At 46.0% G+C, this 41,175-nt stretch carries 32 protein-coding genes; 24 read left to right on the top strand and 8 right to left on the bottom strand.

Features of this window, described 5'->3' with window-relative positions:
* Nucleotides 1-46: 46 nt before the first annotated feature.
* The 4 genes from ACM0OZ_RS36580 to pabB all read left to right on the top strand — a co-directional run bounded on the left by ACM0OZ_RS36580 (nt 47) and on the right by pabB (nt 7,744).
* Complete coding sequence (locus ACM0OZ_RS36580) at nt 47-538, top strand: phosphopantetheine-binding protein (protein WP_414587747.1); 492 nt, start codon at nt 47-49, stop codon at nt 536-538.
* A gap of 56 nt (nt 539-594) precedes the next feature.
* Nucleotides 595-4,491, top strand: coding sequence for a beta-ketoacyl synthase N-terminal-like domain-containing protein (locus tag ACM0OZ_RS36575; protein WP_414587746.1), 3,897 nt, complete (start codon nt 595-597; stop codon nt 4,489-4,491).
* Between the two features lie 75 nt (nt 4,492-4,566).
* Nucleotides 4,567-5,232 carry a class I SAM-dependent methyltransferase gene (locus tag ACM0OZ_RS36570; protein WP_414587745.1) on the top strand — a complete coding sequence of 222 codons (666 nt, stop codon included), beginning with the start codon at nt 4,567-4,569 and terminating at the stop codon, nt 5,230-5,232.
* A gap of 376 nt (nt 5,233-5,608) precedes the next feature.
* Complete coding sequence (gene pabB / locus ACM0OZ_RS36565; protein WP_414587744.1) at nt 5,609-7,744, top strand: aminodeoxychorismate synthase component I; 2,136 nt, start codon at nt 5,609-5,611, stop codon at nt 7,742-7,744.
* 11 nt (nt 7,745-7,755) lie between these two features.
* On the opposite strand, the gene ACM0OZ_RS36560 is transcribed toward pabB, so the two are convergent.
* Nucleotides 7,756-8,634: a prephenate dehydrogenase/arogenate dehydrogenase family protein gene (locus ACM0OZ_RS36560; protein WP_414587743.1), complete on the bottom strand. Its 879-nt coding sequence runs from the start codon at nt 8,632-8,634 to the stop codon at nt 7,756-7,758.
* Between the two features lie 441 nt (nt 8,635-9,075).
* Here ACM0OZ_RS36560 and ACM0OZ_RS36555 point away from each other — a divergent pair, with 441 nt between their 5' ends.
* The 18 genes from ACM0OZ_RS36555 (at nt 9,076) to ACM0OZ_RS36470 (ending at nt 29,000) form a co-directional block, all read left to right on the top strand.
* Nucleotides 9,076-9,267 (top strand): hypothetical protein, encoded by a 192-nt coding sequence (locus tag ACM0OZ_RS36555; RefSeq protein WP_414587742.1) that lies wholly within the window; start codon nt 9,076-9,078, stop codon nt 9,265-9,267.
* A gap of 53 nt (nt 9,268-9,320) precedes the next feature.
* Nucleotides 9,321-12,212 (top strand): bifunctional transaldolase/phosoglucose isomerase, encoded by a 2,892-nt coding sequence (locus ACM0OZ_RS36550; protein WP_414587740.1) that lies wholly within the window; start codon nt 9,321-9,323, stop codon nt 12,210-12,212.
* A gap of 25 nt (nt 12,213-12,237) precedes the next feature.
* A complete protein-coding gene (gnd, locus tag ACM0OZ_RS36545; protein WP_414587739.1) occupies nt 12,238-13,218 on the top strand; it encodes a phosphogluconate dehydrogenase (NAD(+)-dependent, decarboxylating) in 981 nt (326 codons plus the stop codon).
* Nucleotides 13,219-13,279: 61 nt separating this feature from the next.
* On the top strand, nt 13,280-14,791 hold the full coding sequence (gene zwf / locus ACM0OZ_RS36540; protein WP_414587748.1) for a glucose-6-phosphate dehydrogenase: 1,512 nt from the start codon (nt 13,280-13,282) through the stop codon (nt 14,789-14,791).
* Nucleotides 14,788-15,813, top strand: a complete 1,026-nt coding sequence (locus tag ACM0OZ_RS36535) for a glucokinase (RefSeq protein WP_414587738.1) — start codon at nt 14,788-14,790, stop codon at nt 15,811-15,813. The genes zwf and ACM0OZ_RS36535 overlap by 4 nt, the downstream gene beginning before the upstream one ends.
* Nucleotides 15,810-16,742, top strand: coding sequence for a Cof-type HAD-IIB family hydrolase (locus tag ACM0OZ_RS36530; protein WP_414587737.1), 933 nt, complete (start codon nt 15,810-15,812; stop codon nt 16,740-16,742). The genes ACM0OZ_RS36535 and ACM0OZ_RS36530 overlap by 4 nt, the downstream gene beginning before the upstream one ends.
* Complete coding sequence (locus tag ACM0OZ_RS36525; protein ID WP_414587736.1) at nt 16,739-17,659, top strand: class I fructose-bisphosphate aldolase; 921 nt, start codon at nt 16,739-16,741, stop codon at nt 17,657-17,659. Before ACM0OZ_RS36530 ends, ACM0OZ_RS36525 begins: the two co-directional genes overlap by 4 nt.
* A gap of 27 nt (nt 17,660-17,686) precedes the next feature.
* Nucleotides 17,687-18,448: a 6-phosphogluconolactonase gene (gene pgl, locus ACM0OZ_RS36520; RefSeq protein ID WP_414587735.1), complete on the top strand. Its 762-nt coding sequence runs from the start codon at nt 17,687-17,689 to the stop codon at nt 18,446-18,448.
* 41 nt (nt 18,449-18,489) lie between these two features.
* The gene (locus tag ACM0OZ_RS36515) at nt 18,490-19,071 is read left to right on the top strand and encodes a flavodoxin domain-containing protein (RefSeq protein ID WP_414587734.1); all 582 of its coding nucleotides are present in this window, start codon (nt 18,490-18,492) and stop codon (nt 19,069-19,071) included.
* Between the two features lie 155 nt (nt 19,072-19,226).
* Nucleotides 19,227-19,994, top strand: a complete 768-nt coding sequence (locus ACM0OZ_RS36510) for a glucose 1-dehydrogenase (protein ID WP_414587733.1) — start codon at nt 19,227-19,229, stop codon at nt 19,992-19,994.
* A 30-nt stretch (nt 19,995-20,024) separates the two neighbouring features.
* Nucleotides 20,025-22,784, top strand: coding sequence for an MGH1-like glycoside hydrolase domain-containing protein (locus ACM0OZ_RS36505; RefSeq protein ID WP_414587732.1), 2,760 nt, complete (start codon nt 20,025-20,027; stop codon nt 22,782-22,784).
* 780 nt (nt 22,785-23,564) lie between these two features.
* Nucleotides 23,565-23,942, top strand: a complete 378-nt coding sequence (locus ACM0OZ_RS36500) for a hypothetical protein (protein ID WP_414587731.1) — start codon at nt 23,565-23,567, stop codon at nt 23,940-23,942.
* A gap of 1,134 nt (nt 23,943-25,076) precedes the next feature.
* Nucleotides 25,077-25,406 carry a hypothetical protein gene (locus ACM0OZ_RS36495; RefSeq protein ID WP_414587730.1) on the top strand — a complete coding sequence of 110 codons (330 nt, stop codon included), beginning with the start codon at nt 25,077-25,079 and terminating at the stop codon, nt 25,404-25,406.
* Nucleotides 25,407-26,570: 1,164 nt separating this feature from the next.
* Nucleotides 26,571-27,245, top strand: coding sequence for a thiamine pyrophosphate-binding protein (locus ACM0OZ_RS36490; RefSeq protein WP_414587729.1), 675 nt, complete (start codon nt 26,571-26,573; stop codon nt 27,243-27,245).
* Nucleotides 27,246-27,372: 127 nt separating this feature from the next.
* Nucleotides 27,373-28,221 (top strand): hypothetical protein, encoded by an 849-nt coding sequence (locus tag ACM0OZ_RS36485; RefSeq protein ID WP_414587728.1) that lies wholly within the window; start codon nt 27,373-27,375, stop codon nt 28,219-28,221.
* Nucleotides 28,222-28,322: 101 nt separating this feature from the next.
* Nucleotides 28,323-28,475, top strand: a complete 153-nt coding sequence (locus tag ACM0OZ_RS36480) for a hypothetical protein (protein ID WP_414587727.1) — start codon at nt 28,323-28,325, stop codon at nt 28,473-28,475.
* 109 nt (nt 28,476-28,584) lie between these two features.
* A complete protein-coding gene (locus tag ACM0OZ_RS36475; protein WP_414587726.1) occupies nt 28,585-28,737 on the top strand; it encodes a hypothetical protein in 153 nt (50 codons plus the stop codon).
* Between the two features lie 110 nt (nt 28,738-28,847).
* Complete coding sequence (locus tag ACM0OZ_RS36470; protein ID WP_414587726.1) at nt 28,848-29,000, top strand: hypothetical protein; 153 nt, start codon at nt 28,848-28,850, stop codon at nt 28,998-29,000.
* 496 nt (nt 29,001-29,496) lie between these two features.
* Here the strand turns inward: ACM0OZ_RS36470 and ACM0OZ_RS36465 are convergent, their stop codons facing one another.
* The 4 genes from ACM0OZ_RS36465 to ACM0OZ_RS36450 form a co-directional block, all read right to left on the bottom strand.
* On the bottom strand, nt 29,497-29,670 hold the full coding sequence (locus tag ACM0OZ_RS36465) for a hypothetical protein (protein WP_414587725.1): 174 nt from the start codon (nt 29,668-29,670) through the stop codon (nt 29,497-29,499).
* 21 nt (nt 29,671-29,691) lie between these two features.
* Entirely contained in the window at nt 29,692-29,865 is a 174-nt protein-coding gene (locus ACM0OZ_RS36460) for a hypothetical protein (protein ID WP_414587724.1), read from the bottom strand.
* A 150-nt stretch (nt 29,866-30,015) separates the two neighbouring features.
* Complete coding sequence (locus ACM0OZ_RS36455) at nt 30,016-30,189, bottom strand: hypothetical protein (RefSeq protein WP_414587724.1); 174 nt, start codon at nt 30,187-30,189, stop codon at nt 30,016-30,018.
* 346 nt (nt 30,190-30,535) lie between these two features.
* On the bottom strand, nt 30,536-31,399 hold the full coding sequence (locus tag ACM0OZ_RS36450) for a hypothetical protein (protein WP_414587723.1): 864 nt from the start codon (nt 31,397-31,399) through the stop codon (nt 30,536-30,538).
* A gap of 817 nt (nt 31,400-32,216) precedes the next feature.
* Between ACM0OZ_RS36450 and ACM0OZ_RS36445 the strand changes: the two genes are divergently transcribed.
* Nucleotides 32,217-33,014, top strand: a complete 798-nt coding sequence (locus tag ACM0OZ_RS36445; RefSeq protein WP_414587722.1) for a GNAT family N-acetyltransferase — start codon at nt 32,217-32,219, stop codon at nt 33,012-33,014.
* A gap of 317 nt (nt 33,015-33,331) precedes the next feature.
* Here ACM0OZ_RS36445 and ACM0OZ_RS36440 read toward each other — a convergent pair whose 3' ends face one another.
* From ACM0OZ_RS36440 to ACM0OZ_RS36430, 3 genes are all read right to left on the bottom strand, one after another.
* Nucleotides 33,332-36,853 carry an NB-ARC domain-containing protein gene (locus ACM0OZ_RS36440; protein WP_414587721.1) on the bottom strand — a complete coding sequence of 1,174 codons (3,522 nt, stop codon included), beginning with the start codon at nt 36,851-36,853 and terminating at the stop codon, nt 33,332-33,334.
* 1,678 nt (nt 36,854-38,531) lie between these two features.
* Nucleotides 38,532-38,882 (bottom strand): late competence development ComFB family protein, encoded by a 351-nt coding sequence (locus ACM0OZ_RS36435; protein WP_414587720.1) that lies wholly within the window; start codon nt 38,880-38,882, stop codon nt 38,532-38,534.
* Nucleotides 38,883-39,212: 330 nt separating this feature from the next.
* A complete protein-coding gene (locus ACM0OZ_RS36430) occupies nt 39,213-39,380 on the bottom strand; it encodes a hypothetical protein (protein ID WP_414587719.1) in 168 nt (55 codons plus the stop codon).
* Nucleotides 39,381-40,167: 787 nt separating this feature from the next.
* Between ACM0OZ_RS36430 and ACM0OZ_RS36425 the strand changes: the two genes are divergently transcribed.
* Nucleotides 40,168-40,986, top strand: coding sequence for an MIP/aquaporin family protein (locus ACM0OZ_RS36425; protein ID WP_414587718.1), 819 nt, complete (start codon nt 40,168-40,170; stop codon nt 40,984-40,986).
* Nucleotides 40,987-41,175 lie beyond the last annotated feature (189 nt).

Genomic DNA, 41,175 nt, shown 5'->3' with positions numbered 1-41,175 from the left:
AAATTCCGTTCTACCATTTTTTTGACACCAGGTTAATATTCCGGACGTGTCTAATAAGGTTGGAGTAAATCCGGCTTATTTGATTCCTGTTGAGAAAGAGAAGATTCCTAAAACGGAGATTGGCAAAATTCAGCGCAGTCAACTTAGCCAGCGCTGGGAAACTGGTGAGTTCGACAACTACCTCAGGCAAATCGACGTGCCTAGGCAGCGACTCTCTCAGGAGGTGCCCAAAACTGAGATCGAGAAAATCATTGCTGCTATTTGGCGCGAGGTTCTCCATATCAATGAGGTAGACATTCACGACAATTTCTTTGACTTAGGTGGGAATTCGCTACTCATTGCTGCTGTTACCAGTAAGCTGCAGGCAGTTTTGCAGCAAGATATTCCTCTAACAACAGTGTTTCAATATCCCACGATTCGCTCCCTAGCTCGGTATTTAAGTCAAGGGTCGAATCACCTGGTTGACCGCGAAATAATGCAGAGCAAGATTCGGGGAGAAAAACGTAGGAAAAAGTTAATGCAAGCCAACCTTTATTAATCGTTTAACTCTCATTGCTGTTTAAATAAACTGTAAAATTAGCAAAAGAGGAGAAAATGCCAACAAACGAAGTTGCAAATCTTGAGGTTAACTCAGCACTAGATATCGCTGTCATTGGGATGTCTGGTCGCTACCCAAAAGCCAAAAATCTTGAAGATTTTTGGGAAAATCTACGAGATGGAGTAGAATCTATTTCTTTTTTCACTGATGAAGAGTTAGCAGCTTTAGAGGTCACTCCTGAATTACTGCAGAATCCTCAATACGTCAAAGCAGCCCCGATACTAGACGATATAGATTTATTTGACGCTTCATTCTTCGGCTACAGTCCGAGAGAAGCTGAAATGCTAGATCCGCAAATTCGCATTTTCTTGGAGTGTGCTTGGGAAGCTCTCGAAACGGCAGGATACAGCCCTCAAACTTACAAAGGTGCAATTGGAGTTTACGCAAGTCAAGCACAGAGTATGTATTTACTGAGAAACCTCTATGCCAGTCTTGACTTCCACGAATCTACACTTTTTGGCAATATAAAAACCCTGATTGCTAATGGCAGCGATTTCTTACCGACGCGGGTTTCTTACAAATTTAATTTGAAGGGACCAAGTATTAATGTGCAAACTGGCTGCTCAAGTTGCTTAGTGGCAATCCATCTAGCACGTCAGAGCTTGCTGGCGGGTGAATGCGATATTGCCTTGGTGGGGGGAATTTCTATAGATATTCCCCAAAAAAGAGGCTATATCTACAAAGAGGGGATGATTTTTTCTCCGGACGGTCACTGTCGCGCCTTTGATGCTAAAGCACAAGGAACAGTTTTTGGCAGTGGTGTAGGTGTTGTGGTGCTCAAGCCATTGGTCAATGCTCTCTTGGACCACGACTGTATCTATGCAGTAATTAAAGGTTCAGCTATCAACAACGATGGTTCTGAAAAAGTTGGATATATGGCTACGAGCGCCAAGGGTCAAGCTTCGGCGATTGCAGAAGCCATAGCCAATGCCGGAGTAGATGCTGAAACCATTACCTATGTAGAAGCTCACGGAACGGGAACGGCTCAAGGCGATCCAATTGAAGTAGCTGGTCTAACTCAAGCATTTTCTCTCTACACTCAAAAGAAAGGCTTCTGTGCTCTCGGTTCGTATAAACCAAATATTGGGCACATGGATATCGCCTCTGGGGTAACGGGCTTCATCAAAACGGTGCTGATGCTCAAGCACAAGATGCTAGTACCCAGTTTGCATTTTGAAGAACCCAATCCCCAAATAGATTTTGCTAACAGCCCCTTCTACGTCAACACAAAACTACAACCTTGGACGACGGAGAACGGCATTCCCCGACGCGCTGGGGTGAGTGCTTTCGGGATTGGCGGCACCAACGCTCACATCATCCTTGAAGAAGCTCCAAAAATTTCTCCCGTACAGGTGAAACCAGATCGCCCTTTGCACTTGTTGTGCTTGTCGGCAAAAAGTGAAAAGGCACTGAAAGAACTGGTGCAAAAATATGAAGCCTACTTAGCGTCCGAGCCGTCACAGTCTTTGGCAGATATCTGTTTTACTGCAAATGCAGGACGTTCTCACCACAATTACCGCCTGAGAGTAGTGGCTGGTTCTACAGAGGCTGTGCGCGAACAACTGGTCAACTTAACTGCTAACGCAGATGAGAGCAAAGCGATCACAAAATGCTCCAACACAAGTCAACCTAAAATTGCCTTTCTGTTTACAGGACAAGGCTCCCACTATGTTGGCATGGGACGCGAACTCTACAAGACTCAGCCCACATTTCGCCAAGTTATCGATCACTGCGACGAGCTACTGCGCCCTCATTTAAATGTGCCTCTGCTGTCAGTCCTTTACCCAGAAGATGAAACTTCTTCTGCTCTTAACGAAACAGCCTACACCCAACCAGCTTTGTTTGCCTTCGAGTACGCATTGGCTCAGTTGTGGCTGTCGTGGGGCATCAAGCCAGATGCGTTGATGGGTCACAGTTTGGGCGAGTATGTAGCGGCGTGCATAGCTGGAGTTTTCAGTTTGGAAGATGCGCTGAAGCTGGTTGCAGAACGGGGGCGGCTAATGCAAGCTTTGCCGCCTAACGGCGAGATGGTCGCTATCTTAGCGGATGTAGCGCTGGTCAAAACCGCGATCGCGCCTTACCAGCCAGATGTGGCGATCGCTGGCATCAATGCGCCGTCTGAAACGGTAATTTCTGGAACGCACACAGCGGTACAAGCAGTCCTCGCAAACTTGCAATCCAAAGAATTAGCCACACATCCCTTAAAGGTCTCCCATGCCTTTCACTCCCCCCTAATGGAGCCGATGCTGGACGCCTTCAGAGAAGTTGTTGCTCAAGTCACCTACGCCGCACCCGAGATGAAGTTGATTTCCACCGTCACTGGAAAAGTAGCGGGGGTAGAGATCGGACAGGCAGAATACTGGTGCAAACAGATTCGAGAAACTGTAAGGTTTGCAGATGCTATTAGCACCCTCCTGTCTTCAAACATCGATATCTTTGTTGAGGTTGGTCCGCAGCCAGTACTAACCAAATTGGGACAACGGTGTGACCCAAGCGAAACAAAGGTTTGGCTGCCGTCATTACAGTCTCATAGACAAGATTGGCAGCAATTGCTCATCACCTTAGGAACACTTTACGTTCACGGCGCAGAAGTGGACTGGGCGGGATTTGATCAGGACTATTCCCGCCGCCGGGTATTGCTGCCGACTTATCCTTTCCAGCGACAGCGGTATTGGCTTGAAGCAACACCTGCAATCCCCCCATTCAATACGTTCCAACACTCTGGTCTACCTGTCCATAACGACCCCCCTTCCATAGATGTTGGAATGAATTTCCCAATCCCCGCTAAGGAACTAGAGCGGGATGCTATTTTAACTGCAGAGCCGCAAGAGCGCCAGCAGTTGGTGGAGTCTTATCTGTGTCGGCAAATTGCCAAGGCCATTAAGCAAACTGAATCCAACTTGGACTTGCAAGACTCTCTTAGAAGTTTGGGATTTGATTCGCTGATGATCGTTGAACTCAAAAATAACATAGCTACAGATCTTGGAATTAGCTTGCCTATGAAGGATCTGCTAGCTGGCATCACTCTTGTACAGTTAGTTCAGAAGGTAACAGAGGAACTTACAGACTTCACATCGAACTTAACTTCCCAGCCGCAAGCAAACACCTCTTGGCTCGTGTGCTCCAACCCCAATCCAGAAGCAAGTTTGCGCCTATTCTGCTTCCCCTACGCAGGTGGCGGAGCTTCAGTATTTCGCACTTGGTCAAACGACTTGCCTCCAACTATAGAAGCCTTTAGCGTGCAGCTTCCCGGTCGAGAAAACCGTATCGGCGAGGAGCCTTTTACGCAACTAGAATCCTTAGTAAAAACTCTAGCGCAAGTTCTGCTTCCTTATCTGGACAAACCTTTTGCCTTCTACGGTCACAGCATGGGAGGGCTGTTGGCTTTTGAACTGGCAAAATTATTACGCACTCAGTTTGGCTTATTGCCAGTTCACTTATTTGTTGGAGCGAGTGTTGCTCCCCAATTACCCAATCCTTTTGTTTCCCTCGATCTGAGTTCTCCTCAAAAGGTAAAGGAATTTCTGTATAGCTTGGGGACGTCAGCTAAAGTGTTGGAAAACACTGAACTCATGCAGGTATTGCTACCGACTATCAAAGCAGATTTTCTTACCCTTAAAGCATATGCCTACAAGGATTCTGCACCGCTAAATTGTCCCATTTCAGCTTTTGCTGGAAGCGAGGATCGCTTTGTCCGTAAAGAGGATATGTCAGCTTGGGGGCTACACACTTTGAGCCCTTTCAAACTTCACGTTGTTTCAGGTTCTCACTTATTCTTAGACAGCGATCGCCAATTGCTTTTGCAAACTATCTGTCAAGAGTTGATGTCTTGCGATTGGCTTGAGTTAGATCGGCAGCAGCCCAATTCTTTTGTTACAGCTTTGGTTTCTTAATATCTAATGGCTCCGGTATGTTCCGGAGTCTGAGGATTTGATATAACGCGGTTCAACCTACAAGGAGCAAAAATAATGGTTACAACAAACTATCAAGAGCGCGTATTTCTGGCACAGGCGGGTTATACAAAAACCCTTTTGTCTAACTACGATGCTCTGATTGGATTCAACGCACGTTTTTTGTGGAAATGTGCGCGCCCTAGACTCCTCAAGTTCTACAACAAAAATATTTCTGCAAATCACTTGGAAGTAGGAGTAGGTAGTGGCTATTACTTAGATAAGTGCCGCTTTCCTGTTGACAAACCCCGAATTGTTTTGCTGGATTTGAATCCAAACAGCCTTGAGTTTACCTCAGCACGAATTCGGCGATACCAGCCAACGATTTGTCAAGGTAGTGTATTGGAACCTATTTCTTTAGAGGCTAATCAGTTTGATTCGATTGGATTCAACTATGTGCTTCACTGTTTGCCAGGAACACTGGCTCAAAAAGCAGCAACAGCGTTTGAAAACCTCAAACCACTGTTGAAAGAAGGTGGCATTCTATTTGGTTCAACAGTTCTGGGAGAAGGTGTCAAGCATAACTACCTTGGCAAGAGAGTTATGAAAAATTACAACAGTAGAGGAATCTTCAACAATTATCAAGATAAAGTTTCAGATTTAGAAGCTGTCTTGAAGCCAAACTTCTCCACTTATTCAGTTCAAGTCATTGGTTGCACTGCACTATTTACAGCAAGAAAATAACTTTTTACTCTCCCTCACTTAGTACACATCACCATAAAAGGGGGTTCGGAATTGGCTTGAGAGATGATTTACTTCCCAGAGTCAGCTTGATTTTGATTTGGGATCCTCATTAATGATGAGTTGTACTTAGTTAGTTGAGAAGTGGGGAAAATTCCCTTACAGCAATTTTCAGATTAATAGACCACATTGAATTCAGATCTTGTGGGCTGGGCATCCTTGCCCGCCCTCTTATCTCAAACGGCACTTGTCGCCCGTTCCACTCATAGAATTAGTGCTGTGCTTCATTCACTTGAAAACTGCTGTAATTTGTGGGGTTTTCCCTTCAACCAGGGAACTGTATCTAAAAATGAATTTGTTTTTTAACTGCAAATCTATTATGAAAACACTGCTCATCGACAACTACGATTCCTACACGTTCAATCTGTACCAGATGATTGCCCAAGTGAATGGAGAACTTCCTATCGTTATCCGCAACGATCAAGCTACCTGGTCTGAGTTGAAGGAGCTAGCATTCGATAACGTGGTAATTTCTCCTGGTCCCGGACGCCCAGAGAAAGAAAAAGACTTTGGTGTCTGCCGACAGGTCATTCAGGAAATAGATGTGCCCTTGCTCGGTGTTTGCCTGGGTCACCAAGGGCTTGGTCACATATTTGGTGGAACTGTTATCCATGCACCGGAAGTGATGCACGGACGTCTAAGTGCAGTTTACCACAACGGCTCCGCGCTGTTCAAAGATATTCCCCAAGCTTTTTCTGTTGTACGCTACCACTCCCTGATTGTTTCAGAAGAATTGCCTGAGTGTCTGCAGAAAATCGCTTGGACAGAGGAAGGAATTGTCATGGGGTTACGCCATGGATATCGACCACTGTGGGGCGTACAATTCCATCCAGAATCTATCTCTACAGATTATGGTTATAAATTACTGGAGAACTTTAGAGATATCACTTTGCAGTTTCCTCAAAAAAGAGCAGCAAAAGCGAAGTCCCAAGAGTTTTCCATTATTCCCACAGGTGAACTGCGTCATTCGCAGAATCAAAAATACGAAGTAAAGAGCCGTAAACTCAACATTTGTCCAGATACAGAGCAAGTATTCGTCCATCTATTTGGGGAACAACCAAACGCTTTTTGGCTTGATAGCAGTCAAGTAGAACAAGGTTTATCGCGCTTCTCCTTCATGGGTGATGCTAGCGGTTCTAACAGTCTGCTAGTTCAGTACAACACTCAATTCAAACAATTAGCTGTCACTCAAGCAGGTAAAGTGACGTTTCACAAAGACAGCATCTTTGAGTATCTGAAGCACGAAACTGAGCGCCTGTACTGTAGGTCTGATGAGCTTCCCTTTGACTTCAACTGTGGATTTGTTGGTTACTTTGGTTACGAACTCAAAGCGGAATGCGGAGGCAAACTGGAAAATCCCTCACAGCTTCCCGATGCGACCTTTTTGTTGGCTGAGCGGGTTATTGCGTTCGACCACCAGGAACAAACGACTTATCTGCTTTGCCTTACGAAGATGGGGGAGAGGGCGCAAGCGGAAGCCTGGTTCAATACCATAGAGCAGCAACTTCGCACGCTGCCTCCTTTACCCCCATCTCTACAGGAGTACAGTCAGAAGTCAGTAACTTTTCGCTTCAGTCGGTCTTATCAGACATATCTAGATGACATTCAACAATGCCTGCAAGAAATCGCTGAAGGAGAAACTTACGAAGTCTGTTTAACTAACAAAATTCATACAGACAGCAGCCCCGATCCGCTGACGCTTTATCGAACCTTACGCCGAACTAATCCAGCACCTTACTCGGCATTCCTGCGATTTAACGATCTTGCTATCCTCAGTTCTTCCCCAGAACGCTTTCTTAAAATTGACCGCGATCGCTGGGTGGAGTCGAAACCGATTAAAGGAACTAGAGCTCGTGGGGAGACTCCGGAAGCAGACCTTGCTATGCGCGAGAACTTACGCAGCGAAGAAAAAGATCGCGCTGAAAACTTAATGATTGTAGATTTGTTACGCAACGATTTAGGACCAGTATGTGAGGTAGGCAGCGTACACGTTCCGAAATTAATGGATGTGGAAACTTATGCTACAGTACACCAATTGGTAAGTACTATTTGTGGTCGCCTGCGCCCAGATATGAGAGCCATTGACTGCATCCGGATAGCATTCCCTGGCGGATCAATGACTGGAGCGCCCAAACTGAGAACAATGGAGATTATTGACAGATTGGAGCGAGAAGCACGCGGTGTTTACTCAGGGGCGATTGGATTTCTAGGGTTGAATGGTACCACAGACCTCAATATTGTCATCCGCACTATGGTAGTTACTCCTAGCGATATATCTATTGGTGTGGGAGGAGCAATCGTGGCTCTATCCGATCCTCAAATGGAATTTGATGAAACTCTCCTCAAGGCACAGGCTTTGATCCGTGCCATTCTACTCACCGTTCATGGAGAGATCGATCCGAGCCGATATCAGATCCTTGGCACGCAGGTTGAGAAGAAGCTCGTGCATCAATGAACTGTGAGCGGTTAAATTTGGAATATGCGGGAAGCATAGGCAATCAGTTCCTCCAAGCAAGGTGAGAGTGTTTCTTTGGATCTAGTAAGTGCATTGTAAAACTCTTGTTGATGATTCGCATAAGCCATGTCTGCAAGCTGTTTTAAGCTTGCAGACATGGCTTCGCGTGCTTGTGCAGCATAGGGATTGTCAACCTGAATTCTCCAATAGATTTCAGGAGCCTGATTCGTAATACGCGCAAACAGCGCGAGCAGGGTTCGGTGCACTGGTGTCGAGATCGGCAGCGCTTTATTTGGATCGTAACCAAGTTCAGTTAGGCAGATTCCGAACGAAATAATTGCCGCATGTGTTGCAACTTGGGTGATGGCAGTCTGCCGATCGTGTTCGCTTGCTGTCATTGAGGTTACATGAGCGCCCCACTTTTGCATAAGGCTGATAAAATTATCTGAACGGAGACCTGACGATAACTGCACGGTGACAACGTTGTTGTCGCGAAATCCGAGGTCAGGAGCAAACATTGGATTGATGCTAAGTAATTGTAGGTCTTCCCTAATGTTTGTCACCTTCTGCGCTAAGGTAGTTTTAACCGATAGAGTATCCACTATAAGCGCATCGGCAGACATTGCCGGGATGAAATGCTCCAAAGCTACAAATGCTACACTTTCAGGGAGGCAGATGAGCAAGCAATCGACTTGGCGAGCGATCGCCAGCATATTTTCGTCAGGTTGACTAAGGTCGCCGCAAAGATAGCGAGCGCACTTGGCTAGTTTGTCTGGCTGCGGTGCCAAATCGATGCCAAAAATACTAAGCCCTTCTTCTGCAAGTAAATTGGAAAAGAGTTTACCGAATCCACCGTTTAAGCCAAGAATCAATACTTTTTCGATATTCATAGTTGCACACTATCGTTGGAGGTGTTTTAAATCTGCCGGATTCACGACTAGGTCGGGATGGGAATTAAGAATCACGCTATTTTTTAAGTGTTTTTACTTATTGACATATGCAATATTGTCTGAGACTTTAGCGAATGCTTAAGGTAGGCAACGATTTAACTCTTTATCATAGGAAAATTGAAGCTTTCACTTCAATGATAAATTATTCTTATAAATAGCCTTTCCCTTACCCCCACCTGTAGAGGTGGTTGTGGTTTCTGTTGGCGATTGCCTGTAAGGGCACTGCGCTCCCTTGCAATCGCCTCAAGGGAAAAACTTTTCGATAAAACTGAAAGTGCAAGTTCGATGCACAACAGCTTAGCACAGATCTGTTGCAGTCAGCAGTTACGATAAAATTTACAGCAGAAATTAAGTTTGTCCTTAACTTAAGGATTTTAACTGGTGAAACCTTTTTTAAAGGTAGAAACTTTAATACAGAGTTATCCTTCCCAGTACCGCCTTGGCTGTGTCGAACAAGCCTTAACCAAAGGTGAAGACTACTATATCGGTAACAGTAGCTCGTGCATTGGATGTATACCTTCGGGTCTCGGCTTTGAAGGAACTCCAGAGCAACTCTGGCTTCACCCCCTTTGAAGGTTGTTGCTGCGGAAGACACCGTAACTGGCAAAACAAGTTGAGAACCTGTAATGCAAGTAACGTTAATCAATGCTTTTAAAAACGCAACCATGAACCCCTTGCAAACCCTGCAGAATTACGGGCAGTCTGTCTGGCTAGACTACATTCGGCGCAGCCTGATTACCAGTGGCGAACTGCAACGCTTGGTGGATGAGGATGGGTTGCGTGGTGTTACGTCCAACCCTGCCATTTTCGAGAAAGCCATTGCTGGCAGCACCGACTACAATGATGCGCTCATTGCACTTGAGCAGCAGCAAGACATGGACGCCATGTCGCTCTATGAGCAATTGGCGATAAGCGATATTCAAGAAGCTGCTGATGTATTGCGACCTGTCTATGAGCAAACGAAAAAGCGTGACGGCTACGTTAGCTTGGAAGTATCACCGTACCTTGCTCACGACACGCAAGGCACGCTCGCGGAGGCGCGGCGACTTTGGCAAGTCGTCGGACGCGAGAACGTAATGATTAAAGTGCCCGCAACGCCTGCAGGTATCCCTGTCATCAAGCAACTCATTAGCGAGGGCATCAACGTTAACGTCACGCTGCTATTCTCTCAGGGAACCTACGAGCTAGTCGCAGATGCTTACATCAGTGGTTTAGAAGCGTTTGCAGCGCAAGGTGGGGACGTGAGTAAGGTAGCCAGCGTCGCCAGCTTCTTCATCAGCCGCATTGATACTGCGATTGATGCGATCGCCACTGCCCGCATCAAGGCAGCTACCAGTGCCAATGAGCAGGCGTCCTTACGCACCGTCCTCGGCAAAGTTGCGATTGCCAATGCTAAACTGACTTATCAACGCTACCAGGAAATCTATCAGAGCGCCCAGTGGCAAGCGTTAGCGGATAAGGGTGCACAAACGCAACGACTCTTATGGGCTAGCACCAGCACGAAGAACCCCTTGTACCGCGACGTGATTTACGTGGAGGAACTCATTGGTGCGGATACAGTGAACACGATTCCTCCAGCAACCTTTGATGCATTTCGCGATCATGGACAGCCACGTGCCAGCTTGAAAGAGCATCTGGAAGAAGCGCACGACATAATGGAAACCCTCTCTCGGGTCAACATCTCAATGCAGGATGTCACAACCCAGTTATTGACGGAGGGGGTACAGCTATTTATTGAAGCGTTTGACAAGTTGTTAAGTGTCGTGGAGAAAAAGCGTGAAGCGGTGCTAGGCACAGACCTAGATCGGCAAACTTATTCTTTACCAGATGACCTCACCAAGAGCGTTCAAGCATCTCTCAAAGATTGGCTTGTTAACGGCAAGGCGCGGCGATTGTGGGCGCAGGATGCTTCGCTTTGGACAGGTACGGATGAGAACCGTTGGCTCGGTTGGCTCGGTATCACTGAAGACCAACTGGCGCACATTGACCACCTGAAAAAACTTGCTGAAGAAGTCAAAAGTGAGGGTTTTGAGCACGCAGTACTACTAGGAATGGGCGGTTCTAGCCTGTGCCCTGAAGTGATGAAGCTCACCTTCGGCAGGGTGCTGGGTTACCCTGAACTACACGTGCTGGATTCGACAGATCCGGACCAAATCAAGGCGGTCGAGAGTAAAGTAGACCTTACCAAGACCCTGTTCATCGTGTCTAGTAAGTCGGGCGGCACCCTAGAGCCAAACATCTTCAAGCAGTATTTCTTCGACCGGATACAACAAGTCCTTGGTGCTGAAGAAGCAGGTAAACGCTTCATTGCCATTACTGACCCCGGCTCGAAACTGCAGCAGGTGGCTGTTGGCGACAACTTCCGTGATATTTTCTTTGGCTTACCCAGTATCGGCGGGAGGTATTCGGCCCTGTCACATTTCGGCTTGGTGCCTGCAGCGATTATGGGTGTGGATGTCGCGAAGTTCCTCGACTATACTGAGGAAATGGTACACTCTTGCGCCGCAACCGTTCCCGCCGCAGATAATCCCGGTGTCGTTCTAGGAACAATTCTAGGGGTGCTTGCTAAAGCGGGTCGGGACAAAGTCACCCTGATCACCTCGCCAGGTATCTCAGATTTGGGCGCGTGGTTGGAGCAGTTGCTGGCTGAGTCAACGGGTAAGGACGGCAAGGGACTGATTCCTATTGACCAGGAACCCTTAGGGAAGCCCGAGGTCTACGGCAGCGATCGCTTGTTTGTCTACGTCAGGCTGGAGTCAGCCCCAGATCCAGACCAGGATGCAGCGGTGGAAACCTTAGAACAAGCAGGGCAGCCGATAGTACGCATCCTGATACAAGACCCCTATCAATTAGGTCAGGAGTTTTTCCGGTGGGAAATTGCCACTGCTGTTGCAGGGTCGATTATTGGGATTAACGCCTTTAACCAGCCGGATGTGGAAGCGAGCAAAATCGCCACGCGACAGTTGACGTCCGAGTATGAACAGACGGGTGCATTTCCAGCAGAAACGCCAATTTTAGCAGAAAACGGCATTCAGTTGTTCACCGACCAGAAAAATGCGGCAGAACTCTTTGAAGCGGCAGGCGAACGCTCACTGGTGGGCTATTTGCGGGCACACCTAGACCGTATCCAAGCTGGTGATTACTTTGCTCTGCTGGCTTATATCGAGATGAACGACCCGCACCAAGCGCAACTACAAACAATCCGGCAAGCTGTCCGCGATGCGAAGCAAGTAGCAACTTGTTTGGGCTTCGGTCCCCGCTTTTTACACTCCACAGGGCAGGCTTATAAGGGTGGACCGAATACAGGTGTTTTTCTACAAATAACTTGCGATTCGACAGTCGATTTACCCGTGCCCGGACAGAAATACAGCTTTGGTGTCGTCAAAGCGGCTCAAGCACGCGGCGATTTTCAAGTATTGGCGGAGCGCTCGCGACGGGCTTTGCGAGTGCACCTGGGTTCGGATGTGCAGGCAGGTTTAACGATCTTACAAACAGCAATCAAGCAAGTTTTGCTCTAAATCAGCAATCTGAAGGAGAAATAATATGCAACTAGGTATGTGTGGTCTGGGGCGCATGGGCGCAAATATAGTCCGGCGTCTGCTACGAGACGGACACGAGTGTGTCGTATACAACCGGACACCCGACAAAGTGAAGCAGTTAGAAAGTGAAGGGGCACAAGGAACAACTTCCCTGGACGATTTCATTAATCAACTGACTAAACCCCGTGTAGCTTGGGTAATGGTGCCAGCTGGTGACGCAACAGAGCAAATAGTCATGGAGCTAGCACAGAAGATGGAGCCAGGTGATATCATCATCGATGGCGGGAATTCCTACTACAAACACGATGTGCACCGTGCTCTGATTCTCCAAGATCTGGGCATCAACTATGTAGATGTGGGAACCAGCGGCGGAGTATGGGGATTGGAGCGAGGCTACTGCCTAATGATTGGCGGCGAAAAAGAGATTGTTGAACATCTAGACCCAATTTTCAAGACGATTGCTCCCGGGCAAGGTGACATCTCCCGTACGCCGGGGCGGGAAAAACTGAGCAGCACTGCTGAGGCTGGTTACCTGCACTGTGGTTCAAATGGTGCTGGGCATTTTGTCAAGATGGTTCACAACGGCATTGAGTACGCCCTGATGCAAGCCTACGCCGAAGGCTTCGATATCTTCCGTAATGCCAACTCGCAGGAACTGTCCGAGGCTTATCGCTATGACCTTAATGTAGCAGACATTGCCGAAGTTTGGCGTCGGGGCAGTGTTGTAGGCTCCTGGCTACTAGACCTAGCAGCGATGGCTCTAGCCGAAAACCCAACTCTTTCCGATTATACAGGCTTTGTGCAAGACTCTGGCGAAGGGCGCTGGACAATTATGGCAGCGATAGAGTCAGCCGTGCCTGCCGATGTGCTGTCGGCATCACTTTACACCCGGTTCCGCTCGCGCCAGGAGCACACTTTTGCCGAGAAGGTTCTGTCAGCAATGCGGCAAAAGTTTGGCGGGCACATAGAGCAGAAAGGCAGATGAGAAGGGTGTTGACACTGGGCATTAAGAAAGATAAAGCCATGACGGGGCAAAAACAATGAACATGACTGATGAACGGCTAAATCGACCCGGTGACCCCTGCGTGATGGTAATTTTCGGCGCTGCTGGAGATCTGACCAAGCGCAAGCTGATTCCGGCTCTCTACAACTTAGTGCAAAGCAACCTGTTACCTAAGGAATTTGCCGTCGTGGGAGTGGCTCGTGCTCAGATGAGCACCGATGACTTCCGCCAGAAAATGAGTCGGGACATTCATGAATTTGCGACCAGCTCAGTCGATGCACAGCTTTGGGATTCGTTTGAAAAGCGGCTCTACTATCTGTCGGGTGAATTTCAAGACCCCAGCACTTATGAGCAGTTGCAGGAGCTACTGGCTACTGTAGACCAGGAATGCGGCACGCGCGGCAATTACCTATACTATCTAGCGACAGCGCCCAACTTCTTTAACGACATTATGTGGCAACTTGGGACTGCTGGGCTGGCTCGTGAAGAAGGTACTTGGCGGCGAGTGATTATCGAGAAGCCCTTTGGGCATGACTTTGATTCGGCTCGCGCTCTCAATAAAAATATCAGTAGCGTGTTGAAAGAAAGCCAAATTTACCGCATCGATCATTACCTTGGTAAAGAGACGGTGCAGAACATCTTGGTCTTTCGATTCGGTAATGGCCTATTTGAGCCAGTCTGGAACCGCCGTTACATTGACCACGTGCAAATTACAGTTGCCGAGAGTGTTGGTGTAGAAGGCAGAGGTGGCTACTATGAAGGAGCAGGTGCATTGCGGGACATGGTGCAAAACCATATGTTCCAGTTGCTGGCGCTGATGGCGATGGAGCCGCCGCTTTCGTTTGAAGCCGATGCAGTGCGGGATGAGAAGTCTAAATTGCTGCGGGCAATTCAACCGCTGAGCCCGGAAGAAGTCCTTACCCAGACAGTACGCGGACAGTATGGCGTGGGCACGGTGAAAGGCTCGTCAGTGCCTGCTTACCGCACTGAGTCGCGCGTTGCTCCTGATTCCGGTACTGAAACCTTTGTAGCGTTGAAGCTGATGCTCGACAACTGGCGCTGGGCTGGTGTGCCGTTTTATCTGCGGACTGGCAAAGCTCTACCCAGTCGCGTGACTGAAATAGCCATTCAGTTCAAGCACGTCCCGTTTTTACTGTTCCGTCAGACACCTGTCGAGCAACTGACACCGAATTTCCTGGTTTTACGCATCCAGCCCAATGAAGGCATCAGTTTGCAGTTTGGTGCTAAAGTTCCTGGTCCTTCCGTACGCATGGGCGCGGTGCAAATGGATTTTGAATACGCTGACTACTTTGGCACTCAGCCGAGTACTGGCTATGAAACGCTGCTCTACGACTGCATGATTGGCGACGCCACCCTATTCCAGCGAGCTGACAACGTTGAAATTGGGTGGAGCGTGGTAACACCAATTCTGGATGTCTGGAAAGCCTTACCTCCTCGTAGTTTCCCCAACTATGCGGCGGGTACCTGGGGTCCTAAAGAAGCTTTCGACTTGCTAGAGCGCGATGGGCGGCAGTGGCGGAGGATTGACCCATGATTCTAGCAGGTGACATTGGCGGCACAAAGACAATCTTAGCATTCTTCCAGGCTGAAGGCGGACGTTTGAGACCCATTATGGAAGCTACTTTCCCCAGCCGCGAGTACGCCAACCTTGATGAGATTGTCAGCAAGTTCGTGTCAATGCACAACCTACCCCTTACCCATGCCTGTTTTGGGATTGCTGGACCCGTCAAGCACGGACGCTCTGAGACGACCAACTTACCCTGGGTGGTCGATGCTAAAGTATTAGCCAGTAAATTAGGGTTAGAAACGGTTGGGTTGATCAACGACCTTGAAGCTAACGCTTACGGAATTGCGGCACTTGCGCCCACAGACTTTATAGTTCTTAACCAGGGTGCTAAGGAAGCGGAGGGCAATGCTGCTATTATCTCAGCCGGGACAGGGCTGGGAGAAGCGGGTCTCTACTGGGATGGTCAGCAGCATCGTCCTTTTGCCTGTGAAGGTGGTCATGCCGACTTTGCACCAAGGAATGAACTCCAGATGGAACTGCTACGCTACCTGTTGCAGCGATATGCCCGTGTCAGTTGGGAGCGGGTTCTCTCTGGACCGGGTCTGTATAACATCTATCAATTCCTCCGCGATACTGGTCGCGCTCAGGAGCCTACTTGGCTTACAGAAGAACTAGGCAATCAAGACCCAACCACGGTCATTGCTCAAGTAGCTTTGGCAGGAAAGTGCCCTCTCTGCGAGCAGGCGCTGGAGATGTTTGTCTCCCTCTACGGTGCAGAAGCAGGCAACCTGGCGCTGAAATTGATGGCGACCGGGGGAGTGTTTATCGGCGGTGGCATTGCACCCAAAATTATTGAGAAGTTGAAGGACTCGACCTTTATGGAAGCCTTTACAGCTAAAGGTCGTCTCCAGTCGTTGTTAGAAGCAATGCCAGTATGCGTTATCGTCAATAGCAAGGCGGCTCTGTTGGGCGCTGCGCTTCGAGCTCTCTACACCCAAGTTCCACCGAAACAGACCAATTTGTCAGCTATAGGAGGACATAGATTTTGAGTATAATAGAAAACAAGAGAAACTCGTTAATACCACCGAAAGTCTCTCTGCTGGTCGCCGACGTGGACGGCACTCTGGTTACAAAACAGAAGGTTCTCACCGGGCGTACTCGAAATGCGGTGTGTAAGTTGCATGCGGCGGATATCGTCTTCACAATCACAAGCGGGCGTCCACCCCGAGGTATGAAAACACTCATCGACGATCTTGCCTTGACAGCACCGATTGCCGCTTTCAACGGTGCGGTCTTCCTACGTCCAGATTTATCAATCATTGAGCAGAATCTTCTGAGTGTGCCGATCGCCAAGCGCGTTATCGAGATTATTGATTCCCATGGTCTTGACGTTTGGCTCTACAGCGATCGCGACTGGTTTGTGCGCGATCGCCACGCCCCCCACGTTGACCGCGAAGAATGGACGATCAAGTTCCCGCCAATAGTTGTGCCAACATTTGATAACTTACTCGACAATGTGGCAAAGATTGTCGGCGTTAGCGACGACCTAGAGGCAGTGGCGCGGTGCGAAGCTGACACCCAGCAGGAGTTTAGAGAACAGGTGTGCTGCGAAGCTGGCGCAAGTTCAGGTGGCGGGGAGCAAGTTTCTGCTGCTCGCTCCCAGCCCTATTACCTGGATGTCACTCATCCACGCGCTAACAAAGGGTTTGTGGTCGAGCGGCTCTCACAGATGCTGGCAATTCCCACTCACGAGATTGCAACTATTGGAGATATGCCCAATGATGTGCCAATGTTCTCGAAAAGCGGTCTGAGCATCGCGATGGGCAATGCCAGCCTTGAGGTACAGCGTACCGCCAAATATGTAACGACCTCTAACGAAGATGAAGGTTTCGCCAACGCAGTAGAACGCTACATTTTAAGCAGCCAAAGTTCGGCTCACACCCCGAGCGCAGTTTATCAAATGGAAGAAACAAGATGAACAAATATGTGCAAGAAATCTTAAGCTGGTACGGCAGCGACAATCCAGGGACGCTGACCAACCTGTCCCGACTGCTCAACCACGGTAAACTCGCAGGCACTGGCAAACTGGTGATCCTGCCGGTGGATCAAGGCTTTGAACACGGACCAGCGCGTAGTTTTGGTTCTAACGCACCTGCTTACGACCCCCACTATCACTTCAAGCTGGCAATCGAGGCTGGCTGTAATGCCTATGCTGCTCCCTTAGGTTTTTTGGAAGCAGGGGCGCGGGAGTTTGCTGGTGAGATCCCCCTGCTCCTCAAAGTCAACGACCACGATGTCCTGTTCGATGAGCAAGACCCGAACCAGGCTTTGACTGGCAGCGTGGCGGATGCGCTACGCTTGGGGTGCGTGGGCATCGGCTTTACTATCTACCCTGGCTCAGCACATCGGATGGAGATGTATCAGCAGATCCGCGCCTACGCTGAGGAAGCCAAGCGCTGTGGCTTGGTGGTGGTTATTTGGGCTTACGCTCGTGGGTCCGGTTTGAGCAAAAAGGGTGAAACTGCGATTGATGTCATCGGTTATTCTGCACAGATTGCCGCCCAGCTTGGCGCACATATCATCAAGGTGAAGCTGCCGACTGCACATATCGAGCAAGAGGCGGCACGCAAAGTTTACGAAAAAGAGCAAATTCCGATTGGGACGCTGACCGAGCGAGTGCGTCACGTAGTACAGTGTACCTTCAATGGACGGCGTATTGTCATCTTCTCTGGTGGTCCAACCGAAAGCGATGAAACAATACTTGATGAGATCCGTTCTATCCACTATGGCGGTGGGTTTGGCTCGATTATCGGACGCAACTCGTTCCAGCGCCCCAAGTCTGATGCGCTGCGGCTGCTCAACAGCATCATGGAGATTTATAGAGAAGTTCCTTAGTCTCTCACACCCACGAAAGGACGGGCCATGTTATCAGTATTTGACATCCAAGTTGTCACAAACGCTGAAGAGCTTAGCTTAAAAGCTGCAGAGGAATTTGTCCACCGGGCTGAAGAAGCGGTACAAGCACGAGGGATTTTTACCATCGCCCTAGCTGGCGGCTCGACGCCCAAAAGTCTTTACACGCTACTAGCTACCGATACCGCATCCTTTCGAGAACAAGTGCCCTGGAACAAAGTTCACTTTTTCTGGGGTGATGAGCGCCATGTCCCACCAGACCATCCCGATAGTAACTACCGCATGGTGCAAGAGCGGCTGCTATCTCAAGTGCCTGTTCCACCAGAAAACGTACACCGGATCTTGACTGAAAATCCAGACCTTGGTAAAGCAGCACACGAGTATGAGCAAGTATTACGGGATTTCTTTGAGTTGCACGAGGGGAAGTGGCCGCGCTTTGACTTGGTGCTTTTAGGAATGGGACCGGATGGACACACCGCCTCCCTATTCCCAGGAACCAATGCTATCCACGAACAAACACATCTCGTCGCTGCTCCCTGGATAGAAAAGCAGAATACCTACCGAGTTACCCTGACACCACCAGTGCTAAATAATGCCCTATGCACGATCTTTCTCGTTAGTGGGGCAGAAAAGGCCGAAGCCCTGCAAGCAGTTTTGGAGGGCAATCCTGAGCCTGAGCGCTTCCCCGCTCAGATTATCCGTCCAAAACAGGGAACGTTGTTGTGGCTAGTCGATCAGGCGGCAGCCCGCTTGTTACAGAAGCAGGCATAGATAGGAAATTTCACCTCTAAACAAAACTAAGGAGATAAAAAATGGCTAACGTATTGATAGTGTATGCAACAGACTATGGCAATACACGGAAGATGGCTGAGGCGATCGCGTCAGGAGCTATGTCAGTCCCCGATACTCAAGTTTCCCTCAAATTAGCGGAAGATGTCACAACAGATGACTTAATCGCCAGTGACGCACTTATTGTTGGGACGCCTGTTCACATGGGAAGCCCAGATTGGCGCGTCAAAAAATTTATCGATACAGTGTGCAGTCGGCTTTGGATGAAAGATAGCATGGTTGGCAAAGTTGGTGCTATATTCGCTACCGGCAGTGGCTATGGAAACGCTGGAGGTGGATCTGAACTCACGATGCTGGCTCTGCTAAATAACCTTGCTGAATTGGGGATGGTGCTGGTGCCTCTTCCCAAAAATACCCCAGGCTACTACTTGGCAGGACTTCAGTGGGGACCTTACGGACGTTCTGCTGGGGAAAAGATGGAGCAAACGGGCGTAACGGACGAGAGGCTGGAAGCTGCAACGTACCACGGCGCAAATGTCTCTAGAATCGCTTCTGTTCTTAAAGGTCACGATTTGTTTGCCAAGCCAATTCCAGTTTTAGCTTAAACCCAAAAGAACGCAGGAGGATGTCACTGGAATAAACAACGTAGAGCGTTGAAGACTGAAAGAAGGTTGTAGGTTCACACCAGTAATTCCAATCTACAACCTTCTTTTCCTTAAAGCCTGAACAGACATCACACTATTTTAAAAGGAGAATACCATTGAAGCTTGAAGGTAAAGTCGCTTTAGTAACAGGCAGCAGCCAAGGAATTGGTCAAGCCATTGCAGCGCGTCTCGCCCAAGAAGGCGCAGACATCGTAATTGACTACCGCAGCCATCGGGAGGGTGCCGAGGAAACCCTAGCCAAGGTAGAAGCTACAGGACGCTCTGGCTTTATTATTAAGGCAGACTTGGGTGTAGTGAGTGAAGTCCGCCACTTAATTGACTCGGGTATCCAACACTTCGGCAAGCTAGATATCTTGGTGAATAACGCTGGCATTGAAAAGAACGCTGATTTTTGGTCAGTATCAGAAGCAGATTATGACGCAGTGCTGAATGTCAACTTAAAAGGTGTGTTTTTTGTAACTCAAGCCTTCGTCCAGCACCTGATTGAGACCAAACGGACTGGAAAGATTATTAACATCAGTTCAGTCCATGAAGAACTCCCGTTCCCACACTTTACTTCTTACTGTGCTAGCAAAGGTGGCGTCAAAATGATGACGCGCAACCTAGCTATTGAGCTAGGACCTTTTGGAATAACAATCAACTCCGTTGCACCAGGAGCGATTGAGACTCCCATCAACACCAAGCTTTTAAACGATCCAGAGAAGCTGGGTGCTTTACTCAAGAATATCCCATTGGGTCGCTTAGGCAAGCCGCAAGATGTGGCTTCAGTAGTGGCTTTCCTAGCCTCCTCTGATGCTGATTATGTGACAGGTACAACCTTCTTTGTGGATGGTGGTTTGCTCTGGAATTATCAGGAGCAGTAATGTGATTAGATATTATCTAGAAAGAAAACTATGACTCAAGAAGAAGCAAGATTAGCAGCTGATCGCGATCGCACAGAGTACTGGAAGCGGTGGGGTCCCTATTTAAGTGAACGACAGTGGGGAACAGTGCGAGAAGATTACAGCGGGACTGGAGAAGCTTGGGACTACTTCACCCATGATCAAGCCCGTTCTCGTGCTTATCGGTGGGGAGAGGATGGTATTGCCGGAATTTCAGATAACCACCAACGACTTTGTTTTGCCATTGCTCTGTGGAATGGTGAGGATGCCATTCTCAAAGAGAGAATGTTTGGCTTAACGGGAAGTGAAGGCAATCATGGGGAAGATGTCAAAGAATACTACTTCTATCTGGACAATACCCCCACGCATTCCTACATGAAGTATCTTTACAAATATCCTCAAGCTGCTTTCCCTTATGCCCAATTAGTTGAAGAAAATCGCAACAGAGGTCGCAAAGCTTGTGAGTTTGAATTGCTTGATACGGGTGTGTTTACCGATGACCGTTATTTTGATGTCATTGTAGAGTATGCAAAAAATTCACCTGAAGATATTCTAATTAAAGTCAGTATCATCAACAGAGGACCAGAAGCAAAAACGCTGTATCTTTTGCCGACTCTTTGGTTTCGCAATACCTGGTCTTGGGATACCAGTAAAGAAAAGCCTTTTCTAAACGTTTTCAAATCTGACACTGACTTAAGCGTCATAGAAGCTTCCCATCCAACACTAGGAGATAGATGGTTTTACTGTGACGGTACAACGCAACTGCTTTTTACAGAAAATGAAACTAACCATGAAAGATTATTTGGGGTGAAAAACGCTTCTGGCTACGTCAAAGATGGAATTAACGATTATGTGGTGCATGGTCGAAAAGAAGCTGTCAATCCCAATCTGATCGGCACCAAAACCTCAGCCTATTATGAATTGTCAATCGGTGCAGGCGAAACCAAAATAGTGCAATTGCGGCTAAGCGATACTCCCCCTTATCAAGAGGGGACACAAGAAGGTGTGGAACCGTTTGGTGCTGAGTTTGAAACAATTTTTCAAAATCGTATCTCAGAAGCAGATGAATTTTATCACCGCATCTGTCCCTTCCAGCTATCTGATGATATGCGGAATGTGCAACGACAGGCATTTGCTGGTATGTTGTGGAGTAAGCAATTCTATTACTACGTAGTCGAAGAATGGCTTAAAGGCGATCCAGGGAACGTACCGCCACCGCCCGAACGCAAACGCGGCAGAAATCATGAGTGGATTCATCTGTTTAATGATGATATTCTCTCCATGCCGGACAAGTGGGAATACCCCTGGTTCGCAGCTTGGGATTTGGCGTTTCATCTGATTCCATTTGCAATGATTGACCCAGATTTTGCCAAGTACCAGTTGGATGTGCTGACGCGGGAGTGGTACATGCACCCTAACGGTCAAATTCCAGCGTATGAATGGGCTTTTGGCGATGTCAACCCACCTGTTCACGCTTGGGCTGCCATGCGTATTTATCAAATAGAAAGAAAAATGTATGGCCGCGCTGATAAAGATTTTCTGGAACGTGTCTTTCAGAAGTTGCTGCTCAATTTTACTTGGTGGGTGAATCGCAAGGATGTAGAAGGAAACAATGTTTTTCAGGGCGGCTTCCTGGGATTGGACAATATCGGTGTTTTTGACAGAAGTGCTGAACTTCCCACAGGTGGACACATTAATCAGGCGGATGGCACCAGCTGGATGGGGATGTATTGTCTGAATATGCTGACGATCGCACTGGAACTGGCAAAAGACAATTCAACCTATGAAGATATTGCCAGCAAGTTTTTTGAACATTTTCTTTACATTGCTGATGCAATAGACGGCATTGGCGAGGAAGAAATCGCTTTATGGGATGAAGCTGATGGTTTTTACTACGATGCGCTGCATTTGCCCGATGGTAGGCATTGTCCCATGAAAGTGCGCTCAATAGTAGGGTTGTCTCCACTGTTTGCTGTTACCACTTTGGAACCGGAAGATTTGAAGATGTTACCAGGCTTTGGACGGCGGATGGAATGGTTTATTCGCAATCGTCCTGACTTGAGCCGAAATGTCGCTTGTATGGAAACACCTGGTGTTGGTGCCAGAAGATTGCTAGCGATCGCGTATCGAGATAAACTCCGCCGCATCCTGCAAAAAATGCTGGATGAGACAGAATTCTTAAGTCCCTATGGCATCCGCGCTGTTTCTAAATTTCATGCGTCCCATCCCTACATTCTTGCGATAGATGGTCAGGAGTACCGGGTGGATTACGAACCCGCCGAGTCCAGCACCAATTTGTTTGGCGGTAATTCCAACTGGCGTGGACCGATTTGGTTTCCCATAAATTATCTGATCATTGAGTCACTCCAAAAGTTTCATCATTACTTGGGCGACGATTTCAAAGTGGAGTGTCCGACTGGTTCTGGTCAAATGATGACACTTTGGGAAGTTGCTGCTGAGTTATCTCAAAGGCTGACTCGGATTTTCTTACAAGAACCATCCGGTCGGCGACCTGTTTATGGCGGTACAGAAACGTTCCAAACAAACCCTCATTGGTGCGATATGATTCTTTTCAATGAGTATTTTCATGGTGATAACGGTGCCGGAATTGGTGCTAGCCATCAAACGGGCTGGACGGGGTTAGTAGCAAAACTTATCCAGCAGTACGCAGAATATGGCGGAGAACATGGTTTCGTTCCAAAAACTGACGATGCTTTGGTAAAAGTTGTCAAGGGTAACGCTACGCTTTCCCCTGTTGGTTCGATAGCATGAGAACCGCTGTTTAAGTTTCGCCTTAAGTTAACGTTCTTTAGTTGTCAAAATTTTCAGAGTGCATAATACTAAATTGGATCATTTAATAAACAGGAGTGTTGGGAAAAACAAGACATGGTCAACAAGCACAGGAGGTCAACAATCTCCAAATTGAAGGATGTTGTTGCCGAATTACTAGAAAGCTCAATTTGTAGGGTGTGCAGTGCTTACCTACGGACACTGTTGGCGAATTAAAAACCTAACCCCCCAGCCCCCTTTCCTACGAGGCAAGGGGGAGCAAATTACAGGGTAAGCGCATCTTGTCAAGAAGAATACCTGAGTGTCAATAAAGCCCAAAATAATTGCATTAACGCTTGCTTATTGACGATGATTAGGCGATCGCCTTCACATGCGTGAAAATGAATCAAAGAATAAATCCTGATTTTCTCGTTTATCCATTAACCAATAATTTTGTCAAGTCTAATTTAGATGCGCTTACCCTGGAGCAAATTATCCCCTCTCCTTCTAAGAGAGGGGTAGGGGAGAGGTCAGTTACCTTAACTTTTTTTGGTACAAGGTATCAGGATTTAAACTACTAACCGCTAACCGTCTTAACGACAGATATGTAACTTATAACCACATTAGCTTAGTTTTGTCAACGAAGAAGCAAATAGCTATAGCAATTTGATTTGAATTGTAAGAAATCTTGCTCTCACAAACCCGATTTCTTCAAAAAACTGGATTTCTCAGCTTACCGAATCATCTACAATTGCTACCTATAATACTAAGGCAAATTTATTAATGGACAATTATAGCAGAATTTATAAGTTTGTGGCTAAGAAAGATAGTGAGGAAATTGTAGTTGTTAAGGGAGCTATACCGAAAACTTTGAAGCTTCGGTTCAAAGTTGTCTGTGTACAGAAAGAATTGGAGATGAGTGAGGTGTTGGAGGATTTGATTAGGCAATGGATACAAACAGATGCGCCTATTACCGAATCTTCTGTTGATTTGTCTAACCAAGACTCTGAGGATGTTAAAGCATACGTTCCAAAATCTTTAAAGCTTCAGTTCAAAATGCTCTGCGCTCAGAAACGAGTCACGATACGTTCTGTCTTATATATGCTTATCAAGCAATGGATAGAAAGGGGTGGTTGTACTTGTGGGTCTTTGCCGCTTTAATTAAATTTCTATAGAAGGTAGCCCACCTGAATGCTTATAGCGTTTCTTTGTGATAGCTTGCCTGGCGTAGCCATAGCTGCAATTATTTACCTTCGGCACTCTCGTCTCCCCAAGGCACCGGGGGGACTACAGGGGGGTCTTAAGGGGGCACATCTTCATACAGCATTGGTATTACGACTATTTTGCCAAAATGTCTCCATTTATAGAAAAATTACACTTGTGGTAGTCCCATTGAGCATCCTATCTCGGTTAGAAGTAAAAATACTCAGCTTTTCAAAAATCGGAAAATACCTGATGCGACAGTTCCAGGTGAAGAATATAAGAACAAAATAAGACTTTCAGCACATCAATGCCTATTGCTGTTAATTTTGTCTTTAAGTTATGGATCTTTAATAGACAAAACTTTACAGACTTGAAATAGTTAGTAACAGAAAACTTCAGTCCACTAAAACGACCATGAACAATAAAAGAAAATTGAAAATGCAATTTATTTTATTATTTAAATTTTTAAATTTGCTTGAACAGAGCAATGTTTGCCTTATCAGACTCATTAAGGGTTGAGCCAACCTGTAATACCAAATCCACATTCAAAATACCGCTTTTCTTCCTCAGGTTAGAAATTTGCGACTACACAAACTAAACCTGTCTATGGATAGAGGTCAAATACCTTTACTTTTGAATTACTTGCAATTTCAGGGAAAAAAAGCGAAAAAATAAATTGAAATTGAAGGGTATTGGCAGAATCTAGGTTAGATAGCAAAATAAAAAATTTTGTGGATGAGTCTAAAGTTGTAAAAATGTAGTAGGATCAAGCTAACAATAGGCTGAAAAAAATTAAAAAAAGTTTAAATAACTTTTCCTTGATGTTTTTATAGCTACATTGTTTATGGCTTGCTTACGGAATTTAGTTTGTTGTGCATATCTGCAATCAGTTGTAGACCCAGCTATTCAAAAAAGCAGTTGTACCGAGGTATAAAATATGAAGTTATTAAAGTCTTTGTGATTTCAGCAGATGAACTAAAGCGTCTCTAAAAGGTTTGAAAAATCGTCTTGGAGCCAGTTGTTCATCGATGACTTGCTTGCTATATACCCTGACACATTTAGGACGACTTCATACATAAAAAAGGGTGCATCATGTCTAATTCTTCCGCTTTGCCGGGACATTCTCTCTTGTTATCGCAGATTGAGTCTGCTAACCGACAGCAACTTCAACAGAGTATAGTTGATGATTGGCCAGATGTGTCATTCGCCATGCTTTTGTCGCCAACGTTGCAATTAAAGGGTACTTTGGAATTCATATTACCCAATCAGAACGACAAGGGGAGTTGGGGCGATAAAGGGTACATATTGCATTGTCCTGAGTTTTGCGGCATAAACAAGTTTCCTTCAAGATACCAAACGTGTTTTAGCGCCAAGACTTTAGAATGCGATGTGCAACTTTTAGAGTATTGGCTAAAAATGTAGGAATCTGTTGGAGAATCCCCAGGGCTTAACGCCTTTTGAGCAGTAATAAACGACTTTTTATAAGTATTTTAGACTCTGAAAAAGTACTTTCTGTCCAAAGTACTTTTGTGCTCAAGGACTTTAAAACTTACATACCAACAGAGCTTTTAAACGAACAAAGCACCTACTAGAGATAAGTTGCGTATTGCGTTTAAGGGATTTCCAACAAATAAATTATCCAATAAGAGTGTGGGGTGGGCATCCTTGTCCGCCGAGTTTCTAAGACGGGCGCTTAATACCACTTTTACAAGAAAAAGTTGGATATTTTTTAATTTGGGAGTCCCTAAGAGCAAAACATAATCAAGAGAAACTTTACTAGGACTTACGCACTTTGCAAACATATTGTCGTATCCATGCGCCAAGCAGCACGGTTGCGTAGTTGTGAGATGTCCAGTTTGTGAGCGCTTTGCTGGCAAAAAAACTATTTCCATCCCTCAAGTGCATAAGTAGATTTTGCTTACACCTATGAAGAATATAGGGGAAATCTCACCAAACTTAACTGATTTTCAGTTTTTCAAGTAGGTCTAATACACAAAACTAAATGTATGCCAATGCATCAATCCTATTTACTTTGCTTTTTGCTATGAACACACATTATAGAGTTGACAAACCCCCCTAGTTTTGCTGTACCATACATACAGCAAATAACAATTTACTAAAGTACAGAGATACCTTACCCGCGCTGTCGCGCACCCTTCCCGATCCCTTGGTTCGGATTGGGCAGAGGTGTACTTCATTTAGATGTAAAGCGCTGTATGTATCTTAGAGTAATGTAGCCGCCGCAAAATGTGCAAAATCTGAGGTGTTTAACGCGGCTACTTAAGGCAGCACACCTTGGTGAACTACTGCCTATTCAGCTTTGCTAATCTTTGAACCTTCTTGATAATGACATCGAGTCTGTTAATGATATGTCCGATGTCAACGAGATTTATAGCGATCGCCCAAGGCTTCGCCGTGAGATCTGCCGAACGGGACACTGACACCTCTGCGATCGCCATCTGTGACCATTAATATGTTGAACCACTCGCGACCACCGCCGCTGCGTTCGATAGCCTTTCTTGCAAATGCCCCATAGCTACACAAGTATGGCTGATTGTCAACCTATGTGCATTTACTTTACCGATTATGAATGCTACAGATCATCGTAATTACAGGATCACGACTGAAAAGTTAGAACGAGACACCCATGTTTCATTCACGTCAGATCGTGTCAAGTACCGAAAGTATTCATCTGCCTCTTCCATTTTTTCGCCATCTAAGTCACCTGAAATCTGCTCGCCTCCTGCGGATATCAATTCAAATCGTCAGTTCGATATCCTGCCTTGTCACCAATCGACACCTGTCTTGGTAGTCGAGGCGATAGCGTTCGCGGAGCGTGTGCTTTGCACTCAGCGCTGCTGCGTTCGCCCTTGGCGTCTCCCCTTGGGAAAAGCGCAGATCGCCAAAATCCTGGAAGACATGGGAGTGCAATATGTGTTTAATATCTGGGAAGGTGCAATTGCACTTTTCTGGCAAGCACTGAAACACTGTTTCATACGCGTACTGCACTTTCATCATAAAGCTGGAGCAGCTTTTGCAGCTTTTGCAGCTTTTCAGGGGGAGAGCGCCAGTGGTGGTTTAGTTGTGGTATTTAACACAACAATTCCGGAGAGCGCGATCGCCTTAACCGGGAAACCAGCGCCTACACAATCGCCAATGCAGATGTTTTTACATTGGGGATCGCTTTTGTACTATGTTAGCACTCAAGAAGTGCAACGAGCAACTCCGGTGAGATTTCTCTGTGGCTTGCCCTCGGTTTAGCATAGCCGGATGGCTTCGTAGTTCATCTAAGTATCCCCACTGGTATATGAGCAAGTTGGAGCAAGAAGAATTTTTCCACGAGTGACTTTCTTTCATTCTCTAGCAACCGCAAGCGAGGAAACGAACCATGCGTAATGACTTTTTAATTGATACTCAATCAGCGGGTTTTGTGGCTGACGAAGTAGTGGTAAAGACTGGCAAGCGCAATTGGCTATATCAACCTACAGTTGCACAGAGCAGTGAAGACTTCGCCCCAAAAAAGATAGACGCAGACAGCGTAGCTAAAACCCGAAAGCTTTTAGATGGGGCTGTAGCATATGCGTGGAAGACTGTGAAGTCGGAGCGCAAACCACCAGCCTTGACCCCCAGGCGCTGGGTATGGCGACTTGCAGGTTCTTACCATCTGTGCCACCCTACACAGCCACTGATCGAGGAAGCGCAAGAGCGCTTTGCTGCAGCAGGTTGCGAGAGTTTGGCGCAGTGGGCTGCAGAGAAAGCCAGAGAGGAAGCGGGTCACGACCGACTCGCCCTGCTTGATATCCAGTCAATGGGATATGACGCTGAGGCTGTCGTAAAAGCGCTCTTTCCTCCGGCTGCAAAGACTTTGGTGGATTATTTCACCGAAAGTGTGCAGGCGACCGATCCGATTGGTTGCGTTGGCTATTTCTATACGAGCGAACGCCTAGCAATATGCAGAGGAGAGGACTACATCCAGAAGGTGGAGGCTCAGTTACCACCGGGCACTAATGCCACCCGTTGCTTGCGCGTACACAGTGGTGTAGGTGCTGATATAAAGCATGTCGAGGAGACAATTGCAATGGTTGCGGGGCTTGCTCCGCAAGAGCGTACTCGCGTAGCCGCTGCCTGTTACGAAACTGCTCTGCTGTGCTTTAGCGCACCTAAAGGAGATTACATATCAGAGGAGGAACTTGAGTATGTATTGAAACCACTAGAGCATACAAAGAACCACAACTGAAACCCTGATATCAACTGGTCACGTATTTACCCTAAAAGCAAAGACAACTTTTCTCAGACAGCCTAAACAGTACTATTTGGAACAACAACAAGGAGAAGAAAATGCCACAATCTTTTAATCATTACTACTCTATTACCAGCCTCATTGAAAGCAACTTTGAAATTTTGAATGACATGGAGTTTGAGTTGGAAAGCATCATGAGCAAGGAATTGGTGCAAGGATTGCCGAATGACCTCGACAACAGTATGGTATAGATTCCGTTTATCTGTCCGTTTAATGGATGGGCTTGATTTAACAGTCGATATTCCTGTTTTCTCAGACACGCTTAACACTACTATTTAGAACAACCACAAGGAGAAGAAAATGCCACAATCTTTAAATCATTACTACTCTATTACCAGCCTCATTGAAAGCAACTTTGAAATCTTGAATGACATGGAGTTTGAGTTGGAATGCATCATGGTCAAGGAATTGATGCAAGGATTGCCGAACGACCTCGACAACAGTATGGTATAGATTCCGCTTATCTGTCCGTTGATTGGAGCAGGCTTGATTTAACAGTCGATATTCCTGTTTTCTCAGACACGCTTAACACTACTATTTAGAACAACCACAAGGAGAAGAAAATGCCACAATCTTTAAATCATTACTACTCTATTACCAGCCTGATTGAGAGCAACTTTGAAATCTTGAATGACATGGAGTTTGAGTTGGAATGCATCATGGTCAAGGAATTGATGCAAGGATTGCCGAACGACCTCGACAACAGTATGGTATAGATTCCGCTTATCTGTCCGTTGATTGGAGCAGGCTTGATTTAACTGTTAATATTCCTGAATGTCTAATATCAAGCTCAATTCATTACAAAGTACAACTTTGCAGAAAAACGTAGCGAATTGAAATGAACTTGTAGGGCTGACATCTTGCTTGCCCTACGCTTCAACTTACTATCAATTCGCTACAAGCGAGGTTATTGTGCTTAATCTTTCAACGCTGGCTTAAGTTGACGGTATCTTTGAGACATCGTTTCTCATCTTCCTAGTACAATGCGACATAAATAACCCGTCGGTAAAGACCGTACAGTACAGTCTCTACAGATATCCAAAACTGTCGAAAAATTTTCGCGTCTGCTGTACTAGGGTGTCTGTATTATTCACAGACGACCGTTCAAATGAAAAAACAAGATCCCCGACTTCTTTAAAAAGTCGGGGATCTGAAGAAGGTCAATTTATGCGCTTACGCGCAGGCTACGCCAACCCAAATGAAATAGGATTGCTATACGACTGAGTCAAGGTCGTTTGGCAATCCTTGCTCAAATTCTTGAACCAAAATGCTTTCCAAATCAAGTTCGATGTCATTTGAAATTGAGAAGCTGTTTTGGCTCAGACGGGTGGTGAAATCCTGGTTTAAAGACTGCTGTTGTTCGATGGCAATTGTTGTATTCATCATTACGTCCTTTTTGAAGTTGTTTTAAACCAGTGATTCAAGGTCGTTTGGCAAACCTTGCTCAAATTCTTGAACCAAAATGCTTTCCAAATCAAGTTCGATGTCATTTGAAATTGAGAAGCTGTTTTGGCTCAGACGGGTGGTGAAATCCTGGTTTAAAGACTGCTGTTGTTCGATGGCAATTGTTGTATTCATCATTACGTCCTTTTTGAAGTTGTTTTAGGATATTCCAACAAATAAATTATCCAATCTCCTGTGGGGTGGGCATCTTGCCCGCCCAGTTTATCAGGACGGGCACCAATCCCATTCCACAAGAAAAAGTTGGATATTTTTTTATTTGGAAGTTTCTTAAACTAGTGATTCAAGGTCGTTTGGCAAACCTTGCTCAAATTCTTGAACCAAAATGCTTTCCAAATCAAGTTCGATGTCATTTGAAATTGAGAAGCTGTTTTGGCTCAGACGGGTGGTGAAATCCTGGTTTAAAGACTGCTGTTGTTCGATGGCAATTGTTGTATTCATCATTACGTCCTTTTTGAAGTTGTTTTAGACGGTAAGGTCACCCCTTCGGGGAAGTCAAAAGTCAAAAGTCAAAAGTCAAAAGTCAAGAATGTCCACAAGAATGCAACGTTATCCTAGTAGAGTGCGACATAAATAATCCGTCGGAAGAGACCGTACAGTACAGTCTCTACAGGTATCTAAAACTGTCGAAAAACTTTCGCGTCCGCTGTACTAGGTTTTCAGGCAATACAGTTCAGTTAAGGATTTTTGGTGGGATTCGCGTTCTTTGTAGAGACGCGCCATGGCGCGTCTCTACATTGTGTTCCTGATCAGGGTTTTGGTCTTATCTGAACCGTATTGGGTTTTCAGGTCATTTTAGAACCTGCTGAAAATCAGATCTCACCCTTATCTGGGTATGAGACTCTAGTGGTTTCAACACATTCTGAAGTTCTTCATCTGATATATAGCCCTCATTAGGTGGGCTGAAGCACAGTAATGCAGTTTCATAACAGGCGATCGCCACGCGGGTACGTTCGTGGGGAGCAAGATCCGCAACCATCTGAACCGTCTCCTTCACATGTTCCACATCGCTGCCTACGCCACTGTGTACACGTAAGCAGCGGGTGGCTTGCATTCCTGGTGGGAGCTTTGTCTCTACCGACTGGATATACTTCTCTCCAATACGCAGTGCTAGACGTTCCATTGTATAAGAATAGCCAACACAATCAATTGGATCGGTCGCTTGTGCGCTCCGAGTGAAGTAATCGATTAAAGCTACTGCGGCAGGGGGAACGAGCGCTTCTACCACAGCAAGAGCTTTATAGCCCATCGACTCGATATCAAGCAGGGCGATCTGGTCGTGATTCCGTTCCTCTCTGGCTTTTTGTGCAGCCCACTGCGCCAAACTTTTGCGACCAGATGCAGCAAAACGCTCTCGCGCTTGCTCCATGAGTCGTGGGGTAGGGTGACACAGATGGTAGGAACTTGCAAGCCGCCATAGCCAGCGCCAGCGATTCAAACTAGGCAGTTTGCCCTTCGACGATACAGAGGTCCTGGCAAATGCTATAAATCCATCTAAGAGCTTCTGGGTTGTAGCTACACTGCCTGTGCCAACCATTGGTTGGGCAAAGCGATTATCACTTTCGGCAGGATCGAGTTGATGTAACCAAGCGCGTTTAGCAGTAGCTACCACAACTTTGTCAGGTGCAATTTGCACCCATTCAATATCAACCATAGAAGTTACCACGCGATGTGTAACAACATTGAATTGGAAATGTCTAGTTCGCACTTGCTGCCCTAATGGCGCAAGCAAAACTTTTAGTCAAAAAGGCTTAAATTTCTGCTTAACCTAAAAATCTTCCCTAGATAAAATTAGTGTCATGTGGTATCGCTTTACCAGTAAGATATTACAATCGGGCATGCTTATCTATATCCTTTCGTTAAAGGAAATTAACATTTAGGATTAATTCGATTGGCACGCTTGTTAACGTGAAACCGTTTGAAATTAAGCTTTTTTCTCGTTTTCTCGTTACAAGGCTCTGCCTTGTAACGCAATTCCTAGAGGCTCTGCCTCCAATATTTTAACGGCAGGCACAGCCTCCCAAAATTCGTTCCCAGCCTCCAGGCTGGGAACGAGTCGGCACAAAAATTTGGTCTTAACAAGCGTGCCATTCAGCTTTATCAGAAAATTACCTGAGATCTTGCACCTACCCAATCTCCCGCCAAGAAATAAATTTCACAGGCTTTTAGCTAAAGTCCACTTAAATGGACTGAGATCCAGCGAATAATGGGGTTTAGGGACTTCCAATTAAAAAAATCTCCAATTTGTAGTAATCCTGAAACAATGGTGGGTTACGGCGTAATGCAAGTCCTGTATGTAAAACCTCAACTGTCGTGTGCCTAACCCACCCTACATAATGGATAATTTATTTTTTGGTACTCCCTTAGTCCTCTTGAGAGGACTTTAGCTATTAGCCATAGGTTTCTAACCTATGGCGGTTTTTGCAACTGGTACAAGAGATAAGTTACTGTAATTATGGGTCTTGTCAACAATGCTTAATTTAGAATTTATCGAATCTAATACTCAATTTATCGATACATGGAAATACTTTGTTAGTCAATGTCCAAGAGGTGAAATCTTTGAAATTGACGGATTAGCTATCAATTGGAGCAATACAGCAAACATATTATTTAATGTAGTCTTTCTATCCCAGCCTGTTCAAGATGAAGCTGATTTGGAAGCAAAAATAAAACTGACTTACGATTATGCTGGCAAATATAATCAGCCTTGGTCAATGATTATATGTGAAGATTTTCTACCAGAGTCAATTCGTCCTCATGCTCCTGAAATCATGTCTCGGCATGAACTCGTTCCACTTCTTAAGATAACTGGGATGGCAGCGGATAAAATCCTTCCTCCAGTAAGACCAATTCCTACTTTAGATTGTATTCGTGTTGGGAACTTAGAAACCAGAAGAGCAGTAGCTGATATTAATGCTATCAGTTATGAAAAACCTTCTCAGTTGTTCCGTGAAATATTAGAAATTGAGGAGTTGTGGGGGACAACAGTATTTGGCTCTGTAGGATATATTAAGGATAAGGCTGTTTCTACTGCTGCGACATTGTTGATTAATCGTAAGTTATATGTGGCGCTTGTGGCAACATTACCTGAATTCCGTAAACAGGGTTACGCTGAAGCAGTACTGCGACATTCTTTAGCACAGGCACAGCAGTACTCCGGTATCTCCTGCACAGTTCTGCATGCCACATCCGCAGGGATTCATTTGTACCAGAAGATGGGTTACCAACCTGTTGCAGATTTTCAAATTTATATTCCAAGGTCATTCTGAATCTTTCATATCATGTTCGGCTAATGACCCTTAATTCCCTAAGAACCCCACCCCGCCTTTGACTTACGTCAAAGTCTCCCCTCCCCGCAAGCGGGGAGGGGTAAGGGGTGGGGTGCAGTCAGCGTGCGAATTATGGGTAAGCAACCGGACATGATATCAATCCTGACTTATGTTGACAATATCATTCAATCGGCGTTGCTGAATCTAGGAATGATTCTTGTGGGGTAGGCATCCTTGATGCCCAGAAAATTCAAGGGACGGGCAAGATGCCCATCCCACAATAACACAAAATTCATCCTGCAAATATGCAACGCCATTCAATCAATAGCCCCCAGCACTTTCAGCGTAGCAATAGTCGCTGTAGTTAAACCTGTAACCCCCATGACTTTCATGCGCTCATAGGGTTTCTCTGCTTTCAGAGTTTTTAAGCACTCACCTGTTGTTACATCCCACAGTCTAATTGTCTCATCTTCACCACTGCTAGCCAGCGTTTGATTATCAGGACTAAAGGCGACTGACCAAATTCTCCCTGTATGTCCTTGGAAACTCTTCAAGCACTTACCCTCGGAGACATCCCACAGCTTGACTGTGTAATCTTGACTGCAACTTGCTAACGTCCGGCTATCTGGACTAAAGACAACTGAGTATAACCAACCTGTATTTTCTTGCAAAATTCTTAGACATTCACCAGTGCTGACACTCCATATCCTTATTGTTCCATCAAAACTGGCACTCGCCAGCAGATTGCCATCGGGACTAAAAGTAACTGACCAAGCCCAATTCGTATGTCCCTCGAAGGTTTTTAGGCACTCTCCTGTGGTAGCATCCCACAACTTGAATGTTTGCTCCGTAGCGCCACTCGCTAGCATTGTTCCTTGGGGACTAAAAGCAACTGAACAGACGCCTACACAATGTCCTTGGCAAGTTCTCAAGGCTTGACCCGTGCTGACATCCCACAATCTTAGCGTTTGATCGTCACTGCCACTCGCCAGTATTTGACCATCAGGGCTGAAAGCAATTGACCAAACAAAAGCACAATGTCCCTGGCAAGTTCTCAAGGCTTGACCCGTGCTGACATCCCACAACCTCACCGTTTGATCGTCACTGCCACTCGCCAGCATCTTACCGTCAGGACTAAAGCCAACTGACCTGATCCCAGCACGATGTCCCTGGCAAATTCTCAAGGTTTGACCCGTGCTGACATCCCACAACGTCACTGTACGATTATGACTGCCACTCGCCAGCATCTTACCGTTAGGACTAAAGGCAACTGAGAGTACCTGATTGGTATATCCTTGGAAAGTTTTGAGGCATTGACCGGTGTTGACACTCCATAGCCTCACCATCTGGTCGTAACTGCCACTGGCTAAGATATCACCTTGTAGACTGAAGGCGACTGAACATACCCAACTGGAATATCCCTGGAAAGTTTTGCGGCATTCACTAGTATTAACACTCCATAGCTTCACCGTCTGGTCGTAACTGCCACTGGCTAAGATATCACCTTGTGGACTGAAGGCGACTGAACATACCCAACTGGAATGTCCTTGGAAAGTTTTAAGGCATTCACCCGTGTTGACATCCCATAACTTCACCGTGTGGTCTTCACTGGCGCTTGCTAGGGTCTGACCGTCAGGACTAAAGGTGACTGACCGTATTCCATCACTATGTCCCTGGAAAATTCTTTTGCATTCACCAGTGCTAACATCCCATAATCTGAGAGTGTCGTCACTACTGCCACTTGCTAGCGTCTGACCATCAGGACTAAAGGCAACTGAGACTACCCAATTTGTATGTCCCTGGAAAATTCTTTTGCATTCACCAGTACGGACGCTCCATAGCCTGATCGTGTGGTCAAGACTGCCACTGGCTAATGTGTTACCATCCGGACTAAGGGCAATTGACCAAACTTCGTTATCATGTCCTTGCAAGGTTTGAAGGCATTGTCCCGTAGCGACATCCCACAACTTCACAGTATAGTCAGAACTAGCACTCGCGAGGGTGTTGCCATCAGGGCTAAAAGCGAGCGACGTCACCCAGTTGATGTGTTCTTTACAGCTAAGGACTTGTTTTCCATCTGTAACTTGTCGCAAGCGAATTTCACCATTAGTATGTCCCGTAGCCAAAAATTTACCATCAGGGCTAAAGGCTACTGACATAACACCACCGAAGGCTTCAGCAAAAATAGACTTAGCTAGATTGGCGTTTCGGAAATTGACATCGTGCAATTTCAGACACTGCAAGTCTGCTTGCCAAACAGTCAGATGAGAAAAATCATAGCCGCTTAAATCTGTTTCCATATGACAAAGCAGATTGAGAATATTCCCCGCCGTATACCCTGCTTCTAGCGGAGATTCTTCTCGCAACCTTGCTAAAATTTTGCTTAGCTGATTTTCAAGGTTTTTTTTGCTTTTAAAAACATTAAGTAACCCATCTTTCACAGGCTTGAGGATCAGGCGAACTTGAGTTTCCTTAACATAGTCTTTTGCCGTCGCCTTCATCAAAGCATGACACCTGAACAAATCGATATTCCCAGTCTCAATCTCCTCACAAACCTGATCTATTAATCGATTAGTCACATACTCCATGACTACAGGTTGTAGCGTGAAGGTTGCTGCACTTTTTTCAACAAGCGATCGCCTTACCAAAGACTCCAGCGCCTCAAGTAATTTTTGTGGTGGTACTTGTGATATAATATCTTCCCGTAATTCTGATAGCGAAACTGGCTCACGATTAATCGCCAGCCAGTACATTATGTCTACTTCTAAATATGACAAACGCGAAAACTGCTGGTCTAAAAGCTCATGAATGTCGCCAAAAACAGTTGCTTCTTGTTGCAAAAATTTAGTAACATTACCATCAAAAACATCTTGAATAGCCGTAGCAACTACCTTCAAAGCTAAGGCGTTGCCTGCATAGCGCTCAACCAGTTTTCTGAATTCTAACTCAGAAGCAGTGATCCCCTTTATTTTCAAGATTTCCTGCCCGTCTACCGATTTGAGACCATTTAGGCAGAATGAGCGTACGCATAGCGTGTTTCCTTCTAATGACGCTACATCTTTCGGTTTTTCCCGGCTTGTCAGCAGCAAGCAACTTTGGTGAACTGATTCTCCCACCCGTTTGAGCAGATCCCCATACCCCTCATATCCCTCTCGATAAACTCCCGCGCGACTACCACCACGCAAAACCGACTCCATATTATCTAGTATCAGCAGACAGCGTGAGGCTCGCAGATAATCAATCAGTCGCGACACTCGCTCCCCCACGCTTTCTGGTAAAGAAGCTTCTGTTTCCTGCTCATCAGACAAAAACTGGAGCAGGTTACCCAAGATGGCTTTAACCGGAGGAGCTTCTCGTAGCGATCGCCATATAATATACTCAAAATTATCCTTAATCTCTTCTGCAAGTTTTACAGACAGAGCAGATTTACCAATCCCCCCCATTCCCAACAGTGCCACTAATCTACACCGCTCCTCAACAAGCAAATGCTCTAAGGTGGCGATTTCTTCTGTACGCCCATAAAAAACTGACGTACAAATCGCTTCTCCCCAATCTAGGCGCTGAGATTGCGTTGAGTTCGTATAGTAATCTTTCTCTAGTTTTAAATTAAAAGCTTGGAAAAAAAGCTCAAGTGTTCGTTTGTCTACCCCGTCTTCGCGAGACAATACCTTACCAATGGTAGCAGTATTGATTCCAACGCGTTCCCCTAAGTCTTCAAGGGTGTACCTGTTTCCATAATTTTCATTTAATTCAGACGCGAGTTTAGCAGACTGAAGTTTTTCCAATCCTTCAGGAGTAAGAATAATACCGCGTTTACGCTTGTTCTTTGAGGGTTTCATTATAAACACCAGCTTTAAAGCAGTAACATAACCAGAGCGGAGCTACCAATACCTTAGGTGCTATGAAGCGAACTATTTGAGATCTGCAACTACAACTTGCTACTTGCTTTTTACCAAACTTGCGGACAAACACCCTAAAAATGGTATATATCATACATCAAATGATACCACAAAAAGTTCCTAAAGACGTAAGTCCCTTAAACTTTACAAATTCTTAAGAAATGTGACCTCCATAAAATTTTTAACATTTATTACTTATCAAGTATCCGCACGCTTCAGTTATCAGTTTCATCATTTGGGTAACTTAAAGGTCCACCGATTGGATCGAAAGCGTTGGTGGTTCACCACTACAAACTTGGGGAATCACCGCGTAGAGCAAGTGGTGTGAGCGTATCTCCTTTAACAGTATTAGCCGCAGTCAACCCGCGCGCTTAATTCATCTCTGTACGGCATTAAAGACCCCATACCATAAGTTGGGAGCAATAAGAAGCGTACGCCTTTTTCCTTGCGGCACTCTCGGTTCGGAAAAAATATTTTTACTTTTCCCATAAGTAAATTCACGGTTTTGCATCGTTTTTCTTTTTTTGAACTAAGAATATTGCGAATGCCGTACCTTAGAGCGTGATTGCAAGGGAAAGCAGTGCCCCTTAGACGTGGGTCAACAGCTACCTACGCAGTGAGTATTAATCCTTAAGTCGGTTGTCCCCCACTATATCGGCGAACACTCAACAGTGGAAAACTGTTGTCTTTTTTCTGAGAGCATGGTAGGCATTGGTCTGCTGTACAACCACACTAGCCCGCTTACGGCTGGTTCTGCGGCTGGTACTGATTTAAAGACGCTACGCTCTCCGCGCAGCGGGGAGCAACGCGACTCAACGTCTTTGTAAGCGCAAGGGCACAGGCAGGCAACTGAGATACCCGCAAGGGCGGATCCAAAACCCTCACTATACGCCTTACAGCTGGTACTGTTTTAATGACCAAGGACTTACACATCGACAAAATTACCTCAATATAGGGAACTGGTAAATGCTGCTTGTAGGTGGGCTCATTCAATTCCATAGTTAACCCTTTTAAGTTTTTTCTGTCTTTGTAATAAATGTAAGTAAAATCAACTTATGCACTTGTAGGATATAGCAATCCCAAATACTGTATGAACATTGGTTTGCAGTGCCGACTTGCAGTTCGCGCCGAGGGAGAAACTTTTTTGAGTTTCTCCCTCGGCGCTGGTGGGCTTGGGTCTTCAATTACTTTAACGGATTCGCGGAAGTCCCCACCCTCAACGCCCTCGTCCTGCGGACACGCTGGGCGAACGTAGGATGGGGATTACTGAGGACAACAAGGAGCGTGCGCCGTCTTCGCTTAGCCCATGCTTCAAGCGTGTGCGCTTTGCGCTCACGCTCGTGCCAAAGGCACACGCTACGCGAACGTGTTAGCGCAGCGTGTCCGTAAGGACTTACAAAGCAGCGTGCCGTCAGGCATAGCTAAGCACAAGTACTTCACCTCATACCCCGGACAAGAACATATCGCTCTTGCTCAGTTTCATAAAGGTTTGAGGGATTTCGTGTCAAAAGTCCTTTGTATTACTTTTGACCAATCGCCAGTGTGAAAGAGGGCGGCGGTGCCTTTCTCCTCCCATTCCGTGCAAATTATGGGCGCTTCTTGTCGCCTTTTTATCAGATCAGCCAAACCAGTTAGAAGGAGCGAAACCTGGATCAACAACTCCTGGAATTAGGTGAGTCATTTGTTCTTCCTTTTTATGAAGAATTTTCTCAATACCTTTATGAATCAAAATTTTGATACACAATGTTTCTTCTGTAAGCAAATGTAAGGACTTGAAAGATGCTTGTTGTTCTTCATCAACTGCTACATAACGATTGGAAACTCGACTCAAAACATAAGCAATTAGTTCTTGACGTAAGTCAGGAATTGAGAAAAGCTGTCGATAGGGATGATAAGAATAAGTTTCTAGAACATTCTCAATTTCTTCAACAACTGCTGAGAGTGTCAGATTAATAATTCTCTTAGTCATAGTTTAGTCTCTGAGTTTGGTGTGTTGTCTGCTGGTAATTTTTGTTTAAGGTGGGGCAAGGGCGATCGCTCAAGCGCCCTTGCTTCCAACCGCACTCTATGCGGTTGCCCTGTCCCTCTGGGATCGGGGGCAGGTTTCTTCTAGAAATCTACCGAGGCTATACGGCAATACAGTTCAGTTAACCATGTTCAATCCTCGAAAATCCCCTCAACCCCCCGATGCATAGGGGGTTTTTATTCCCCCCCCGATCCTCGGGGGGCTAGGGGGATCAACTCTTATCACCAACCGTATTCGGCTATACGGGCGATCGCGCTAAAAGCGGATGTCCAACTATCGCACCCCCAAATCTAGGCGGTAAATTCTTCCTGGATGATCTTCCGTTCTCATACCACCAGTTACGAAGAGATAATCCTGATTCAGACCGCCAAAAACACTGTTGCTGGTAGTGAGGTTAGCACTTGAATAAGGAACATCCCAAATGTTTAAATTTATTGTCATGCTGTTCGCGTAGCGTGCCGAAGGCATATGGAGCGATAGCGGAATGTAGACACGAAGTGGCTTCCCGTTCGCCGCTCTTGCGTTCCGTTGGCGCAGGCTCTCCGATAGGAGAAGGAAAGGGTAGCATCTCAAGCCTTGTTCACGACTTGAGATTCTGAGTCCTTACGGACACGCTGCTTTGTATGCCTGCGGCACGCAAAGCGCACACGAAGTGTGCGCTTTGCGCTTACGGGACACTTCGTTTCGCTCAGAATGACAAACGTGTTTTTCAAAAATTGGGATGCTCCCCTTGAATATTGACTGATCAGGTGACCATTAGGATTGAGGACTTGCACTTGACGCATACTATAATGAGCGATGTAAAAGTTCCCTTTCGAGTCCTGGCATATCCCGTTACTCACATCTTGCACCAAGAAAAATTGATGTTCTTTTCAGACTCAGTACTAAGCCTGAAGTCTTTGTTTTACCAATAAAAGCCAATAAAAGTGATGTAACTTTATTGCCCTGGTGTTGACTAAACCCAGGCTTATACGGATAGGTGCAAGATCTGAGGTTAGGTTTATTGTCGATTTGCTCTCCCTGTTTGATAGGTAGCTGTTCAGGTGAAAAATTGTCCTTGCTGCTCCCATCGACTGTTGCAGCATATTCGTAATAACCGTGTGTACTGGTTCTGCCGAAGCTGTTGGCAAGAAATGCCGTTGCTCAATTTAGAAAGCCATAACTCATTATGCGTTTCTGTTGCAACCATTAGTTTGGAAAAAAAATTGATTCATTTTGGAGAACAAAGATGATCCAAGGAGTAAAACAAATTTTCAGTAGGTACGGTAGATTGCACTGGCCTGAATATGGTGCAGAGCTTCTTGGAACTGCGTTTAATCTCTTTGTGGGACTCAATGCAGTTGTCTTCAATTTTGGTAAGGGTTTGCCAATGGAGGCTCTTATACCTGACAAAGGTACTCGTTTGCTGATTACAGGATTATTGTTTGCTGGCAGTGGGTCACTCTTTGCGATTTCTCCATTGGGGAAATTGAGTGGATCTCACCTCAATCCTTCGGTGTCGCTAGCATTCTGGGCGCAAGGCAAGATGCATCAACATGATGTTATCGGATACATCATTGCACAATTTTTTGGTGCAATTACTGCTGCTGTCTTAGTGGTTTTTATTTGGGGAAATTACGCTGCTAGTGTCAGTAATGGTATGACTGTGCCTGGGCAGAGTTACGCTCTTTGGTATGTATTTCTAGCTGAAGTAACCATAACCTTTTTGCTGGTGTTGTCTATTTTTATCTTTTTAAGCAGCCATCGGCTTATGCGTTGGACACCACTGATGACATGGCTTTTAGTGGCAACGATAGTCTGGTTAGAAGCTCCTATCTCTGGTACGAGTTTAAGTCCCGCACGCAGTATTGGACCGGCTTTAGTCACATGGTATTGGAAAGATCAGTGGCTTTACTGCATTGCTCCACCAATAGGAGCGATCGCTGCGGTAGTTGTCTTTCGACTCCTCGCTATGGGTAAAGGCGAGATTCTGACAGGCAAGCTTTTTCACGTTCCTAATTATCGTTGTATTTTCAAAAATGTTAAAGTACCACATCGTACTGAGTAGTCTGATTGACCCTGTCCACCCGAGACAGTAAGCGCCTCTTTGTTAACGAGAGCCATAAAAACCGGATTTTAGCCTATGACGTATTGTCACCAGGAAAAGTCGGACTACAAAAAGTGTTTGCTAAACTCTCTATCAAAGTATCCGTTCAGGGGGGGGCGATCGTGAGAAAAACTCCTGACTAAATTTCCT

It is taken from the genome of Scytonema sp. PCC 10023 (genome assembly GCF_963920835.1).
Classification (GTDB): Bacteria; Cyanobacteriota; Cyanobacteriia; order Cyanobacteriales; family Nostocaceae; genus Kalymmatonema.
This window is presented reverse-complemented; position numbering and strand designations above follow the sequence as displayed.

Bases quoted from the DNA above. Each gene is read 5' to 3' on its own strand.
- ACM0OZ_RS36575 (WP_414587746.1), top strand. From the start codon at position 595: ATGCCAACAAACGAAGTTGCAAATCTTGAGGTTAACTCAGCACTAGAT.
- ACM0OZ_RS36570 (WP_414587745.1), top strand. From the start codon at position 4,567: ATGGTTACAACAAACTATCAAGAGCGCGTATTTCTGGCACAGGCGGGT.
- pabB (WP_414587744.1), top strand. From the start codon at position 5,609: ATGAAAACACTGCTCATCGACAACTACGATTCCTACACGTTCAATCTG.
- ACM0OZ_RS36560 (WP_414587743.1), bottom strand. From the start codon at position 8,634: ATGAATATCGAAAAAGTATTGATTCTTGGCTTAAACGGTGGATTCGGT.
- ACM0OZ_RS36550 (WP_414587740.1), top strand. From the start codon at position 9,321: ATGCAAGTAACGTTAATCAATGCTTTTAAAAACGCAACCATGAACCCC.
- gnd (WP_414587739.1), top strand. From the start codon at position 12,238: ATGCAACTAGGTATGTGTGGTCTGGGGCGCATGGGCGCAAATATAGTC.
- zwf (WP_414587748.1), top strand. From the start codon at position 13,280: ATGACTGATGAACGGCTAAATCGACCCGGTGACCCCTGCGTGATGGTA.
- ACM0OZ_RS36535 (WP_414587738.1), top strand. From the start codon at position 14,788: ATGATTCTAGCAGGTGACATTGGCGGCACAAAGACAATCTTAGCATTC.
- ACM0OZ_RS36525 (WP_414587736.1), top strand. From the start codon at position 16,739: ATGAACAAATATGTGCAAGAAATCTTAAGCTGGTACGGCAGCGACAAT.
- pgl (WP_414587735.1), top strand. From the start codon at position 17,687: ATGTTATCAGTATTTGACATCCAAGTTGTCACAAACGCTGAAGAGCTT.
- ACM0OZ_RS36515 (WP_414587734.1), top strand. From the start codon at position 18,490: ATGGCTAACGTATTGATAGTGTATGCAACAGACTATGGCAATACACGG.
- ACM0OZ_RS36505 (WP_414587732.1), top strand. From the start codon at position 20,025: ATGACTCAAGAAGAAGCAAGATTAGCAGCTGATCGCGATCGCACAGAG.
- ACM0OZ_RS36500 (WP_414587731.1), top strand. From the start codon at position 23,565: ATGGACAATTATAGCAGAATTTATAAGTTTGTGGCTAAGAAAGATAGT.
- ACM0OZ_RS36495 (WP_414587730.1), top strand. From the start codon at position 25,077: ATGTCTAATTCTTCCGCTTTGCCGGGACATTCTCTCTTGTTATCGCAG.
- ACM0OZ_RS36490 (WP_414587729.1), top strand. From the start codon at position 26,571: ATGAATGCTACAGATCATCGTAATTACAGGATCACGACTGAAAAGTTA.
- ACM0OZ_RS36485 (WP_414587728.1), top strand. From the start codon at position 27,373: ATGCGTAATGACTTTTTAATTGATACTCAATCAGCGGGTTTTGTGGCT.
- ACM0OZ_RS36480 (WP_414587727.1), top strand. From the start codon at position 28,323: ATGCCACAATCTTTTAATCATTACTACTCTATTACCAGCCTCATTGAA.
- ACM0OZ_RS36475 (WP_414587726.1), top strand. From the start codon at position 28,585: ATGCCACAATCTTTAAATCATTACTACTCTATTACCAGCCTCATTGAA.
- ACM0OZ_RS36470 (WP_414587726.1), top strand. From the start codon at position 28,848: ATGCCACAATCTTTAAATCATTACTACTCTATTACCAGCCTGATTGAG.
- ACM0OZ_RS36465 (WP_414587725.1), bottom strand. From the start codon at position 29,670: ATGATGAATACAACAATTGCCATCGAACAACAGCAGTCTTTAAACCAG.
- ACM0OZ_RS36460 (WP_414587724.1), bottom strand. From the start codon at position 29,865: ATGATGAATACAACAATTGCCATCGAACAACAGCAGTCTTTAAACCAG.
- ACM0OZ_RS36455 (WP_414587724.1), bottom strand. From the start codon at position 30,189: ATGATGAATACAACAATTGCCATCGAACAACAGCAGTCTTTAAACCAG.
- ACM0OZ_RS36450 (WP_414587723.1), bottom strand. From the start codon at position 31,399: ATGGTTGATATTGAATGGGTGCAAATTGCACCTGACAAAGTTGTGGTA.
- ACM0OZ_RS36445 (WP_414587722.1), top strand. From the start codon at position 32,217: ATGCTTAATTTAGAATTTATCGAATCTAATACTCAATTTATCGATACA.
- ACM0OZ_RS36440 (WP_414587721.1), bottom strand. From the start codon at position 36,853: ATGAAACCCTCAAAGAACAAGCGTAAACGCGGTATTATTCTTACTCCT.
- ACM0OZ_RS36435 (WP_414587720.1), bottom strand. From the start codon at position 38,882: ATGACTAAGAGAATTATTAATCTGACACTCTCAGCAGTTGTTGAAGAA.
- ACM0OZ_RS36430 (WP_414587719.1), bottom strand. From the start codon at position 39,380: ATGACAATAAATTTAAACATTTGGGATGTTCCTTATTCAAGTGCTAAC.
- ACM0OZ_RS36425 (WP_414587718.1), top strand. From the start codon at position 40,168: ATGATCCAAGGAGTAAAACAAATTTTCAGTAGGTACGGTAGATTGCAC.